The organism is Rugamonas rivuli, assembly GCF_009380165.1.
GTDB lineage: Bacteria > Pseudomonadota > Gammaproteobacteria > Burkholderiales > Burkholderiaceae_D > Rugamonas > Rugamonas rivuli.
In genome coordinates this window covers 1-57,671 of the sequence record NZ_WHUF01000003.1, presented here as the reverse complement: position 1 = coordinate 57,671, position 57,671 = coordinate 1, and the positions used below count along the sequence as shown (strand labels likewise).

47 protein-coding genes and 1 rRNA gene (1 of these 48 running past the window's edge) are annotated in these 57,671 nt (G+C 63.0%); 26 read left to right on the top strand and 22 right to left on the bottom strand.

What is annotated here, in order from left to right; genetic code table 11:
* Positions 1-1,101, top strand: the 3' portion of a protein-coding gene (gene icd / locus GEV01_RS10635; protein ID WP_152804151.1) for an NADP-dependent isocitrate dehydrogenase. 153 nt of this gene lie to the left of the window's left edge; the window shows 1,101 of its 1,254 coding nt (coding positions 154-1,254); its start codon lies off the left edge, out of view; its stop codon occupies positions 1,099-1,101.
* A gap of 79 nt (positions 1,102-1,180) precedes the next feature.
* Complete coding sequence (gene chrA, locus GEV01_RS10630) at positions 1,181-2,524, top strand: chromate efflux transporter (protein ID WP_152804148.1); 1,344 nt, start codon at positions 1,181-1,183, stop codon at positions 2,522-2,524.
* A gap of 46 nt (positions 2,525-2,570) precedes the next feature.
* Here chrA and GEV01_RS10625 read toward each other — a convergent pair whose 3' ends face one another.
* From GEV01_RS10625 to cspE, 3 genes are all read right to left on the bottom strand, one after another.
* On the bottom strand, positions 2,571-2,765 hold the full coding sequence (locus GEV01_RS10625) for a hypothetical protein (protein WP_152804146.1): 195 nt from the start codon (positions 2,763-2,765) through the stop codon (positions 2,571-2,573).
* An 82-nt stretch (positions 2,766-2,847) separates the two neighbouring features.
* Positions 2,848-3,255 (bottom strand): glutaredoxin family protein, encoded by a 408-nt coding sequence (locus GEV01_RS10620; RefSeq protein ID WP_152804144.1) that lies wholly within the window; start codon positions 3,253-3,255, stop codon positions 2,848-2,850.
* A gap of 212 nt (positions 3,256-3,467) precedes the next feature.
* Complete coding sequence (gene cspE / locus GEV01_RS10615) at positions 3,468-3,671, bottom strand: transcription antiterminator/RNA stability regulator CspE (protein ID WP_008446468.1); 204 nt, start codon at positions 3,669-3,671, stop codon at positions 3,468-3,470.
* 324 nt (positions 3,672-3,995) lie between these two features.
* Here cspE and clpS point away from each other — a divergent pair, with 324 nt between their 5' ends.
* The 5 genes from clpS to GEV01_RS10590 all read left to right on the top strand — a co-directional run bounded on the left by clpS (position 3,996) and on the right by GEV01_RS10590 (position 16,005).
* The gene (gene clpS, locus GEV01_RS10610) at positions 3,996-4,298 is read left to right on the top strand and encodes an ATP-dependent Clp protease adapter ClpS (protein ID WP_008446470.1); all 303 of its coding nucleotides are present in this window, start codon (positions 3,996-3,998) and stop codon (positions 4,296-4,298) included.
* Positions 4,295-6,601, top strand: a complete 2,307-nt coding sequence (clpA, locus tag GEV01_RS10605) for an ATP-dependent Clp protease ATP-binding subunit ClpA (protein WP_152804142.1) — start codon at positions 4,295-4,297, stop codon at positions 6,599-6,601. Before clpS ends, clpA begins: the two co-directional genes overlap by 4 nt.
* Before the next feature lie 168 nt (positions 6,602-6,769).
* Positions 6,770-10,114: a S41 family peptidase gene (locus tag GEV01_RS10600; protein WP_152804140.1), complete on the top strand. Its 3,345-nt coding sequence runs from the start codon at positions 6,770-6,772 to the stop codon at positions 10,112-10,114.
* A 9-nt stretch (positions 10,115-10,123) separates the two neighbouring features.
* Positions 10,124-13,432 (top strand): S41 family peptidase, encoded by a 3,309-nt coding sequence (locus GEV01_RS10595; RefSeq protein ID WP_152804138.1) that lies wholly within the window; start codon positions 10,124-10,126, stop codon positions 13,430-13,432.
* 131 nt (positions 13,433-13,563) lie between these two features.
* Positions 13,564-16,005, top strand: coding sequence for an FtsX-like permease family protein (locus tag GEV01_RS10590; protein ID WP_152804136.1), 2,442 nt, complete (start codon positions 13,564-13,566; stop codon positions 16,003-16,005).
* A gap of 10 nt (positions 16,006-16,015) precedes the next feature.
* Here GEV01_RS10590 and GEV01_RS10585 read toward each other — a convergent pair whose 3' ends face one another.
* From GEV01_RS10585 to prpR, 4 genes are all read right to left on the bottom strand, one after another.
* Positions 16,016-16,744 (bottom strand): LytR/AlgR family response regulator transcription factor, encoded by a 729-nt coding sequence (locus tag GEV01_RS10585; RefSeq protein WP_152805590.1) that lies wholly within the window; start codon positions 16,742-16,744, stop codon positions 16,016-16,018.
* Positions 16,744-17,784 carry a sensor histidine kinase gene (locus GEV01_RS10580; protein ID WP_152804134.1) on the bottom strand — a complete coding sequence of 347 codons (1,041 nt, stop codon included), beginning with the start codon at positions 17,782-17,784 and terminating at the stop codon, positions 16,744-16,746. The genes GEV01_RS10585 and GEV01_RS10580 overlap by 1 nt, the downstream gene beginning before the upstream one ends.
* Positions 17,785-17,790: 6 nt before the next feature.
* Entirely contained in the window at positions 17,791-18,687 is an 897-nt protein-coding gene (locus GEV01_RS10575) for an alpha/beta fold hydrolase (protein ID WP_152804132.1), read from the bottom strand.
* A gap of 132 nt (positions 18,688-18,819) precedes the next feature.
* Positions 18,820-20,457, bottom strand: a complete 1,638-nt coding sequence (gene prpR / locus GEV01_RS10570; protein WP_152804130.1) for a propionate catabolism operon regulatory protein PrpR — start codon at positions 20,455-20,457, stop codon at positions 18,820-18,822.
* A gap of 153 nt (positions 20,458-20,610) precedes the next feature.
* Between prpR and prpB the strand changes: the two genes are divergently transcribed.
* From prpB to GEV01_RS10530, 8 genes are all read left to right on the top strand, one after another.
* Positions 20,611-21,498, top strand: coding sequence for a methylisocitrate lyase (prpB, locus tag GEV01_RS10565; protein ID WP_152804128.1), 888 nt, complete (start codon positions 20,611-20,613; stop codon positions 21,496-21,498).
* Positions 21,499-21,514: 16 nt separating this feature from the next.
* On the top strand, positions 21,515-22,660 hold the full coding sequence (prpC, locus tag GEV01_RS10560) for a bifunctional 2-methylcitrate synthase/citrate synthase (protein WP_152804126.1): 1,146 nt from the start codon (positions 21,515-21,517) through the stop codon (positions 22,658-22,660).
* The gene (gene acnD / locus GEV01_RS10555; protein WP_152804124.1) at positions 22,660-25,257 is read left to right on the top strand and encodes a Fe/S-dependent 2-methylisocitrate dehydratase AcnD; all 2,598 of its coding nucleotides are present in this window, start codon (positions 22,660-22,662) and stop codon (positions 25,255-25,257) included. Before prpC ends, acnD begins: the two co-directional genes overlap by 1 nt.
* Before the next feature lie 2 nt (positions 25,258-25,259).
* Positions 25,260-26,450: a 2-methylaconitate cis-trans isomerase PrpF gene (gene prpF, locus GEV01_RS10550; protein WP_152804122.1), complete on the top strand. Its 1,191-nt coding sequence runs from the start codon at positions 25,260-25,262 to the stop codon at positions 26,448-26,450.
* A 25-nt stretch (positions 26,451-26,475) separates the two neighbouring features.
* Entirely contained in the window at positions 26,476-28,377 is a 1,902-nt protein-coding gene (locus GEV01_RS10545) for a propionate--CoA ligase (protein WP_152804120.1), read from the top strand.
* Positions 28,378-28,443: 66 nt separating this feature from the next.
* Positions 28,444-28,752 (top strand): DUF485 domain-containing protein, encoded by a 309-nt coding sequence (locus GEV01_RS10540; RefSeq protein WP_008446498.1) that lies wholly within the window; start codon positions 28,444-28,446, stop codon positions 28,750-28,752.
* Complete coding sequence (locus GEV01_RS10535) at positions 28,749-30,425, top strand: cation acetate symporter (protein ID WP_152804118.1); 1,677 nt, start codon at positions 28,749-28,751, stop codon at positions 30,423-30,425. The genes GEV01_RS10540 and GEV01_RS10535 overlap by 4 nt, the downstream gene beginning before the upstream one ends.
* Before the next feature lie 178 nt (positions 30,426-30,603).
* Positions 30,604-34,233, top strand: a complete 3,630-nt coding sequence (locus GEV01_RS10530) for an EAL domain-containing protein (protein WP_152804116.1) — start codon at positions 30,604-30,606, stop codon at positions 34,231-34,233.
* Here GEV01_RS10530 and xth read toward each other — a convergent pair.
* Positions 34,230-34,994 carry an exodeoxyribonuclease III gene (gene xth / locus GEV01_RS10525; protein ID WP_152804114.1) on the bottom strand — a complete coding sequence of 255 codons (765 nt, stop codon included), beginning with the start codon at positions 34,992-34,994 and terminating at the stop codon, positions 34,230-34,232. The two genes, GEV01_RS10530 and xth, sit on opposite strands and share 4 nt — an antisense overlap.
* Positions 34,995-35,412: 418 nt before the next feature.
* Here xth and GEV01_RS10520 point away from each other — a divergent pair, with 418 nt between their 5' ends.
* From GEV01_RS10520 to GEV01_RS10510, 3 genes are read left to right on the top strand one after another with little or no spacing between them, the layout of a single operon-like run.
* Positions 35,413-35,820: a hypothetical protein gene (locus tag GEV01_RS10520; protein WP_008446505.1), complete on the top strand. Its 408-nt coding sequence runs from the start codon at positions 35,413-35,415 to the stop codon at positions 35,818-35,820.
* Positions 35,821-35,826: 6 nt separating this feature from the next.
* Positions 35,827-36,015 (top strand): DUF1653 domain-containing protein, encoded by a 189-nt coding sequence (locus GEV01_RS10515; protein ID WP_152804112.1) that lies wholly within the window; start codon positions 35,827-35,829, stop codon positions 36,013-36,015.
* A gap of 60 nt (positions 36,016-36,075) precedes the next feature.
* Positions 36,076-36,540, top strand: a complete 465-nt coding sequence (locus GEV01_RS10510; RefSeq protein WP_152804110.1) for a hypothetical protein — start codon at positions 36,076-36,078, stop codon at positions 36,538-36,540.
* 14 nt (positions 36,541-36,554) lie between these two features.
* Here the strand turns inward: GEV01_RS10510 and GEV01_RS10505 are convergent, their stop codons facing one another.
* Positions 36,555-38,048, bottom strand: a complete 1,494-nt coding sequence (locus GEV01_RS10505) for a leucyl aminopeptidase (RefSeq protein WP_152804108.1) — start codon at positions 38,046-38,048, stop codon at positions 36,555-36,557.
* Positions 38,049-38,179: 131 nt separating this feature from the next.
* Between GEV01_RS10505 and lptF the strand changes: the two genes are divergently transcribed.
* From lptF to GEV01_RS10490, 3 genes are read left to right on the top strand one after another with little or no spacing between them, the layout of a single operon-like run.
* Positions 38,180-39,286, top strand: coding sequence for an LPS export ABC transporter permease LptF (lptF, locus tag GEV01_RS10500; RefSeq protein ID WP_229214695.1), 1,107 nt, complete (start codon positions 38,180-38,182; stop codon positions 39,284-39,286).
* On the top strand, positions 39,283-40,452 hold the full coding sequence (gene lptG / locus GEV01_RS10495) for an LPS export ABC transporter permease LptG (protein ID WP_152804106.1): 1,170 nt from the start codon (positions 39,283-39,285) through the stop codon (positions 40,450-40,452). Before lptF ends, lptG begins: the two co-directional genes overlap by 4 nt.
* 2 nt (positions 40,453-40,454) lie before the next feature.
* Positions 40,455-40,844, top strand: a complete 390-nt coding sequence (locus GEV01_RS10490; protein WP_152804104.1) for a sirohydrochlorin chelatase — start codon at positions 40,455-40,457, stop codon at positions 40,842-40,844.
* Here the strand turns inward: GEV01_RS10490 and GEV01_RS10485 are convergent.
* Positions 40,821-41,318 (bottom strand): lipocalin-like domain-containing protein, encoded by a 498-nt coding sequence (locus GEV01_RS10485; protein ID WP_152804102.1) that lies wholly within the window; start codon positions 41,316-41,318, stop codon positions 40,821-40,823. The genes GEV01_RS10490 and GEV01_RS10485 overlap by 24 nt on opposite strands.
* A 94-nt stretch (positions 41,319-41,412) precedes the next feature.
* Here GEV01_RS10485 and GEV01_RS10480 point away from each other — a divergent pair, with 94 nt between their 5' ends.
* The gene (locus GEV01_RS10480) at positions 41,413-42,279 is read left to right on the top strand and encodes a LysR family transcriptional regulator (RefSeq protein WP_152804099.1); all 867 of its coding nucleotides are present in this window, start codon (positions 41,413-41,415) and stop codon (positions 42,277-42,279) included.
* Here the strand turns inward: GEV01_RS10480 and GEV01_RS10475 are convergent.
* From GEV01_RS10475 to GEV01_RS10440, 8 genes are read right to left on the bottom strand one after another with little or no spacing between them, the layout of a single operon-like run.
* A complete protein-coding gene (locus GEV01_RS10475; protein WP_328595485.1) occupies positions 42,257-43,030 on the bottom strand; it encodes a glutaminyl-peptide cyclotransferase in 774 nt (257 codons plus the stop codon). The two genes, GEV01_RS10480 and GEV01_RS10475, sit on opposite strands and share 23 nt — an antisense overlap.
* A complete protein-coding gene (locus tag GEV01_RS10470; protein WP_152804097.1) occupies positions 43,030-43,767 on the bottom strand; it encodes a hypothetical protein in 738 nt (245 codons plus the stop codon). Before GEV01_RS10470 ends, GEV01_RS10475 begins: the two co-directional genes overlap by 1 nt.
* A 39-nt stretch (positions 43,768-43,806) precedes the next feature.
* Positions 43,807-44,568 (bottom strand): uroporphyrinogen-III C-methyltransferase, encoded by a 762-nt coding sequence (gene cobA / locus GEV01_RS10465; RefSeq protein ID WP_152804095.1) that lies wholly within the window; start codon positions 44,566-44,568, stop codon positions 43,807-43,809.
* A gap of 12 nt (positions 44,569-44,580) precedes the next feature.
* Positions 44,581-45,888, bottom strand: coding sequence for a sulfate adenylyltransferase subunit 1 (locus GEV01_RS10460; RefSeq protein WP_152804093.1), 1,308 nt, complete (start codon positions 45,886-45,888; stop codon positions 44,581-44,583).
* Positions 45,888-46,820 (bottom strand): sulfate adenylyltransferase subunit CysD, encoded by a 933-nt coding sequence (gene cysD / locus GEV01_RS10455; RefSeq protein WP_008446524.1) that lies wholly within the window; start codon positions 46,818-46,820, stop codon positions 45,888-45,890. The genes GEV01_RS10460 and cysD overlap by 1 nt, the downstream gene beginning before the upstream one ends.
* 32 nt (positions 46,821-46,852) lie before the next feature.
* A complete protein-coding gene (locus GEV01_RS10450; RefSeq protein WP_152804091.1) occupies positions 46,853-47,572 on the bottom strand; it encodes a phosphoadenylyl-sulfate reductase in 720 nt (239 codons plus the stop codon).
* An 11-nt stretch (positions 47,573-47,583) separates the two neighbouring features.
* Positions 47,584-48,177, bottom strand: coding sequence for a DUF934 domain-containing protein (locus tag GEV01_RS10445; RefSeq protein ID WP_152804089.1), 594 nt, complete (start codon positions 48,175-48,177; stop codon positions 47,584-47,586).
* Positions 48,170-49,867, bottom strand: a complete 1,698-nt coding sequence (locus GEV01_RS10440; protein ID WP_152804087.1) for a nitrite/sulfite reductase — start codon at positions 49,865-49,867, stop codon at positions 48,170-48,172. Before GEV01_RS10440 ends, GEV01_RS10445 begins: the two co-directional genes overlap by 8 nt.
* A 153-nt stretch (positions 49,868-50,020) precedes the next feature.
* On the opposite strand from GEV01_RS10440, the gene GEV01_RS10435 reads away from it, so the two are divergent.
* The 3 genes from GEV01_RS10435 to GEV01_RS10425 all read left to right on the top strand — a co-directional run bounded on the left by GEV01_RS10435 (position 50,021) and on the right by GEV01_RS10425 (position 52,887).
* Positions 50,021-50,962, top strand: coding sequence for a CysB family HTH-type transcriptional regulator (locus GEV01_RS10435; RefSeq protein WP_008446531.1), 942 nt, complete (start codon positions 50,021-50,023; stop codon positions 50,960-50,962).
* Between the two features lie 15 nt (positions 50,963-50,977).
* Positions 50,978-51,631, top strand: a complete 654-nt coding sequence (locus GEV01_RS10430; RefSeq protein ID WP_152804085.1) for a class I SAM-dependent methyltransferase — start codon at positions 50,978-50,980, stop codon at positions 51,629-51,631.
* A 188-nt stretch (positions 51,632-51,819) separates the two neighbouring features.
* A complete protein-coding gene (locus GEV01_RS10425) occupies positions 51,820-52,887 on the top strand; it encodes a porin (protein WP_152805583.1) in 1,068 nt (355 codons plus the stop codon).
* On the opposite strand, the gene GEV01_RS10420 is transcribed toward GEV01_RS10425, so the two are convergent.
* The 4 genes from GEV01_RS10420 to GEV01_RS10405 form a co-directional block, all read right to left on the bottom strand.
* Positions 52,884-54,053, bottom strand: coding sequence for a sensor histidine kinase (locus GEV01_RS10420; RefSeq protein WP_152804084.1), 1,170 nt, complete (start codon positions 54,051-54,053; stop codon positions 52,884-52,886). The genes GEV01_RS10425 and GEV01_RS10420 overlap by 4 nt on opposite strands.
* A 99-nt stretch (positions 54,054-54,152) precedes the next feature.
* Positions 54,153-54,914 carry a LytR/AlgR family response regulator transcription factor gene (locus GEV01_RS10415; RefSeq protein WP_070270238.1) on the bottom strand — a complete coding sequence of 254 codons (762 nt, stop codon included), beginning with the start codon at positions 54,912-54,914 and terminating at the stop codon, positions 54,153-54,155.
* 73 nt (positions 54,915-54,987) lie between these two features.
* Positions 54,988-56,322, bottom strand: coding sequence for a sensor histidine kinase (locus GEV01_RS10410; RefSeq protein WP_152804082.1), 1,335 nt, complete (start codon positions 56,320-56,322; stop codon positions 54,988-54,990).
* A 230-nt stretch (positions 56,323-56,552) separates the two neighbouring features.
* Positions 56,553-57,095 (bottom strand): PEP-CTERM sorting domain-containing protein, encoded by a 543-nt coding sequence (locus GEV01_RS10405; RefSeq protein ID WP_152804080.1) that lies wholly within the window; start codon positions 57,093-57,095, stop codon positions 56,553-56,555.
* Positions 57,096-57,575: 480 nt separating this feature from the next.
* On the opposite strand from GEV01_RS10405, the gene GEV01_RS10400 reads away from it, so the two are divergent.
* A 16S ribosomal RNA gene (locus GEV01_RS10400) occupies positions 57,576-57,671 on the top strand; the annotation flags it as partial.

Sequence of the window (57,671 nt, the reverse complement as noted above, 5' to 3'; positions counted from 1 at the left end):
GCGGCGGTCGCCAAGGCCTACGCAGGCAAGCGCGCGATCCGCTGGATGGAAATCTTTGCCGGCGAAAAATCGACCACCGTGTACGGCCCGGACGTGTGGCTGCCGGAAGAAACCCTGACCGTGCTGAAGGACTACGTGGTGTCGATCAAGGGCCCGCTGACCACGCCGGTCGGCGGCGGCATCCGCTCGCTGAACGTGGCGCTGCGCCAGCAGCTGGACCTGTACGTCTGCCTGCGCCCGGTGCGCTACTTCACCGGCGTGCCATCGCCGGTCAAAGAGCCGGAGAAGACCGACATGGTGATCTTCCGCGAGAACTCGGAAGACATCTACGCCGGCATCGAATACCAGCAGGGCTCGGAAGGCGCGAAGAAGCTGATCGACTTCCTGGTCAAGGAAATGGGCGTCACCAAGATCCGCTTCCCGGAAACCTCGGGCCTGGGCATCAAGCCGGTGTCGATCGAAGGCACGCAGCGCCTGGTGCGCAAGGCGATCCAGTACGCGATCGACAACGACAAGCCGTCCGTGACCATCGTCCACAAGGGCAACATCATGAAGTACACCGAAGGCGGCTTCCGTGACTGGGCCTACGAACTGGCGCAGAAGGAATTCGGCGCGCAGCTGATCGACGGCGGCCCATGGTGCAAGTTCAAGAATCCGAAGACCGGCCGCGACATCACGATCAAGGATTCGATCGCCGACGCGTTCCTGCAGCAGATCCTGCTGCGTCCGGCGGAGTACAGCGTGATCGCCACCCTCAACCTGAACGGCGACTACATCTCGGACGCGCTGGCGGCCCAGGTGGGCGGCATCGGCATCGCGCCGGGCGCCAACCTGTCGGATTCGGTCGCGATGTTCGAAGCCACCCACGGCACCGCGCCCAAGTACGCCGGCAAGGACTACGTGAACCCGGGCTCGCTGATCCTGTCCGCTGAAATGATGCTGCGCCACATGGGCTGGATCGAAGCGGCCGACCTGATCATCAAGGCGATGGAAAAGGCCATCGATTCGAAGCGCGTGACCTACGACTTCGCCCGCCTGATGGAGGGCGCGACCCAGGTGTCGTGCTCCGGCTTCGGCGACGTGATGATCGAGCAGATGTAAGCCATGCGCGCCGGCCTTCGCCAGCGCACAAAAGCCCCGCTCCCGCGATGGAGCGGGGCTTTTTTTTGATGGAGCGATGATGACGTCTTCTTCGGCGCCGGCGGCGCCCACGCTGTGGCAAGCCTTCCGCTTCTGGCTCAAGCTGGGCTGCATCAGCTTTGGCGGGCCGGCGGGACAGATCGCCATCATGCACCAGGAGCTGGTCGAGCGCCGGCGCTGGATTTCCGAGCGCCGCTTCCTGCACGCGCTGAACTACTGCATGCTGCTGCCCGGCCCCGAGGCGCAGCAGCTGGCCACCTACATCGGCTGGCTGTTGCACCGCACGCGCGGTGGCATCATCGCCGGTGCGCTGTTCGTGCTGCCGTCGCTGCTGTTGCTGGTGCTGCTGTCGTGGCTGTACATCGCCTACGGCCAGCAACCGCTGCTGGCTGGGCTGTTCTATGGCATCAAGCCGGCCGTCACCGCCATCGTCCTGCAGGCCGCGCACCGCATCGGCACGCGCGCCTTGCGCAACGGCTGGCTGTGGGCGATTGCCGGCGCGGCCTTCGTGGCGGTGTTCGCCTTGCAGCTGCCGTTCCCGCTGATCGTGGCGGGCGCCGCGCTGGCAGGCTACCTCGGCGGCCGCTACCTGCCGCAGGCCTTCAAGATAGGCGGCGGCCATGGCGCCGCCAAGGCCTCGTACGGCGCCGCCGTGATCGACGACGAGACGCCGCCACCGCCGCATGCGCAATTTCGTTGGCGGCGGCTGGCGCTGGTTGCAGCCAGCGGAGCACTGCTGTGGCTGGCGCCGATGGCGCTGTTGCTATCGACGGTGGGCTGGCAGCATGCCTACACGCAGATGGCCTGGTTCTTCACCAAGGCCGCCTTGCTGACTTTCGGCGGCGCCTACGCGGTGCTGCCCTATGTGTACCAGGGCGCGGTGGCGCACTACGGCTGGCTGACGCCGCTCCAGATGATGGACGGCCTGGCGCTGGGCGAGACCACGCCCGGCCCGCTGATCATGGTGGTGGCGTTCGTGGGCTTCGTCGGCGGCTACGGCCTGGCGCCGTCCGGCGAGCTGGCTGCGCCGCTGGCGGGGGCCGTGGCGGCCACGCTGGTGACGTGGTTCACCTTCCTGCCGTCGTTCGTGTTCATCCTGGCCGGCGGTCCGTTGGTCGAAGCCACGCGTGACGACCTCAACTTCACCGCGCCGCTGACCGGCATCACGGCGGCCGTGGTCGGCGTCATCCTTAACCTTGCGCTGTTCTTCGCCTGGCATGTGATCTGGCCGGCCGGTTTCGATGGCGCGCCCGACTGGGCGGCCGCGGCGATTGCGCTGGCGGCGGCGGTGGGCTTGCTGCGCTACCGGCAGAAGGTGCCGCATGTGATCATGGCCTGTGCCGTGGCAGGCCTGGCGCTCAAGCAGCTGGCTCTGGTGCTTTGATGGAAGGGCATGGCGGTTGGCTACTGCCCCTCAATGAAAACCGGGCTTAGCCGCCGACGCTGCCTTCGCAGCTGTCCTGGCACGAGTAGAGGTTAACCTCGCAGGTTTCGGTCGGCTGGCCGGATCGTATGCACATCCGGTACTCGACGACGCAGGTGTGGTAGCAGCTGCTGGCCCAGGCCGATGCCGATGCCGCACCGACGCCGATGGCGAACACAAACAATTTCAGTTTCTTATTCATCAAGACTCCTCCAAAGTGACTGGACGTAGACCATGCCTGCAACCGTGCCGTCCATGTACACGGCCCCCAAACCGGATGGCGCTCAGCGGCGTGCCGCGGGTTTCAGCTGGTCGAGCGCGGCTTCGATGACCGGCAGCTTGAAGCCGGTGATGCGGCGGTTGCCGATCAGGATCACCGGCACGGCGGTCTCGCCGAAGCTGCGGTAATCCTGTTGGCCCTTGCCGGCGTGGCTGACGTCGACATCGGCGTAGGGGATGTTGTGCTCGCTCAGGTAGTCGCGGGTCAGCTGGCAGTAGGGGCAGGTCTTGGTGCCGTACAGCACCACCTTGGTGGAGGCATCCGGATAGTAGGATTGGAAGTTGCCTTCGACGTAGGCCGGGGTCAGCCACTGCGGCACTTTGGTGGCGATCCGGCCGACGCCCAGGCCCAATCCCAGTATCGCGGCGTAGATCAGGACGGTTTTAATTTGCTTGATGCGCGTGCTATTCATATGGCCCTTGGTAAGAGACGAGCGGCGGCTTCGATGATGCCTTATGGTCATCATTAGCTTAATGCATAAGATTATGCATTTCTCAACTTTGGCGATTCTATTGAATTGTCACGGCGGGACGCGATTGTAGGAGTTCTGCAACACTTGCCGCTGGGGTAGGGGCGAAAAAAAACCTCGCGGTGCGAGGTTTTTCACATCTGCTGCTTAAAAAATTAAGCCGATTGGATGTTGGAAGCTTGCTTGCCTTTAGGGCCTTGCGTGACTTCGAATTGAACTTTTTGACCTTCTTTGAGGGTCTTGAAACCGTTCATGTTGATTGCGGAGAAGTGAGCGAACAAATCCTCGCCGCCGTCATCTGGAGTGATGAAGCCAAAACCTTTGGAATCATTGAACCACTTAACTGTACCTGTTGCCATAAAAAGAACTTTCAAAATTAAAACGGATCACACGAGCCATAAAAGCAAGAAGCTTCTTGCCCCCTCCTCACGCCTCACTTCTTATCAACATGTACATTTCTGCACGCAGCCGATAACGCATTGTTAGCGGATCAAATTCCAAAGTCAAGCAGATTTGTATGCATTTTGCTACTTTTAACTCAATTGGTGAAAAAGCAACTCTTGATTTTGGCGGATGGGTCGCCATCTGCGTCAAGTTCAGAAAACGCGTAAGATGGAAAACAATTGGATGTGCATAGTGAAATGCACATTGCATCAACCCCGAAAGCATTAGAATATAAGCGTATGGCAACCAAGCATGATACCGAAACCCTCTTGGAGCGGCAAACGCTGAAGCCGCCACCTCTGTACCAGGTGGCGTTGCTCAATGATGACTATACCCCGATGGAATTCGTGGTCGCCATCATTCAGGAGTATTTCAACAAAGACCGTGAAACCGCCACGCAGATAATGCTCAGTGTTCACCGCTACGGCAAGGGAGTGTGCGGCGTGTTTTCAAAAGACATAGCCTGTACCAAAGTGGAGTTCGTTTTAACGCATGCGCGCAAGGCGGGGCATCCCCTGCAGTGCGTGATGGAGGAAGTATGATTGCGCAGGAATTAGAAGTAAGTTTGCACATGGCGTTTGTCGAAGCTCGGCAGGCACGGCACGAATTCATCACGGTGGAGCACTTGCTGCTGGCCTTGCTTGACAATCCTTCGGCTGCCGAAGTGTTGCGTGCTTGCGCCGTCAACATCGAAGACTTGCGCAAGACGCTGACCAACTTCATCGGCGACAACACGCCGACCGTGCCTGGCACGGGCGAAGTGGACACCCAGCCTACGCTCGGCTTCCAGCGCGTGATCCAGCGCGCGATCATGCACGTGCAGTCGGCCTCCAATGGCAAGAAGGAAGTCACCGGCGCCAACGTGCTGGTGGCGATCTTCGGCGAGAAGGACTCGCATGCGGTCTACTACCTGCACCAGCAGGGCGTGACCCGCCTGGACGTGGTCAACTTCATCTCGCACGGCGTGCGCAAGGACCAGCAGGCCGATGCCGCCAAGGCGTCGGAAGGCGTGGAAGAGGGCGCGCCGGGCGGCGAAGGCCAGACCAAGGAATCGCCGCTCGACCAGTTCACGCAGAACCTGAACAAGGCCGCCGCCGAAGGCAAGATCGATCCGCTGATCGGCCGCGAGGACGAAGTCGACCGCGTGATCCAGATCCTGTGCCGCCGCCGCAAGAACAATCCGCTGCTGGTGGGTGAGGCAGGCGTGGGCAAGACCGCCATCGCCGAAGGCCTGGCCTACCGCATCACCCAGAACGACGTGCCGGAAATCCTGTCGAATGCCGTCGTGTATTCGCTGGACATGGGCGCGCTGCTGGCAGGCACCAAGTATCGCGGCGATTTCGAGCAGCGCCTCAAGGCCGTCCTCAAGCAATTGAAGGACAACCCGAACGGCATCCTGTTCATCGACGAGATCCACACCATCATCGGCGCCGGCTCGGCTTCGGGCGGCACGCTGGACGCGTCCAACCTGCTGAAACCGGCCCTGGCCAACGGCCAGCTGAAGTGTGTCGGCGCGACCACGTACACGGAGTTCCGCGGCGTGTTTGAAAAAGACCACGCGCTGAGCCGCCGCTTCCAGAAAGTGGACGTCAACGAACCGACCGTCGAGCAGACCGTGCAGATCCTGCGCGGCCTGAAGTCGCGCTTCGAAGAGCACCACGGCGTCAAGTACTCGTCGTCGGCGCTGTCGACGGCGGCCGAGCTGGCGGCCCGCTTCATCAACGACCGCCACCTGCCGGACAAGGCCATCGACGTTATCGACGAAGCCGGTGCGGCGCAACGCATCCTGCCGAAATCGAAGCAGAAGAAAACCATCGGCAAGACCGAGATCGAGGACATCATCGCCAAGATCGCGCGCATCCCGCCGCAGACCGTCAACCAGGACGACCGCAGCAAGCTGCAAACCATCGACCGCGACCTGCGCAACGTGGTGTTCGGCCAGGATCCGGCGATCGAAGCGCTGGCTTCGGCAATCAAGATGGCGCGTGCTGGCCTGGGCAAGACCGACAAGCCGATCGGCTCCTTCCTGTTCTCCGGTCCTACCGGCGTCGGCAAGACCGAAGTGGCGAAACAGCTGGCCTTCATCCTGGGCATCGAGCTGATCCGCTTCGACATGTCGGAGTACATGGAGCGTCACGCCGTGTCGCGCCTGATCGGTGCGCCGCCGGGCTACGTCGGTTTCGACCAGGGCGGCCTGCTGACCGAAGCCATCACCAAGAAACCGCATGCGGTGCTGCTGCTGGACGAGATTGAAAAAGCCCATCCGGACATTTTCAACATCCTGCTGCAGGTGATGGACCACGGCACGCTGACCGACAACAACGGACGCAAGGCCGACTTCCGCAACGTGATCATCATCATGACCACCAACGCGGGCGCCGAGAGCTTGCAGAAGGCCACGATCGGCTTCACGAATTCCAAGCAGGCAGGCGACGAGATGGCCGACATCAAGCGCATGTTCACGCCGGAGTTCCGCAACCGTATCGACGCCACCATCAGCTTCCGTGCGCTGGACGAGGAAATCATCCTGCGCGTGGTCGACAAGTTCCTGATGCAGCTGGAAGAGCAGCTGCACGAGAAGAAGGTCGAAGCCATCTTCAGCGAGAAACTGCGCAAGTTCCTGGCGAAGAAAGGTTTCGATCCGCTGATGGGCGCACGCCCGATGGCGCGTCTGATCCAGGACATGATCCGCAAGGCGCTGGCCGACGAGCTGCTGTTCGGCCGCCTGGTCACTGGCGGCCGCGTGACGGTCGACCTGGACGAGAAAGACCAGGTCAAGCTGGACTTCCCGGAACCGCCGGACGCCGCGCCGACGATCCCACCGGAAACCGTCGAAGTCGAATAAGCCCTTCAGGCCTCATAAAGAGCCCGCCCACGCAAGTGGCGCGGGTTTTTTTTACGTCCGGCCCGCGCCATATCGCTAAAAGCATGGGATGTGAAAGAAGCGTTATTCTTTTTACCCCCAAGCTGTGCCAGAATTGTCGTTCCATTTGACAAACATTGAAACTGTCCCATGATCCCGACTTCCCTGCGCCTCCGTCCTCTCGTCCTGATGTTCCTGTCCGCCGGCCTGCTGTCCGGCACCGCCTCCGCCGCCGACGCCTACTACCGTTTTCCCGCCATCCGATCCGACGCCGTGGTCTTCACCGCCGAGGGCGATCTGTGGAAGACCGGCGCCCACGGCGGCGCCGCACAGCGCCTGACCACCCACCCGGCAGCCGAAACCAACGCCGCCATCTCGCACGATGGCAAGTGGATCGCCTTCTCGGCCTCGTACGAGGGCGGCCAGGAAGCCTACGTGATGCCGCTGGCCGGCGGCCTGCCCAAGCGCATCACCTTCGAGAACGGCGCCGTCTCCGTGCTGGGCTGGACCGCGCAGGGCGAAGTGCTGGTGACGACGCTGGACAGCAAGGGGCCATCGCGCAACAACGTCATCGCAGCCGTCAAGCCGGGCGACCTGCAACGCCGCGTGTTCCCCGTGGCCGAGGCCAACGACGCGGTGCTCGACGACGCCGGCAAGACGCTGTACTTCACCCGCAACGGCCTGGCGCTGACCAACGACAACGTCAAGCACTATCGCGGCGGCGCCCACGCGCAGCTGTGGCGCTACGACCTGGCCGGCAACGCCGAAGCCGCGCCGCTGCTGCCCGCCGACGCCGGCAACAACAAGCGGCCGATGTGGTGGCAGGGCCGCGTCTACTTCATCAGCGACCGCGGCGGCTCCGACAATCTGTGGTCGATGGCGGCCGACGGCAGCGATCCGCGCCAGCTGACCAACCACACTGACTGGGACGTGCGCAACGCCGCGCTGGGCGACGGCCGCATCGTCTACCAGTTGGGCGCCGACCTGCACGTGCTGGACCTGGCCTCCGCCAAGGATGAACAGCTGGCCATCAGCCTGGTCTCCGACTTCGACCAGCAGCGCGCACGCCAGATCCGTTCGCCGCTGGACAACCTGACCAACGTACAAATCTCCGGCAAGGACGAGCGCCTGGTGCTGACCGCGCGCGGCCGCGTCAGCGTGGCCGGCACCGGCTCGCAGCGCCGCGTGGAGATCGCCGTGCCGGAAGGCGCGCGCGCCCGCGAGGCGGTGTTCAGCCATGACGATAAATGGGTCTACGCCATCGTCGACAGTACCGGCGAAAACGAAATCTGGAAATTCGCCGCCGACGGTTCCGGCAAGGGCGAGCAATTGACCAGGGACGGCAACCACCACCGCTGGCAGCTGTACCCGTCGCCGGACGGCCGCTGGCTGGCCCACACCGACAAGAAAGGCCGCCTGTGGCTGCTGGACCTGGCGACCAAGGCCAACACCGTCATCGACGACGGCAGCAAGGTCGGCTCGGACCGGCACGATGAAATTCTGTGGGCCGGCGACAGCAAGAACCTGGCGCTGGTGCGCGCCGGCAGTACCGAGCAGCGCGAGCAGATCGGCCTGTACAACCTCGAAGCTAAGCAGCTGGCCTTCGTCACCGGCGACCGCTACAACTCGCGCTCGCCGGCGTTTTCTCCGGATGGCAAATGGCTGTACTTCCTCTCGGCCCGCAACTTCCAGCTGGCGAATGGCTCGCCGTGGGGAGATCGCAATATGGGACCGGTGTTCGACAAGCGCACCGGCGTCTATGCGCTGGCGCTCCAGCCGGGCAACCGCTTCCCGTTCAAACCGGACGATGAGCTGAACAAGCCGGGCGACAAGCCAGCCGAAGGCGCGGCCGAAAAAGCCGCCGAGCAGGCGGCGGAGAAGGCCGTCGAAAAAGCCGTCGCCAAGACCACGCCGGAGAAGAAGGCTGGCAAGTCGCTGCCGGCCATCGTCTATGCCGGCCTGGCGGATCGCCTGTACGAAGTGCCGCTCGCCGCCGGCAACTACCGCAATCTGCAAATCGACGACAAGCGCCTGTACTTCCTCGACGCCGACGGCAACGAAGGCAAGGCCAATCTGAAAACGCTGGCGATCGCCGCCAACGGTCCGCAGCCGGAAGTCTTCGTCAGCGGCGTGCGCGAATACGACCTCGCCACCGACAAGAAGCACCTGTACTACCGCATCCACGCCGCCAACGGCCCAGGCGATATGCTGGTGGTGGAGGCGGGCGCCAAGGCGCCATCGGACGTATCCAAGGCCAAGGTCAAGGTGGACGACTGGAGCTTCACCTCCAACCCGCGCCTGGAATGGACGCAGATGTTCAACGACGCCTGGCGCATGCACCGCGACTTCCTGTACGACGCCAAGATGCGCGGCGTGAACTGGACCGGCGTGCGCGCCAAGTACGCGCCGCTGGTGGAGCGCGTGACCGACCGCGCGGAGCTGAACGACGTGCTGGGCATGATGGTCAGCGAAGTGGGCGCGCTGCACTCGCAGATCGCGCCGGGTGAACTGCGCCGGCCATCGCCGGAAGGCTCACCAGCCGGCCTGGGGGCGCTGCTGACCCGCAGCGCCGACGGCTACCGCGTCGACCACATCTACCGCAGTGAACCGGAGCTGCCGTCCGAACGCGGCCCGCTGCTGCAACCGGATGTGGACGTGAAGGAGGGCGACGTCATCACCGCCGTCAACGGCAAGCCGGTGCTGGAGGCACGCGACATCGCCGACCTGCTGCTGAACCAGGCGGACAAGCAGATGCTGCTGCAAGTGAAGCGCAAAGAGGGCGGCAGCCGTTCCGTCATCGTCACGCCGGTCAATATGGCGAAGCAGGCCGGCCTGCGCTACGGCGACTGGGAGCAGAGCCGCGCACGCCAGGTGGACGCCGCGTCGCAGGGCCGCATCGGCTACCTGCACCTGCGCGCCATGGGCCCGCGCGACATCGCCTCGTTCGCGCGCGACTTCTACGCCAACGTCAACCGCGACGGCTTGATCATCGACGTCCGCCGCAACAACGGCGGCAATATCGACAGCTGGGTGATCGAAAAGCTGCTGCGCAAGGCCTGGGCCTTCTGGTCGTCGCCGGGTGCGCTGCCCGCGCCGAATATGCAGAAGACCTTCCGTGGCCATCTGGTGGTGCTGATCGACGAATACACCTACTCGGACGGCGAGACCTTCGCCGCAGGCATCAAGGCTCTGGGCTTGGCGCCGCTGGTTGGCAAGCGCACCGCGGGCGCCGGCGTTTGGCTCAGCGATAACAACCGCCTGAGCGACAACGGCATGGCGCGCGTGGCGGAGAACGGCCAGTTCAACACCGCCGACGGCCAGTGGCTGATCGAAGGCGTGGGCGTATCGCCGGACGTGGAAGTGGACAACCTGCCGCACGCAACGTATCAAGGCCAGGACCGCCAGCTGGAAGTGGCGCTGGACCTGCTGGACAAGAAGCTGAAGGCGCAGCCGATCAAGGCCTATCAGCCGCAAACCATCCCCGCGCTTAAATAAGGAGAGACGATGAAGCATCTGTTATCCGCAGCCGTTGCTGCTGCGTTGCTGTCGATGAGCCACGGCGCGCTGGCGCTGCCCAACACCAGCGACACGCGCATGCTGACCGAGCCTGCGCTGTCGGCGCAGCACCTGGCCTTCATCTACGCGGGCGACCTGTGGCTGGCGAACCGCGACGGTTCCTCGCCGCGCCGCCTGACCTCCGACCTTGGCGACAAATCGAACCCGGTGTTTTCGCCCGACGGCAAATCGATCGCCTACAGCGCGCAGGTGGACGGCAATACCGACGTGTACCTGCTGCCCGTCGAAGGCGGCATACCGAAGCGGCTGACCTACCATCCCGGCGCCGACGTGGTGCAGGCCTTCACACCCGATGGCAAGGCGGTGATGTTCACCTCTCCGCGCGCGGCCTTCAACAACCGCTATCGCAAGCTGTTCACGGTGCCGGTGAGCGGCGGCGTGGAGACGGAACTGGAAGTGCCGAACGCCGCCCGCGCCGGCTGGTCGCCGGACGGCAAGCAGATCGCCTACAACCCGTTCTCGCCGGCCTTCATGCAGTGGAAGCACTATCGCGGCGGCACCAACTCCATCCTGTGGCTGTTCAACCGCGCCGACAAATCGGTGCAGAAGATCCCGCAGCCCGCCACGCATTCGAACGATGTCGATCCTGTGTGGGTAGGCGATACCGTCTACTTCCGCTCCGACCGCGACGGCGAATTCAATCTGTACGCCTACGACGTCAAGACCAAGGCGGTGCGCGCGTTGACGCGGCATACCGACTTCCCGGTGCTGAACATCGCCGCCAACGGTGGTGGCATCGTCTACGAGCAGGCCGGCTATCTGCATGCGCTGGACCTGGCCAGCGGCCAGTCGAGCAAGCTCACCATCGGCGTCAACAGCGACCTGGGGGCATCGCGTCCGCGCTGGGTCAGCGGCGCCAAGTACATCCGCAACGCTTCGATCTCGCCGTCCGGCGCGCGCGTGGCGTACGAGTTCCGCGGCGAGATCGTCACCATCCCCGCAGATAAAGGCGATGTACGCAACCTGACGCATACGCCGGCCGCGAATGAACGCACGCCAGCCTGGTCGCCGGACGGCCGCTCCGTCGCCTACTTCTCGGACGAATCGGGCGAATACGCGCTGCACATCCGCGCCCAGGACGGCAAGGGCGAGCCGCGCAAGTTCAAGCTCACCGGAGCGGGCTTCTACGACTATCCGGTCTGGTCGCCCGACAGCAAGAAGATCGCCTACACCGACAACGCGTGGACGCTGTACGTGCTGGACGTGGCGACGGGTGCGATCAAGAAGATCGCCAGCGAGCCGCTGTATGGTGTGAGCAAAACGCTGCACGCCACATGGGCGCCGGATTCGCGCTGGATCGCCTACGCGCTGAACTCGATGACCTACACCCGCAGCGCCTATATCTACTCGCTGGAGCAGAATAAATCGTGGCCGGTGACGGACGGCTTGTCCGACGTGGTCGATCCGGTGTTCGACAAGAGCGGCAAGTACCTGTACTTCTTCGCCTCGACCAACGCGGGACCAAGCAACAACTGGTTCTCGCAGCAGAACGAGGACAATCGCGTCACCCGCACGATCTGGATGGCGGTGCTGCGGCGCGACCTGCCGTCGCCGCTGATCAAGGAAAGCGACGAGGAGAAGAGCGCATCGTCGGCCACGCCGCCGGCGCAGGCGTCGGCCAAGGAGCCTGCCAAGGCGGAGCCGCCCAAGGTCGATCCGAAGACGGGCCGCGACGATCCCAAGGTAACGGTGGCGCCGGTGGCGCCGATCTCCATCGACTTCGAAGGCATCGAAAACCGCATCGTCGACCTGCCCGTACCTGCGGCCGCGCTGTCCGATCTGAACGCAGGTGAAGCAGGGCAGATCTTCTTCCTGCGCGAGAACGACGGCAAGAAAGCCATCCAGCGCTTTGACCTGAAAGACCGCAAGGCTGAAACGCTGCTGGCCGAAGCCGACGAATACGAAGTCTCCGCCGACGGCAAGAAGATCCTGTACCGCCTGAAGGAAGCCTGGGCCATGGGCAGCGCCACCGCCAAGACGCTGACGCCGGGCGAAGGCAAGATCAAGGTCGAAGCGATCGAAGTGCGCGCCGAACCGCGCGCCGAGTGGGAGCAGATCTTCAACGAAGCCTGGCGCATCAACCGTGACTTCTTCTACGACCCCGGCATGCACGGCGCCGACTGGAACAAGATGCGCGCAAAGTACGCGCAGTTCCTGCCGGAGCTGTCCAGCCGCGCCGATCTGAATCGCCTGATCCAGTGGCTGTGCAGCGAGTTAGGCGTAGGCCACCATCGCGGCGGTGGCGGCGACTTCTTCACCGACGCCAAGCCGGTGCCGGGCGGCCTGCTGGGCGCCGACTATGAAGTGAACGACGGCCACTATCGCTTCAAGAAGGTCTACGGCGGCTTGAACTGGAACCCGGCGCTGCGCGCGCCGCTGACCGAGCCTGGCCTCAACGTCAAGGCCGGCGAGTACCTGCTGGCGGTCGACGGCCGTCCGCTGCTGGCGCCGACGAATCTGTACAGCGCCTTCGAGAACACCGCCAACAAGGCTATCGACATCACCGTCGGCCCGAACGCGGACGGCAGCAAATCGCGCACCATCACCGTGGTGCCGGTGGCGACCGAGGATGCGCTGCGCAACCGTGACTGGATCGAAGGGAATATCCGCAAGGTCAACGCGGCCACCGGCGGCAAGGTCGCCTACGTCTACGTGCCGAACACCGCGACGCTGGGCCACACCTACTTCAAGCGCTACTTCTTCCCGCAGGCCGACAAGGACGCCGTCATCATCGACGAACGCTTCAACGGCGGTGGCAGCGTGGCCGACTACTACCTGGAGATTTTGCAGAAGAAGGAGATCGCCTGGTGGACCATGCGCTACGGCGCCGACATGAAAACGCCGTCGGCCTCGATCCAGGGACCGCGCGCGATGTTGATCGATGAAACGGCCGGCTCGGGCGGCGACCTGCTGCCGTGGATGTTCCGCAAAAATCAAATGGGTCCGCTGATCGGCAAGCGCACCTGGGGTGGCCTGGTGGGCATCCTTGGCTTCCCTACGCTGATGGATGGCGGCGGCATCACCGCGCCCAACCTGGCCTTCTGGACCCGCGACGGCGGCTGGGGCGTGGAGAACGAAGGCGTGGCGCCGGATATTGAAGTCGACCAGAATCCGGCCGACGTGATCGCCGGCCGCGATCCGCAACTGGAAAAAGCGATTGAGGTCATCAAGGCCGAACTGGCGAAGAACCCGCCGGTGCGCCCTGTGCGCCCGGCCTTCCCGATCAAGGCGAAGTAAAAGTGTTCGGAAGTGAACAGCGATAACGTTCACTTCCGAACATTGCGCGCTGATTTTGTCCGTCCTGGCATCCCAAAGCCCGTGGCATGGATGTTGCAACACTGGGGTATTTCCCTCAACGGACCAAACACATGAAGCTTGGAGACTTTCGTATCGGCTGGCGCACCCTGATCCAGGAGCCGGCGTACACATTGGCGGTGGTGCTTGGCCTTGGTGTCGGCTTGGCGGCGGGCCTGCTGCTGCTTGGATTCGTGCGGTATTCGATGGAGTACAACGCGCACATCCCGGAGGTCGACAGCATCTACGTCGTCAAGCAGTACTACAACGTCGATCCGGCCGAGCCGCTGCATGAAGTGGCGCCCTTGTTCCTGCGCGAAGCGGCGCTGAAGGCGCCTGGCGTGGCCGACGCCACCAGCTACATTCCTGCGCGGCCGGAGATCGATCCGCTCACCGTGCGGATCGGCAGCAAGGTGCTGCGGGTGGGAGGCCTGACCGTGCTGCCGGGCTTCCCACAGACGCTGGGCTTGAAGGCTGTGCAGGGCGACCTGTCGGCGCTGGACAAGCCCAATCTGTTCGTCATCACCGAAGACGCCGCGCTGCGCTTGTTCGGCACCCGCGATGCGCTGGGCCGCACCATGCTCAATGAGGGCAATATCTTGCAGGTGGGCGCCGTCGTACGTACGCCGCCGTCGAATACGACGATCTCGTTCGAGGTGCTGTTCGGCGTGAACTCCGTCGTGGCGGGCAAAGACATCCGGCACGAGATGCTCACCGGCGAACATGGCTGGATGGGCAAGCTGCTGATACGCGTGCGGCCCGGCGCTTCGCTGACGACGATACGGGACCGTCTGCAGCAGGTGGTCGACACCACGCCTAGCGTGCAGCGCTTCCCGCCGGAGACGCGCGAGCGTCTGGGCAAGCGACGCGCCATCGAGCTGGTTCTGTCGCCGCTGCGCGATGCCTATTTCGATTACAAAGTCGCGGACAGTCCGATGTCGAAGGCGCATGAGCGGGGCAACCCGGTCGTCGTGGCCGGGATCGCGGCGGTGGCAGTGCTGATCCTGGTGCTGGCGGCGATCAATTATCTGAACCTGACCACTGTGCGCGTGCTGCGTCGCCAGCGCGAGGTGGCGATGCGCAAGGTGCTGGGAGCCGGCGTCGGGCAGTTGATGCGGCAGTTCCTGGTCGAGTCGCTGATGGTGTCGACGGCGGCGACGCTGCTTGGATTGCTGCTGGCGTGGCTGGCGCTGCCGATGTTCTCGCAACTGGTCAACCGCCATCTGGAAAGCCTGTTCTCGCTGTCGAACATCCTGGCAGCGTTCGGCATCGGCGCGCTGCTTGGCGTGGTGACGGCGATTTATCCGGCCTGGGTGGCGCTGCGCGTGCATCCGACGCAGGTGCTGGCGGGGCGTCCCGACACCGAGTCGCGAGGCAGCATGCAATGGCGCCGCGTGCTCACCGTGGTGCAGGTTGCCACCGCGATGGCGTTCGCCAGCGTGACGATCGCCGTGGCCTGGCAGACCGACTATGCGATGCATGCGTCGCCGGGTTTCGATCCTGCGCCGCTGGTGATCGTCGACATGCCGGGCAGGGTACGGGACCAGCCGCAGGCGCGTGGCTTGTACGCGGCCTTGTCGGCGCAGCCTGGCGTGGAAAGCGTGGCCATTTCCGAGGATCCTGTGGGCCGGCTCGATTGGGCCTGGTCGCGGGAGTTGAAACGTCCGGGTGGTGCGGTGGCGATGATGGAGATGAAATCGGTCAGCGCCAATTTCTTTGAAACGTATCGCATCAATGCGGAGGCGGGGCGGCTGTTCCAGGCGGCGCAGGACAAGGAGGACGACAAGGTGCCGGTGCTGCTGAATGCCGTCGCCGTGCGCGAGCTGGGTTTCGCCAGCAACGAGGCGGCTATTGGCGAGACGGTGCTGTTCACCGGCTTCGACGACAAGGTGATCGCCAAGCGCATCGTCGGCGTGGTGCCGGAACTGCGCTTCCACTCGTTGCGGGAAGCTCCGCGTGCGACCGCGTATGAATTGTGGACGGCGGGTAGTGTGCTGAGCGTGCGTACCAAGGGATCTCCTGCCGATGTGGAGCGCGCCGTGCAGCGGCTGTGGCCGAGCTACTTCCCTGATGCGGTGGCGAAGACCTACAGGGCCAGCGAGGTTCTGGCCGTCAACTACGCGGAAGATGCGCGCGTGGCCAAGCTGCTGGCGATTGCCACCGTCATCGCGCTGGTGATCGCGGCGTTCGGGACGTACGTGTTGGCGGCTAATACGGTGCAGCGGCGCGCGAAGGAGATCGTGCTGCGCAAGCTGCATGGCGCGCAACGGCGCGATATCGGCATGCTGGTAGTGCGCGAGATCGGCGTCCTGACGCTGATCGCCGCCACCATCGCATTGCCGTTGGCGGGGCTGGCGATCAACCGCTACCTGGCCTCGTTTACCGAGCACGCGCCGATAGGCTACTGGACCATGCTGTTCGCGCTGGCGTTGACGCTGATCGTCGCACTGATCGCCATCACCCGCCACACGTGGATCGCCATGCGCATGGTGCCGGCCGAGGCGTTGCGGACCTGACCATTAGTGTTTAGAGACTGGCAAGGCTCTTGAACTGCGCGGCGCGGCGGCGGGAGACTTCTACTTCGAGGTCATCGCGCAGCAGCAGATCCAGGCCTCCTGCGTCGTTGGGCGTGACTTGCTCGACGTAGTCCAGGTTGACGATGTGGCGGCGGCTGGCGCGGAAGAAGCGTTGCGGGTCCAGCCTGTCCTCCAGCTGGTTCAGGGAGCGCAGCATCAGCGGCTTGTGATGATCGAAGTAGACCCGCGTGTAGTTGCCATCCGATTCGAACAGGCGCACGTCCTGCAAGCCGACGAACCAGCACCGCTCCCCATCCTTGATGAACAGCTTCTTGGCTGCCGTCGGCGCCACGGCGGGTACGCCGGCCGCCGCATACGCCAGCGCGCGGCTGTGCCGCAAGGAGCAGCGCTGCAAGGCCGCCGCCATGCGCGCCGCCTGGATCGGCTTCTGCAGATAGTCCAGCGCATTCACTTCGAACGCCTGCAACGCGTACTGGTCGAACGCGGTGGTGAAGATCACCTCCGGCGCTTCCTCCAGCGCTGCCAGCATGTCGAAGCCGCTACCGCCCGGCATCTGCACATCGAGGAACACCAGGTCCGGCTTGAGCGCGGTGATCTGCTGGATGCCATCGGCCGCGTTGACGGCCTCGCCGACGATTTCTACTTCTGGGTGGGCCGCCAGCAAACGGCGCAGCTCTGCGCGCGCCAGGCGTTCGTCGTCGATCAGCAGTGCGCGCATCACGCGGCCTCCGGTAAAGTCATCGTGGCGCGTACCCAGCCGCTGTTTTCAGTCAGATCCAGGCTGGCGTTGGAACCCAGCGCCAGCGCCAGGCGCTTGCGGGTGTTGACCAGGCCGACCTTGGTGGAATTGGCAAACGGCAGAATCGCGCCGAGGTTGGCGATCTCGATATGGATCTTGCCGTCGTCCATGCGCTGCGCGCGGATGCGGATCTCGCTGCCGGTGGGGCTGGTCTCGACGCCGTATTTGACGGCGTTTTCCACCAGCGTTTGCAAGGCCATCGGCGGGATGCGCACCTGGTCCAGGCCCAATCCAATCTCCACGCTGACCCGCATGCGCTCTTCGAAACGGATCTTCTCGATCGCCAGATAGGCCTGCACGGCTTCGATCTCCGCCGCCAGCGGCACCGTGTCGTTCTGGCCCGATTGCAGCGCGTAGCGCATCACGCTGGCCAGTTGATCGATCATCTGCGCGGCGGCGTTCTGGTCTTCATAAATCAGCGCGCGCACGCTGTTCATGCTGTTGAAGAAAAAGTGAGGATTGACCTGCGCCTGCAAGGCGCGCAGTTCGGCGTCCTTGGCGCTGATCTCCAGCCGCAGCGCCTCCTGCTCGAAGCGGTTGGCGCGGCGCAGCGACAGCACCGCCATGTAGAAGGTGTTCCACACCAGATAAACTCCCCACCAGAACATCAGCGCGCCCGGTACCCAGTACACGCCGTGCACTTCGCCGAAAGGCTTGATGACCATGTAGCCGACCGTCTGCACGGCGGTATGGATGACGCCCAATACCAGGATCGCCACCATGATGGCTTTCCAGCCCACCCGCACGCCGTTGCGGATCTGGCGCTTGAGCAGTCGGTGCCAGGTGTCCGAGATGATCAAACCCGCCACCACGCCCCAGAACGAAATGCCGAGCATGCGCGGGGTGTGGCTGTCGCCCGGCGTCATGGCGATCAGCAGCAGCGGCAGGAACAGCCAGCCGGCCAGCTGGAACAGCCAGTACCAGTTCAGGCGGGCGAGCAGTGGGCGGTCGTTGGTCATGATGGCTTATTTTAAAAAGTTATCGATGCGATCATACATCCAAGCCGGATCGTCGTACATGATGAAGTGGCGGGCGGTGTCCGCCAGTTCCACTTTGACGTTGGGCAGCTGCTGGTACTGGCTCTTGTACATCTGCTCGAACATCGGCTTGGTGCCATAGTCCTTGTAGGCGTACCAGGCGCCCAGCACCAGCGTCGGCGACTTGATCCGACTTACTTCCCCGCGCAGGTCTTCGCTCATCATTTCGGTCATGGCGTTGATGACGGTGGTGTGGTCGGACAGCTTGCCCCAGCCGGTGGCACGGTCGATGTCTTCCTGCTTGGTGATCATGGTGCGCAGCGTCTTGAGCTGGTTGGCGCGGTAGGATTCGGGGTCCATGGATTCCATGCGGGCGCGCATGTTTGCGGCCATTTCCTTCATCTGCGGAGCGGTAATGCTGGGCATCTGGATCGCCGCCAGTGCAGGCAGCGTGTCGACGATAATCAGGCGACCCACTTGGTCAGGATGGTCGGCGGCCAGCTTCATGCCGAGGAAGCCGCCCAGGCTGTGGCCGATGACGATGGGATGGTCGAATTTGTTGGCGGCGATGTAGTCGCTCAGCTGCTGTTCGACCGCTGGCAGCAGCGGGCCTTCGATGGCGGGCACGCCGGCGAATCCGGCCAGCGTGACAACGTGGCACTGGCGGTTGCCGCAGTAATGGGCGACGGTGCCGTCCCATACTTCGCCGGACGAGGCCAGGCCAGGGATCAGGATCACGGGCGCTCCTTTGCCGGTGACTTCCACCTTGAAGGCAGGATGGGTGGAGGCTGCGGCGCTGCCGGCGGCAACGGCTGGTGCGGCGGCGTAAGCCAGGGCCAGGCTGGCGGCGATGGTGGCGATACGTTGGACGAGCGAGCGTTGCATGTTGACCTCCGTTGTTGTAAGTAAGTGAGGCCATGCTATCGCTGCGGCTCGGCGGCGGCGACGACTACTGGATGAACGGTTTTTTGGCAGGGATGAGCGGTAGGCAGCGAGTACCAGTGCGCTCCCGCAGGCTTATTCGCCGGCTTCGGCCCGCAGCTTGCGCCAGAGCGTGGTGCGGCTGATGCCTAGGTAGTCGGCGGCGGCGTCGCGGCGGCCGCCGAAGCGGGCCAGCACGGCGCTGATGCTTTCGCCAGGTGGACGGGCGGCAGGCAGCGCAGGCGGTGCGGCGCCAGGGACGGGCGCTGCGCGCGCCGCCAGCTCCGGCGCCACGCTGAGCACGAAGGCCGGCGTCAAAGCCTGCAAGGGCTCGGCGGCGAGGAACAGCGCCAGGCGCTCGGCCAGGTTGCGCAGTTCGCGCACATTGCCGGGCCAGTCGTAGCGTTGCAGCAGCGGCGCGCAGGCTGCCATCTCGGCGTGAAGATTGGGATGCGGCCGCGCACCCAGCGACGCCAGCGCATTCTTCAGCGACCATTCGGCCAGCGTCATCACATCCTCCTGCCGTGCGCGCAGCGGTGGCAGCGACAAGCGCAGCACCGCCAGCCGGTAGAACAGATCGGCGCGGAAGCGGCCCTCACGCACGCGCTGCTCCAGATCGCAATGGGTGGCGCTGATGATACGCACGTTGACCGCGATCGGCCGCGTGCCGCCCACGCGCACCACCTCGCGTTCTTCCAGCACGCGCAGCAAACGGGTTTGCAGCGTCAATGGCATCTCGCCGATTTCGTCGAGGAACAGCGTGCCGCGATTGGCCGCCTCGAACAACCCTGCATGGCCGCCGCGCCGCGCACCGGTGAAAGCGCCTTCCTCGTGGCCGAATAGCTCGGACTCCAGCAGCGATTCCGCAATCGCACCGCAATTGACGGCGACGAAGGGGCGGTTCTGACCCAGCGTGCGCGGGCTCTCGCGATGGATGGCCTGTGCCACCAACTCCTTGCCGCAGCCGGTCTCGCCCTGTATCAGCACGGTGGCGGGGGACTTCGCATACAGCAGCACGGACTGGCGTAGCGACTCCATCGCTTCCGAATCGCCGCGTAGGTCGTTGATGCCGTGCTTGGCGCGCAAGGTGTCCGCCACCACGGCGCCGCGTGCGCGGCTACGGTTCGATTCCAGCTGTGCCAACCGCGCCATCTCCAGCGCATCGTCGAAGGCGTGGCGGATCGAGGCGGCCGAGTAGACGAACACGCCGGTCAATCCCGCTTCCTCGGCCAGGTCGGTAATCAGGCCGGCGCCGACGATGGCCTTGATGCCCGCTGCTTTCAGGTCGTTGATCTGGGCGCGCGCATCTTCCTCTGTGGCGTAGGTGCGCTGTTCGACATCGAAGCCGAAGGTGCCGGCGAATTCGGCCAGCTCCGGCAGCCGCTCCTGGTACGTGACGATGCCGATGCGGTCCGACACGCGCCGCGCCCGCGCCAGCGCCTGCATCACATCGAAGCCACTGAACTTGGCGATCACCACCGGCACCGACAGGCGGCCCTTCAGGTACGCCGCGTTGGAACCGGCGGCGATGACGGCGTCGCAGCGCTCGGTGGCCATGCGCTCGCGGATGTGGCGGGCCGCTTCGTCGAAACCGAGGTTGATCGGTTCGATGGTGGCCAGATCGTCGTATTCCAGCGTGATGTCGCGGAACAGGTCGTACAGGCGCGAGACGGAAACCGTCCAGATCACCGGTTTGTCGTTGACGTCGAAGGGCAGGGGAGTGGAATGGCGCATGTTTCAATTGTAGTTCATATGTTTCGATGTTTCAAAATGAAACGTCTGTGAAACGTCGAGTTGCCGTAAGTTGTTGATTTGTATAGGGTGCTTATCTGGCACGCCCCTTGCAATAACTCCCGCAACTTCATCGCAACATTGAAAGGTAACCACATGACTCAATACTCCGCAGGCGCCGCGTTCCGCAAAGCCGTCCAGGAAGAATCCCCATTGCAGGTGGTCGGCGCGATCAACGCCAACCACGCCTTGCTGGCCAAGCGCGCCGGCTTCAAGGCGATCTATCTGTCGGGCGGCGGCGTGGCGGCGGGTTCGCTCGGCCTGCCGGACCTGGGCATCTCCAACCTGGACGACGTGCTGACCGACGTGCGCCGCATCACCGACGTGTGTGATCTGCCGCTGCTGGTCGATGTCGACACCGGCTTCGGCGCCTCCGCCTTCAACGTGGCGCGCACCGTCAAGTCCATGATCAAGTTCGGCGCCGCCGCCATGCACATCGAAGACCAGGTCGGCGCCAAGCGCTGCGGCCACCGTCCGGGCAAGGAGATCGTCACCAAGCAGGAGATGGTCGACCGTATCAGCGCCGCCGTCGATGCGCGCACCGATGAGAACTTCGTCATCATGGCCCGCACCGATGCGCTGGCCGTCGAAGGCCTGGACGCCGCCATCGAGCGCGCCGTCGCTTGCGTGGAAGCGGGCGCCGACATGATCTTCCCGGAAGCGATGATCAGCCTCGATATGTATAAAAAATTCGCCGCCGCCGTCAAGGTGCCGGTGCTGGCCAACATCACCGAATTCGGCTCGACGCCGTTGTTCACCGTGGATGAACTGCGCGCCGCCGATGTGGGCCTGGTGCTGTATCCGCTGTCGGCCTTCCGCGCCATGAACAAGGCTGCGGAAAACGTCTACGACGCGATCCGTCGCGACGGCACGCAGCAGAATGTACTCGACACCATGCAGACCCGCGCCGAACTGTATGAACGCATCAACTACCACAGCTTCGAGCAGAAGCTGGATGCACTGTTCGCCGCACAGAAAAAATAATCAGGAGATCTACAAAATGACCGAAGCCACCTTCAAACCAAAAAAATCCGTCGCCCTGTCCGGCGTCACCGCCGGTAACACCGCACTGTGCTCCGTCGGCAAAACAGGCAACGACCTGCACTACCGTGGCTACGACATCCTCGATGTCGCCAACACCTGCGAGTTCGAGGAAATCGCCTACCTGCTGGTGCACGGCAAACTGCCGAATGCCGCCGAACTGAAAGGCTACAAGACCAAACTGCGCTCGCTGCGCGGTCTGCCCGCATCGCTGAAAGCCGCACTGGAAGCACTGCCCGCATCGGCGCACCCGATGGACGTGATGCGCACCGGTGTCTCGGTCCTCGGCTGCACGCTGCCCGAAAAGGACGACCACAACGTGCCAGGCGCGCGCGACATCGCCGACCGCCTGATGGCGTCCTTCGGCTCGATGCTGCTGTACTGGTACCACTTCAGCCACAACGGCAAACGCATCGACGTCGAAACCGACGACGACTCCATCGGCGGCCACTTCCTGCATCTGCTGCACGGCGAGAAGCCTTCCGAAAGCTGGGTCCAGGCGATGCACACCTCGCTGATCCTGTACGCGGAACACGAGTTCAACGCCTCCACCTTCACCAGCCGCGTCATCGCTGGCACGGGTTCGGACATCCACTCCGCCATCACCGGCGCAATCGGCGCGCTGCGCGGCCCTAAACACGGCGGCGCCAACGAATTCGCCTTCGAGATCCAGAAGCGCTACGAAAACGCCGACGAAGCCGAAGCGGACATCCGCAACCGCGTCGCCAACAAGGAAGTCGTGATCGGCTTCGGCCATCCGGTGTACACCATCTCCGATCCACGCAACGTCGTCATCAAGGAAGTGGCGCGCAAGCTGTCGCAGGAAGCCGGCTCGATGAAGATGTTCGACATCGCCGAACGCCTGGAAACCGTCATGTGGGACATCAAGAAGATGTTCCCGAACCTGGACTGGTTCTCGGCCGTGTCGTACCACATGATGGGCGTGCCGACCGCGATGTTCACGCCACTGTTCGTCATCTCGCGCACGTCCGGCTGGGCCGCGCACATCATCGAACAGCGCATCGACAACAAGATCATTCGTCCAAGCGCGAACTACGTCGGTCCTGAAGACCTGAAGTTCGTTCCGATCAAGGACCGCAAATAATGAACACCCAATTCCGTAAATCCCTGCCGGGCACCAAGCTCGATTACTTCGACGCGCGAGCCGCTGTCGACGCGATCCAGCCAGGCGCCTGGGCCAAACTGCCGTACACCTCGCGCGTACTGGCGGAAAACCTGGTGCGCCGCTGCGATCCGGCGACGCTGAACGCTTCGCTGTCGCAGCTGATCGAGCGCAAGCGCGATCTGGACTTCCCATGGTTCCCGGCCCGCGTGGTCTGCCACGACATCCTGGGCCAGACCGCGCTGGTCGACCTGGCCGGCCTGCGCGACGCCATCGCGCTGCAAGGCGGCGATCCTGCGCTGGTCAATCCGGTGGTGCCGACCCAGCTGGTGGTCGACCACTCGCTGGCCGTCGAATGCGGCGGCTTCGATCCCGATGCCTTCGACAAGAACCGCGCCATTGAAGACCGCCGCAACGAAGACCGCTTCGACTTTATCAACTGGACCAAGAAGGCGTTCAAAAACGTCGACGTGATCCCGCCGGGTAACGGCATCCTGCATCAGATCAATCTGGAGCGCATGTCGCCGGTGATCCAGGCCGTAGACGGCGTGGCCTTCCCGGACACGCTGGTCGGCACCGATTCGCACACGCCGATGGTCGATGCGCTGGGCGTGATCGCCATCGGCGTCGGCGGCCTGGAAGCGGAGAGCGTGATGCTGGGCCGCGCATCGTGGATGCGCCTTCCCGACATCATCGGCGTTGAGCTGACGGGCAAGCCGCAAGCCGGCATCACCGCCACCGACACCGTGCTGGCGCTGACCGAATTCCTGCGCAAGCAGAAGGTCGTCTCCTCGTATCTGGAGTTCTTCGGCGAGGGCGCTTCGCACCTGACGCTGGGCGACCGCGCGACGATCTCCAATATGGCGCCGGAATACGGCTCCACCGCCGCGATGTTCTACATCGACGAGCAGACCATCAAGTACCTGAAGCTGACCGGCCGCGACGACGAACTGGTCAAGCTGGTGGAAACCTACGCGAAGGAAACCGGCCTGTGGGGCGAAGCCCTGAAGACCGCAGAATACGAGCGCGTGTTGAAGTTCGACCTGTCGTCAGTGGTCCGCACCATCGCCGGTCCATCGAACCCGCACAACCGCGTGCCGACCTCCGAGCTGGCCGCACGCGGCATCAGCGGCGTGGTGGAAAACGAGCCTGGCCTGATGCCTGACGGCGCCGTCATCATCGCCGCCATCACCAGCTGCACCAACACCAATAATCCACGCAATATGGTCGCCGCCGGTCTGCTGGCCCGTAACGCCAACGCGCGCGGCCTGACCCGCAAGCCTTGGGTGAAAAGCTCGCTGGCGCCCGGCTCCAAGACTGTGACGCTGTATCTGGAAGAAGCGGGCCTGATGCCCGAGCTGGAGCAGTTGGGCTTTGGCGTCGTCGCTTATGCCTGCACCACCTGCAACGGCATGTCCGGCGCGCTCGATCCGATGATCCAGAAGGAAGTGATCGACCGCGATCTGTACGCCACCGCTGTGTTGTCGGGTAACCGCAACTTCGACGGCCGCATTCACCCATACGCCAAGCAGGCCTTCCTGGCTTCGCCGCCGCTGGTGGTGGCCTACGCCATCGCCGGCACGATCCGCTTCGATATCGAGAAGGACGTGCTGGGCATCGACAGCAACGGCCAGCCGGTCACGCTGAAGGATATCTGGCCGACCGACGAAGAAATCGACGCGCTGGTCGCGTCCAGCGTCAAGCCGGCGCAGTACAACAAGGTCTACATCCCGATGTTCGCCAAGCAGGAAGACGATGGCGTCAAAGTAAAGCCGCTGTACGACTGGCGTCCGCAGACCACCTACATCCGTCGTCCGCCGTACTGGGAAGGCGCGCTGGCCGGCGCACGTCCGCTGAAAGGCATGCTGCCGCTGGCGGTCCTGGGCGATAACATCACCACCGACCACCTGTCGCCGTCCAACGCCATCATGTTGAACAGCGCGGCCGGCGAGTACCTGGCGAAAATGGGCCTGCCGGAAGAAGACTTCAATTCCTACGCCACCCACCGCGGCGACCACCTGACCGCGCAACGCGCCACCTTCGCCAATCCGACGCTGAAGAACGAGATGGTGCGCGATGCGGACGGCAAGGTCAAAGCCGGTTCGCTGGCACGCGTGGAACCGGAAGGCAAAGTCACCCGCATGTGGGAAGCCATCGAGACCTACATGGAACGCAAACAGTCGTTGATCGTGATCGCCGGCGCCGACTACGGCCAGGGCTCGTCGCGTGACTGGGCTGCCAAGGGTGTGCGCCTGGCGGGTGTGGAGGCTATCGTGGCCGAGGGCTTCGAACGTATCCACCGCACCAATCTGGTCGGCATGGGCGTGCTGCCGCTGGAGTTTCAGCCTGGCGTGAACCGCCTGACGCTGGCGTTGGATGGCACCGAAAGCTATGACGTGATCGGCGAGCGCACGCCGCGTTCGACGCTAACGCTGGTGGTCAACCGCCGCAACGGCGAGCGCGTCGAAGTGCCGGTGATCTGCCGCCTGGATACGGCGGAAGAAGTATCGATCTATGAAGCGGGCGGCGTTCTGCAACGCTTCGCGCAGGACTTCCTCGAATCCGTGAAGGCGGCTTGACCATGGCGCATAAACCGCAAATCAAAATCCCCGCCACGTATATGCGTGGCGGCACCAGCAAGGGCGTGTTCTTCCGGCTGCAGGACTTGCCGGAAGCCGCACAACAGCCGGGCGCCGCGCGCGACGCCTTGCTGCTGCGCGTGATCGGCAGCCCCGATCCGTACGGCAAGCAGATCGACGGCATGGGCGGCGCCACCTCCAGCACCAGCAAGTCGGTGATCCTGTCCAAGAGCAGCAAGCCTGACCACGATGTCGACTACCTGTTCGGCCAGGTCTCCATCGACAAGGCCTTCGTCGACTGGAGCGGCAATTGCGGCAACCTGTCCGCCGCCGTTGGCGCGTTCGCCATCAGCGGTGGCCTGGTGGACCCGGCCCGCATCCCGCAAGACGGCGTCGCTGTGGTGCGCGTGTGGCAGGCCAACATCGGCAAGACCATCATCGCCCACGTACCGATGACCAACGGCGAAGTGCAGGAAACCGGCGACTTTGAACTCGACGGCGTGACCTTCCCGGCGGCCGAAGTACAACTCGAATTCATGGACCCGGCGGCGGAAGAGGAGGGCGCAGGCGGTTCGATGTTCCCGACCGGCCAACTGGTCGACGACCTCGAAGTGCCGGGCGTCGGCACGATGAAGGCGACCATGATAAACGCCGGTATTCCGACCATCTTCGTCAACGCTGAAGATATCGGCTACCTCGGCACCGAGCTGCAGGACGCGATCAATAGCGATCCTAAAGCGCTGGCACGCTTCGAACTGATACGCGCACATGGCGCGCTGCGCATGGGCCTCATCAAGCATATCGACGACGCGGCCACGCGCCAGCACACGCCCAAGGTGGCCTTCGTCGCCAAGCCAGCTCCATATGTATCGTCCAGCGGCAAGCAGGTCGCCGCTACCGATGTGGACCTGCTGGTGCGCGCCATGTCCATGGGTAAGCTGCACCACGCGATGATGGGGACCGCAGCTGTCGCCATCGGCACGGCGGCGGCGATACCTGGCACGCTGGTCAACCTGGCGGCCGGCGGTGGCGCCCGTGATGCGGTGCGCTTCGGCCATCCATCCGGCACGCTGCGGGTGGGCGCGGAGGCGACGCAGCAGAACGGCGAGTGGAGCGTTACAAAAGCGGTCATGAGCCGCAGCGCCCGCGTGCTGATGGAAGGTTGGGTACGCGTTCCCGGCGATACGTTCTAAGTAAGCCACATACAACGGAGGAGACATGAATTACGCTGATTTCTATCAGCGCTCTATCGTCACGCCTGAACAATTCTGGCAGGACGAAGCAGCGCTCATCGATTGGAACGCCCCATGCACGCAGGTGCTGGATTATTCTCATCCTCCGTTCGCCCGGTGGTTCGTCGGCGGGCAGACTAACCTTTGCCACAACGCGGTGGACCGCTGGTGCGCCACGCAGGGCGACCAGCCCGCGCTGATCGCCATCTCCACCGAAGCCAATACGGAGCGCAGCTATAGCTTCAACGAACTCCAGGCCGAAGTGGAGCGCTGCGCCGCCGTGATGCTGGCGCTGGGCGTCGGCCGTGGCGACCGTGTGCTGATCTACATGCCGATGATCGCCGAGGCGGCGTTCGCGATGCTGGCCTGCGCCCGCATCGGCGCGGTGCATTCGGTGGTGTTCGGCGGCTTTGCCGCCAACAGCCTGGCCAGCCGCATCGACGACGCCAAGCCGGTGCTGGTCGTCTCCGCCGATGCCGGTTCGCGTAACGGCAAAGCCATCCCCTACAAGCATCTGCTGGACGAAGCGATCGAACTGTCCGCCGCCAAGCCGGCCAAGGTGCTGCTGGTGGATCGCGGCCTGGCGCCCATGAACCTGGTGGCGGGCCGTGACGAGGACTACGCCAGCCTGCGCGCCGCGCACATCGATGCGCGCGTGCCGGTGACGTGGTTGGAGTCGAACGAGCCATCCTACATCCTGTACACCTCCGGCACCACCGGCAAGCCCAAAGGCGTGCAGCGCGACGTTGGCGGCTATGCGGTGGCGCTGGCGTCGTCGATGAAGTACAACTTCTGTAGCAAGGCCGGCGAGACCTTCTTCGCCACTTCCGATATCGGCTGGGTGGTCGGCCATTCCTACATCGTCTACGGCCCGCTGATCGCCGGCATGGCGACCATCATGTACGAAGGCACGCCGATCTGCCCGGACCCGGGCATCTGGTGGAGCATCGTCGAGAAGTACAAGGTCACGCGCATGTTCTCCGCGCCGACAGCGATCCGCGTGCTGCGCAAGCAGCCGCCGGAGTTCATGCGCAAGTACGACCTGTCGTCGCTGCGCGCGTTGTACCTGGCGGGCGAGCCGCTGGACGAAACCACGTCGCAATGGATATCCGGTGAGCTGGGCGTGCCCATCATCGACAACTACTGGCAGACCGAAACCGGCTGGCCGATTCTCTCCATCGCCAAGGGTGTGGAAGACTTGCCTACGCGGCTGGGCAGCCCTGGCGTGGCGATGTACGGCTACAAGGTCAAGCTGGTTAATGAATCGACCGGCGAGGAATGCGGCGCCAACGAGAAGGGCGTGGTGATGGTCGAAGGCCCGCTGCCGCCGGGCTGCATGCAGACCGTGTACGGTGATGACCAGCGTTTTGTCGATACCTACTGGACCAGCTGCGGCGGGCAGCAGCTGTATTCGACCTTCGACTGGGGCGTGCGCGATGCCGACGGCTACTACTTCATCCTTGGCCGCACCGACGATGTGATCAACGTCGCCGGCCACCGCCTCGGCACGCGCGAGATCGAGGAGTCCATCTCCAGCCACACCAACGTATCCGAGGTGGCGGTGGTGGGTGTGGAGGACAAGCTCAAAGGCCAGGTGGCGGTGGCCTTCGTCATCGTCAAGGACGCGTCGCGCATCGTCGGTGACGAGGCCTGCGCTGCACAGGAACGCGAAATCCTGGGCGTGGTCGATCGCCAGCTGGGCGCAGTGGCGCGGCCGTCGCGGGTGTACTTCGTGCCGCAGCTGCCGAAGACACGTTCGGGAAAACTGCTGCGCCGTTCGATACAGGCGATCTGCGAGGGCCGCAATCCCGGCGACCTGACCTCCATCGAAGATCCGGCGTCGCTGCAGCAGATACAACGGGTGCTGCAAGAAGGTGTGGCGAAATAGTGTGCGCGTAAGGGGCCGGTAAGTCTCGCTGTTTATTGTTGTGACAAACAACAGAGGAGACACACCATGCATGACGATCTGGTTCAAAAAATAAAGCGCGACCCCAGCTACCACAGGCTGGTCAAGACGCGCTCCCGTTTCGGCTGGGCGCTGACGGCGGTGATGATGCTGGTCTATTACGGCTACATCCTGCTCATCGCCTTCGACAAGGAACTGCTGGCGTCGAAGACCGGTGCCGGCGTGATGACCTGGGGGATGCCGCTAGGCCTTTTCGTGATCGTGTTCACGGTGCTGGTGACGGGCCTGTATGTACGCCGCGCCAACAAGCAGTTCGACGACCTGACCCAGGCTATCCACGACCGGGTGCAATCATGAACGCGGCCAAGCGCAGCCTGGGTTGGTTTGCGATGGCATTGGCGCTGCTGGGCGCCAGCGGCGCGGCCCTCGCGGCCGGCGCCGATCTGGGGCAGGCGACCAAGCAGCCCGTCAACTGGACCGCGATCACCATGTTCGGCGCGTTCGTGGTGTTCACGCTGTTCGTCACCAAGTGGGCAGCGGCCAAGACCAAGTCGGCGGCCGACTTCTACACCGCCGGCGGCGGCATCACCGGCTTCCAGAACGGCTTGGCCATCGCCGGCGACTATATGTCAGCGGCTTCCTTCCTCGGCATTTCCGCCGCAGTTTTCCTCAATGGTTACGATGGGTTGATCTACGCCATCGGCTTCCTGGTCGGGTGGCCGGTGATCACCTTCCTGATGGCGGAGCGCCTGCGCAACCTGGGCCGCTTCACCTTCGCCGACGTTGCGGCCTACCGCTTCAAGCAGGCGCCTATCCGCATCTTCTCCGCTTCCGGCACGCTGGTGGTGGTGGCCTTCTACCTGATCGCGCAGATGGTCGGCGCGGGGCAGTTGATCAAGCTGCTGTTCGGCCTTGAGTACTGGATCGCGGTGGTGCTGGTCGGTTCGCTGATGATGATCTACGTGCTGTTCGGCGGCATGACGGCCACCACCTGGGTGCAGATCATCAAGGCGGTGATGCTGCTCGGCGGCGCGACCTTCATGGCGGTCGTGGTGCTGGCGCAGTTCAATTTCAGCCCGGAGGCGCTGTTCGCCAAATCGGTCGAAGTGCACGCCAAGAAGGACGCCATCATGGGCCCCGGCACCTTCATCAAGGATCCGGTGTCGGCGATCTCGTTCGGCATGGCGCTGATGTTCGGCACCGCCGGCCTGCCGCACATCCTGATGCGCTTCTTCACCGTGCCAAGCGCGAAGGAAGCGCGCAAGTCGGTGTTCTGGGCCACCAGCTGGATCGCCTACTTCTACGTGCTGACCTTCATCATCGGCTTCGGCGCCATCGTTTTGGTGAGCACCAACCCTGAGTTCAAGGACGCAGCCGGCAAACTGCTGGGCGGGAACAACATGGCTGCGATCCATCTGGCCAAGGCGGTGGGCGGGAATGTCTTCCTCGGCTTTATTTCGGCCGTGGCCTTCGCGACCATCCTGGCGGTGGTGGCGGGGCTGACGCTGTCCGGTGCTTCGGCCGTGTCGCACGACCTGTACGCCACCGTCATCAAGAAGGGCAAGGCCAGTAGCGCCAAGGAACTGTATGTGTCGCGCCTGACCACCGTCGCGCTGGGCATCGTCGCCGTGGTGCTGGGCATCGTGTTCGAGAAGCAGAACATCGCCTTCATGGTGTCGCTGGCCTTCGCCATCGCCGCCTCGGCCAACTTCCCGGTGCTGTTCATGTCCGTGCTGTGGAAGGATTGCACCACGCGTGGCGCCACCATCGGCGGCTTCGTCGGCCTGATCACGGCCGTGGTGCTGACCGTGGTGTCGAAATCGGTGTGGGTCGATGTGCTGGGCCATGCGGACGCGCTGTTCCCGTATGCGTCGCCGGCGATCTTCTCGATGCCGGCCGCTTTCGCCAGCATCTGGCTGTTCTCGATGCTGGACCGCAGTGCGCGGGCGCGCATCGACCGTGCCGGCTATGAGGCGCAGGAGATGCGCTCCGAGACGGGCATCGGCGCCGCCGGTGCGACCGCTCACTGATAGAATTGACAAGTGGTCCGATGACAGCAATGCCCGGCTCGCCGGGCATTGTCGTTTTTAGGGGTGTCGCTCGGCGCGCGTGATGGCTAATGAGCCCAATGTGGTTTATGATCTGCCAACTATGCTGCCGGGAAGTAACGGGCGAGGTGGCATCTTTTTTCGGGTGCCTTTGGTGTACATGAATCGAGCTTCGACTAATCCTGACTTTGTGGCGGACGCGCTGGCGCTGATCGGCGTTCCTGCGTGCGCCTACAGTGATGACGGCGTGGTGCTGGCCGCCAATTGGGAGCTGATCGAATTGCTGGGCGCCGATCCGTGCGGCCGTCCGGCGGCCGAGCTGTTTGCGCGCCACGTGCGCGCGGCCAGCGCCGAGCATCTCGACACGGCCATGCTGTCGGGGACCTTCGGCGTGCGCTGGGACAGCTGCCTGACCTGCGCCAACGGACAATACCTGTCGGTGCAGGCCAAGGCCAAGGCGCTGCCGTCCGGCGGCGGCACCATCGTCTTCCACGACATCAGCGCGGTCGAGCGCGACCAGCGCTCCCTGCGCAAGACGCTGCTGGAGCAGCAGGCCATCCTGGAGAATGCCGCCGTCGGCATCCTGTTCACCAAGGATGGCGTTATCCAGGAATGCAATATCCGCTGCGCCGAAATGCTTGGCTACAGCCGCCAGGAGCTGGAGGGCGTGGCCTCGGTGATCGTGTATCCGAGCGAAGAGGACTTCGTCGACATGGGCCGCAAGGCCGGGCCGCCGCTGTCGCAGGGCCTGTCCTTCATGCAGGAGGCGCAGCTGCGCCGCAAGGACGGCTCGCTGTTCTGGGCGCGCGTGTTCGGCCGCGCCATCGATCCGATCAACACCGCCGAAGGCACGGTGTGGATCATGGAAGACATCAACGAGCACCGCATCGATGAAGAGAAGCTGCGCCGCGCGCTGCTGGAGATGCAGGCCATCATGGACAGCGCGCCGCTGGCGATCGGCTTCCAGCGCGACAACCGCATCCTGCGCTACAACCACCGCTTCGCCGAGTTCTTCGGCTTCAGCGACGACGGCGGCGTCGGCCAGCTGACATCGACCTTGTACCCGTCGCAGCAGGCGTTCGACGCGGTGGTGAAGAAGGCGCGGCCGCTGCTGGCGCGCGGCAAGCCATACCAGGCGGAGATGGAGATGCGGCGCCAGGACGGCTCCACCTTCTGGGCGCACGCCTTCGGCTACGTGATCAATCCGGGCCGCACGCAGCAGGACACGATCTGGATCTTCGACGACCGCAGCGCGCAGAAGCAGCACGAGGAAGCGACCCGCCAGCTGCTGCTGGAGCAGAAGGCCATCCTGGACAACGCCTCGGTCGGCATCCTGTTCAGCAAAGCGCAGATCATGTTGAGCTGTAATCCGCGCATGGCGGAGATGTTCGGCTACAGCATCGACGAGATGATAGGCCAGCCTTCGGCGATGGTGTTCCCGTCGCAGGCGCGCTACGAGGAATTCGGCAGCGAGGCGGCGCCGTTGCTGGGCACCGGCCAGCCGTTCGAGAAAAAGGAATACGAATTCAAGCGCCGCGACGGCAGTCTGTTCTGGTGCCGTGTGCGCGCCAAGGCGGTCGACGACGCGCATAGCGAAGGCGGCACCATCTGGATCCTGGAAGACGTGACCGCCACGCGCCAGACCCAGATGGAGGTCGAGGCGATCATGACCAACGCCTCGATGAGCATCCTGTTCACCAAGAACCGCGTCATCACGCGCTACAACCGCGGCTTCGCCGAGATGTTCCGCTACGACGGCGATGCGGGCCTCGGGCTGCCCGGCCTGGCCTTGTATCCATCGCAGGATTCCTACGACAGGCTGGGCGCGCAAGCCTATCCCTTCCTCTCGATCGGCAAGCCGTTCCAGACCGAGATCGAAATGCGCCGCGCCGACGATACGCTGATGTGGGCGCAGCTGATCGGCTACGTCGTCAATCCGGACGATCCGACCCAGGGCACGATCTGGGTGATCGAAGACCGCACCGAGCAAAAGCGCGCCGAGGAATCGCTGCGCAACGCGCTGCTGGAAAACCAGGCCATCCTGGACAGCGCGGTGCTGGGCATCTCGGTGGTGGAGCAGGGCCGCAACCTGCGCTGCAACACCAAGATGGAAGAACTGTTCGGCTACGCGCCTGGCGAGATGAACCAGCTGAGCGTGCAGGCCTTCTACGCCGACAAGGATGCATGGGAAGCGGCGCGCGCCGCCACGGCGGAGGATTTTCACGCCGGCCGCGTGCACGCCTCCGAATACCAGCTGGTGCGCAAGGACGGCAGCACGTTCTGGGGCCGCCTGTCGGGCCGTCCGTTCGACCTGGCCAAGGCCACCGGTCGCTCGGTATGGCTGGTGGACGACATCACCGAGCGGCGCGAGGCGGCGGAAGCGGTCAGCCGCGCGCGCGACGAGCTGGAAGTGCGGGTGCTGGAACGCACGGCCGAACTGGCCGGCGCCAATGCGCTGCTGCAGGGCGAGATCGTCGAGCGGCGCCAGGCCGAGGCGCGCGTGCACCACATGGCCTACCACGACAGCCTGACCGGCCTGCCGAACCGCGCGCTGCTGTCGGATAGGCTGGACCGCGCCATGCTGGCCGCGCAGCGTTCCGAGCGCCGCCTGGCGGTGATGTTCATCGACCTGGATCGCTTCAAGACCATCAACGATTCGCTGGGCCACATGACCGGCGACCAGCTGCTGAAGGAGGTTGCGGGCCGCCTGTGCCGCGCGGTGCGCGCCAGCGATACCGTGGCCCGCCTGGGCGGCGACGAGTTCGTGGTGCTGGTGCCGGGCATCCGCAGCGCGGACGAGGCCAGCCACGTGGCCGAGAAGATCATCGAGGCCTTGTCGGAGAGCTTCCCGCTGGAGGGGCGCAATCTGCACATCACGCCGTCGATCGGCATCTGCGTGTATCCGGATGACGGCGGCGATGTCGAAACGCTGATGCGCCACGCTGACGCGGCCATGTACCACGCCAAGGCCAGCGGCAGGAACAATTACCAGTACTTCAAAGAGGCGATGAACCAGACGGCGGCGCAGCACTTCGAGCTGGAGTCCAGCCTGCGCAGCGCGCTGGTGCAGGACGAGTTCGAGCTGCACTTCCAGCCCATCATGGATATCGGCACGCGCCGCCTGCATACGATGGAAGTGCTGCTGCGCTGGCGGCGCGGCGGCACGCTGGTGCTGCCGGACCACTTCATCCCCATCATCGAAGAGAATGGCCTGATCGTGCCGGTCGGCGAGTGGGTGATACGCCAGGCCTGCCAGCAAAGCATGGCGTGGCAGCGCGCCGGCCTGGCGCCGGTGCCGCTGGCGGTCAACCTGTCGCCGCGCCAGTTCATGCACCGGGGCTTGATCGCGTCGATCCGCGACATCCTCGACGAAACCGGCATCGATCCATCGATGATCGAGTTCGAGATCACCGAGACTGCGCTGATGCAGCACGGCGAGCAGACGCTGGACATCCTGGGCCAGATCAACGCCATGGGCATCCGCCTGTCGATCGACGATTTCGGCACGGGCTATTCGAGCCTGGCCTACCTGAAGCGCTTCCCGGTCAAGAAGATCAAGATCGACCGCGCCTTCATCAAGGATCTGGAGGACAGCGCCGAGGACCGCGCAATCGTGGCGGCCATCATCGCGCTGTCGGACAGCCTGCAGCTGTCGGTGGTGGCGGAGGGTGTGGAGACGGAAGGGCAGTACGCGCTACTGCAGCGCAATGGCTGCCAGTATGCGCAGGGCTATCTGTTCTCGCAGCCGGTGCCGCATGCGACGGCCCAGCTGCTGTTGCCGAGACTTTAGTCCAGCGTGGCGATCACGGGAGCGTGGTCGGACGGCTGCTCCCATTTGCGCGGCGCGCGGTCGATCACACAGGCGCTGCATCGGGCCACCAGCGCCTGCGACAGCAGGATGTGATCGATGCGCAGTCCCTTGTTGAGGCGGAAGCCCAACGCGCGGTAATCCCACCAGCTGAATGATTTTTCCGGCTGCTCGAACAGGCGGTAGGAATCGGTCAGGCCGATGTCGAGCAGGCGGGTGAGGGCGGCGCGCTCCTTGTCGGACACCAGCACCTGGCCTTCCCATGCGGCGGGATCGTGGACGTCGCGGTCTTCCGGCGCGATGTTGTAGTCGCCCAGCACCGCCAGCTGCGGATGGACGGCGGCTTCTTCCTTGATCCAGTCGTGGAAGGCGGACAACCAGCCCAGCTTGTACTCGTACTTGTCGGAATCGACGCTCTGGCCGTTGGGCACGTAGGCGCACACGATGCGCACGCCATCGATGGTGGCGGCCAGGATGCGCTGCTGCGCGTCTTCGTAGCGCGGATTGTTCTTGACCACGTCGGCAAGCGGCAGCTTGGACAGGATGGCGACGCCGTTGTACGTCTTCTGGCCGCTGAAGGCCACGTGGTAGCCGGCGGCCTCGATGGCGGCCACCGGAAACTTGTCGTCCGTTAATTTTGTTTCTTGAATACAGAGGACATCGATGGGATTCTCCTCTAGCCATTTCAAGACGTGCGTCAGCCGAACGTTGAGTGAGTTAACATTCCATGTGGCTATTTTCATCTGAGTCTGTGTCCATGCGGGGTTGGCGGGGGCTGTTAGCCTACAGGCTTGAATCTTACATCATCTTGATTTAACACATGAGATTGTTAATTTGACGATTTTTATAAAAAAACATGAAAAAGCCTTTCGTGCGCGCACTACGAGGCCCTAAAATGTTGCAAAATGTGTGAAATCAAAAAAAAATTGCTAGGAGTGTCTCCTTGTTGTCAAAATAGAACGGTAAATAAAGACAAAATAAGCAAAAGAGAAATATACTGATACAAATTAAGTGGAAAACTTGTGTTTCCGTGGGGCAATCAAAAATAGCAGGGTACCGGGTACATTTTTATGTTGTGACTTAACAATAAATGGTACTATACGGAAATTACTTGTGGTTTTAACAGTGAATTGCGCGTAGCGCATTTACAAAGGAATGAAAATGCGAGCTGCATTTGAGACGTGGGCGCAAAAAGACGGTCACATCGTCCGACGCCGGGAAGACAAACCAGAAGAGTATCTGGTTTTTGAAACGCAACGCCGCTGGGTTATCTGGCAGGCAGCGTTAGAGCACGGCAAAACGCCGGGCGGCCGCAAGACCGCCGCGCAAAAGGAAGCCGCCGCGCTGGAAAAGGCCAAGGCTGCCGTTCAACGCCCGCCGGTCATCAACTCCGACGAGGCTGCCGTGCGCAACCAGGTGCTGAACGAAGTGCTGGATGCATTCTCCACCCTGGGTGGCGAACGCGGCATGGACGACATCCTGAAAGTGGTGCAGGGCTTGAAGAAGAAGCAGCAGGAGCAGGCGGAAGAGCGCGCTGTGGCTGCCGAACCGGTACGGCATAACGCCTGACCCGGTATGCGCTTCAAGCACTACAAAGGGGGGCTCTACGAGCTGGTATGCGAGGCCACCCTGGAATCCGATCTCAGCACCATGATCGTTTATCGCGCCGCCAACGGGTCCATCTGGGCCCGGCCGAAAGACGTTTTTTTTGAAATTATCGAAGTCGATGGCGTAAAAGTGCAACGCTTTACGCCGCTTGATTGAGCATATGGAATAGCCCCCGGGCTGCTACACTGGTCTGACCCACTAACCCTGAGGCAGACCATGTATTTCCGCCCCGTTGCAGCTGCGTGTAAATTCGCATTCGCTGCTGCGGCGTTGCCGGCATTGATCGCCGGCTGCGCCTCCCTGACAGAATCCACCCAACAAAACGTGCTGGTGCAAACCGTGCTCGATCATCGCGAGATCGCGGGCGTCGGCTGCGTGCTGTACAACGACGTCGGCAAATGGTTCGTCACCACGCCGGAACGTGTCACGCTGCGCAAGAGCGCGGGGCCGTTGCGCATCGACTGCCGCAAGGAGGGCGCGGGTTGGGCCTACGAGAAGGTCGACTCCAAGGTGGATGGCAATCTGTGGGGGAATCTGGCGCTGACGGCGGGTGTCGGCTATTTCATCGACAAGAATACGGGCGCGGGCTATGACTATCCAGCCACGCTGACGGTGGTGATGCATCCGGCGGTGGAGCGCGATGCGCTGCCGCCGCCGGCTGCGGGTGTTACCTTGTACTGATCTTCGGCGTGCGTTTATGCACGATTAATCAGGAAGTTCGACAGCAGCGGTACCGGACGGCCGGTCGCGCCTTTTGCGCCGCCCGATTTCCATGCGGTGCCGGCGATGTCCAGGTGGGCCCAGGTGTACTTGCGGGTGAAGTTCTCCAGGAACGCCGCCGCCGTGCACGATGCGCCGCCAGGGGTGCCGATGTTGGCCAGGTCGGCGAAGTTGGACTTCAGCTGCTCGTTGTATTCCTCGCCGATCGGCAGGCGCCATGCGGTGTCGCCGGCGGCTTTGCCCGCTGCCATGATCTCGTCGGCCAGCTTGTTGTGCACTTCGTCGTCGCGCGTGAACAGGCCGCTCTTGTGGTGGCCCAGGGCGACGATGCAGGCGCCGGTCAGCGTGGCGATGTCGATCACGGCGGCCGGGTTGAAGCGCTCGGCGTAGGCCAGCGCATCGCACAGCACCAGGCGGCCTTCGGCGTCGGTGTTCAGGATCTCGATGGTCAGGCCGTTCATCGAGGTGACGATGTCGCCCGGCTTGGTGGCGCGGCCGGAAGGCATGTTCTCGCAAGCGGCGATCACGCCGATCACGTTCAGCTTCAGGTTCATCTCGCCGATGGCGCGGAAGGTGCCCAGTACCGAAGCGGCGCCGCCCATGTCGTACTTCATTTCGTCCATGCCAGGACCGGCCTTCAGCGAAATGCCGCCGGTGTCGAAGGTGATGCCTTTACCGACCAGCACCACCGGCGCATCCTTAGGCTTGCCGCCCATGTGCTTGAGGATGATGAACTTCGGCGGCTGCTCGCTGCCGTTGGTCACGGACAGGAAGCTGTTCATCTTCAGCGCTTCCAGCTGCTTGCGGTCCAGTACTTCGATGTCGAACTTGTAGTCCTTGCCCAGCTTCTTGGCGGTGTTGGCCAGGTAGGTCGGGGTGCAGACGTTGGCCGACAGGTTGCCCAGTTCCTTGGTCAGGTCCATGCCGTTGGCGATTGCCACGGCCTGGGCCAGCGCCAGCTTGGTGGCGGCGGTGTTCGGCACGGCCAGCGCGATTTTCTTCACGCCGGTCGGCGCAGGGTCCTTCTTGCTCTTCTGGCCGTCGGTGCGGAACACGCTTTCGTGCGCGCTTTGCACCACACAGCGGATCGCCCAATTGAGGTCGCGCTCTTTCACTTCAGCCATCGGCAGTGCGATAATAGCGTCGCTCGTACCCAGCGAGGAGAATGCCTTCAGCGCTGCGGACACGCCGCTGGCGAAGCTCTTCTCGCTGACGGCATCGTCGCTACCCAGGCCGACCAGCAGCACGCGGTCGGCGCTCGCGCCTTTCACGCCGCGCAGCAGCAGGGTGGTGCCGGCCTTGCCGGAAATGTCGCCGGACTTCAGCGCAGCCGTGATTTCACCGGAGCCGTCCAACGCCTTGGCGGCTTGCGACAGCTTCTTGTTCTCAAAGACCGCGACGGCGACAACGCCGGCCTTGGCCGATGCGATGGTGTTTTTTGTGTCGAATGCTTTTATGCTAAAGTCCATTTGATTCTCCGTGTCGTGTACGAATTGCCAGCCTGTTTATCAGGCTGTTATTTAAACTTGTGGCCCTGTGAGGCCCTTAACTACCGAATTATAACTTTCGAATGATCTTTCAACGCGCCCTACGACGTGAAATGGCAAGTACCGCCGGGGCCACCTTCACTGTGCTGTTCAGCATCTGCGTTACCTGGACCCTGATTACGGTTCTTGGCATGGCCGCCGGCGGCAAGGTCGCCTCCGGCGATGTCGTCGCGCTGATCGCCTTCGCAGCCTTGAATTATCTGCCAACTATTGTGATCCTCACCAGCTTTATTTCAGTGCTGATGGTCGTCACCCGTACCTATCGCGATTCCGAGATGGTGGTGTGGTTCGCTTCCGGCCTGAGTCTGACCCGCTGGATCGCGCCGGTGCTGGTGTTCGGCCTGCCCCTGATTCTGGTGACGGCGGGCCTGAGCTTTGTCGCCACGCCATGGGCCAAGCTGAAAAGCCTGGAATACGTGGAGCGCTTCCAGAAGCGCGAGGATTTGCAGAAGGTCTCGCCGGGCCAGTTCAAGGAATCGACGTCGGCCAACCGCATCTTCTTCGTCGAAGGCGTGGAGGGCAAGACCTCGGTGGTGCAGAACGTGTTCGTCAACACGGTCGATGAACACGGCACCGCCGTCATCGTCGCGCGCGAAGGCGTGGTCAGTACCGGCCCCAAAGGCGAGCGCTATCTGGTGCTGAAGAACGGCCGCCGCTACCAGGGCATGCCGGGCCAGTCGGACTTCCAGACCATGGAGTTCGAAAGCTACAGCATGCGCGTGACCAACCATAACCAGGACCTGGAGGCGGAACGCAATATCGCCGCCGTGCCTATCATGGATCTGCTGTACGACACCACGCCGGTCGGCCGCGCGGAGCTGTTGTGGCGGATCTCGTCGCCCGTCACCTGCCTGCTGCTGATATTGCTGGCGATTCCGCTGGGCTTCGTCAATCCGCGCGCCGGCAGTTCGGCCAACCTGATTATCTCGCTCCTGATTTTCTTCAGCTACAGCAATCTGGTCAAGCTGGTGGAGGCCAACGTCAAGCAGGGCAAATCGATGTTCGCGCTGTCGTGGTGGCCGCTGCACCTGGTCGTGGCGCTGCTGGTGTTCGGGTTGTTCGCCTGGCGCTTGAACCTGAACCATCGTTACCATCCGCTGGCGTTGCTGGCGGCGCTGAAGCGCTCGCGCGCCGCTGACAAGAAAGCCGTATCGCCATGAAGATCCTGCAACGCTATTTCGCCGTCACCATTCTGCAGGCGGTGGCATTCCTGCTGGTCGCTTTATTGGCGCTGCAGGCCTTCATGGACTTGACGGGCGAGCTGCCGTCGGTCGGCCAGAACGGCTACACCATCCAGTATGCATTCCTGTATGTGCTGGTGCGCCTGCCGGCCCACGTGTACGAGGTGATGCCGCTGGCGGCGCTGATCGGCACCATCTACACGATGGCGCAGTTTGCGGCCACGTCCGAGTTCACCATCATGCGCGCGGCCAGCATGTCGACCGGCATGGTCGCAGGGATGCTGGCCAGGGTCGGCCTGGTGCTGGTGGTGATCACCTTCATCTTCGGCGAACTGGTGGCGCCGCGCACCGCACCGCTGGCCGAGAAGATCAAGCTGAGCGCCCGTGGCGCCGCGATCTCGTCGGAGTTCCGCTCCGGCCTGTGGACCAAGGATATCGTCAAGTCCGACGGCATGCGCGGCACCGTCACCGGCACGCGCTTCTTTAATGCGCGCCAGGTCGGCCCTGACGGCACGCTGCTCGACGTCAAACTGTACGAATTCGACACCAGCTTCCGCCTGCGCTCGATCACGCTGGCCAAGACCGGCACCTTCAAGGGCGACAACAACTGGCAGCTGTCGGATGTGACGGAGAATATCTTCACCAATCCGGCGCTGCTGAAACCGGGCAGCGAGGCCAACCTGGCCAACAACTTCGCCCAGGATTCCAGCCTGATCGAAACCCGCCACAGCGCCAGCAAGGACCTGCTGTCCGAGGTGACGCCGAAGATCCTGTCGGTGGCAGGTTCCGACCCCGAGCGCATGTCGGCCAACGAGCTGGCCGTCTACACCCGCCACCTGCAGGAGAACAAGCAGGAGACCGAGCGCTTCAAGATCGCGTTCTGGAAGAAGCTGTTCGACCCGCTGGCGATCTTCGTGCTGATGGCGCTGGCGCTGCCGTTCGGCTACCTGCACACCCGCAGCGGCGGCGTGAGTCTGAAGATCTTTGTTGGTATCATGATCGGTGTGAGCTTCCAGTTGGTGAACTCGCTGTTCTCGCATCTGGGCATGCTGAGCGCCTTCCCTGCATTCGTCACGGCGCTCGCGCCCAGCATGCTGTTCCTGGCGCTGGCGTTGGGGGCCCTGTGGTGGGTGGAGAGGCATTAGTCATGAGTAAGCACGCATTGGTCTTATTCGCACACGGTGCGCGCGCCGCATCGTGGGCGGCGCCGTTCGAACGGTTGCGCGAGCTGACGCAGGCGCGCATGCCGGACGTGCGCGTATCGCTGGCCTTCCTGGAGTTGATGACGCCAAGCCTGCCCGAGCTGGCGGCCGAACTGGTGGCCGACGGCGTCGCGCACATCACCGTGGTGCCGGTGTTCCTGGGGCAGGGCGGCCACGTGCTGCGCGACCTGCCGCTGATGGTTGAGCAACTGCGCATCGACCATCCGCAAACGTCGATCGCGGTGGTCGAAGCGGCCGGCGAGAACGCGGCCGTGCTCAATGCGTTGTCCGACTACTGCGTGGCCTCGCTGTCAGCGCACGCGGCGCCAGACTGACAGCGGAATATGCCCGTCCGGCCTGGCCGGCACGCGGTAGCTCAGTTCATCCCCGTTCAACTCATATGCGCGCTTCTGCTGCGTGCCCTCCCAGTTTGAAAAAGCCGCGCTGGCGATGCTGAAGGTCAGCGTGCGCGCCTCGCTGTCGATGGCGAGGGTGCCGAAGTGCGTGCTCGACCCGAAGACGGCGGCCTCGAACTCCGCCGGCGTGCCGCTCTTCTTGTCGCCGCCGGCAAAGTGCGGACGCCCGGTGCGGTAGATTTGCACGCTGTAGCGGCCTTGTTTGTCGATCATCATCAGGCCGGCGGGGGCTTCGCCGTAGTCGTGGATGCGCGTGCCGTCCGGTAGCAGCTGGTCGGCGGCGACCAGCGTCCAGGTGCCGGCCAGCGGAAAGTCCGGTGTGGCGGGGGCGCCGGCCGCTTGCGTGGCGGGCACCCACATGACGAGGCAGAATAATCGGTTCAGCAGTTTCATGGCGTTCTCCGTGATGGCGATGGAGCCACGATAGCGCCAAACCGTCCTGAACGAAATTAGCGAAATTCGCCCGAGATATGTGCATAATTGCACAATGAACCAACCAGACTGGGATCACCTCCGATACTTCCTGGCCCTGCACGATGCCGGCACGCTGAGCGGCGCGGCGCGGGCGGCCGGGGTCGAACACACCACCGTGGCGCGGCGCATCGATGCGCTGGAGGCGGCGCTGGCAGTGAAGTTGTTCGACCGCTTTCCGAAAGGCTGGTCGCTGACGGCGGCCGGCAAGGCGCTGGTGCCGCATGCGCGCAAGATGGAAGAGAACCTGCATGGCCTGATGCGGGCGGCCAGCGGCAGCGCTGCGCTGAGCGGCAAGGTGAGGGTGTCGGCGCCGCCCGCGTTGTCGGCCTATCTGCTGGCGCCGCGCCTGAAGGCCGCGTTGTTCCGGCTACCCGGCATCGAGCTGGATCTGCGCGGCGAGGCGCGCGAGACGGACCTGATGCGGCGCGAGTCGGATATCGCGTTGCGCTTCAAGCGCCCCGACGCGCCGGGGCTGGCGGTGCGGGCGCTGACGACGATCGCCTACGGCCTGTATGCCAGCCCTGACTACCTGGCGGCGCGCGCGCCGGAGCAGTGGGAGTTTGTCGGCTACGATGAGCTGATGCAGGAGACGCCGCAGCAGCAATGGCTGGAGAAGGTGCGCGACGGGCGCCGCTACTGCCTGCGCTCCAATGACCTGGGCGCCTTGTACCAGGCGGCGCTGGGCGGCTGCGGTGTTGCCGTGCTGCCGGAGTACCTGTTCGACCTGCGGCGCGGCGGACTGGCCCCCATCGACACGCCGGCTTGCCCGGTCAAGCGCAAGCTGTGGATCGTCATGCACGAGGATGTGCGGCGTGCCGCGCCGGTGCGCGCGGTGGCCGATGAGCTGATTGCGCTGTTTACTTCCGCGGGACGATCTTGATTTCGTAGAGCTTGGGCCACAGCTTGCCGGTCACGAACAGGCGCTTTTTCTCGGCGTCCCAGGCGATGCCGTTCATGACGTTCTCGCCGTTCGGCCCCTTGCCGGCGTCGGGATACAGTTTGCCCAGGTCGATCCAGCCGGTGATCTTGCCGTTGGCCGGATCGATGCGGGCGATGGTGTTGGTGTGCCACAGGTTGGCGAAGATTTCGTCGCCCACCACTTCCAGCTCGTTGACCTGGTCGACCGGGATGCCGTCCGCTGTCACCTTCACGCGGCGCACTTCGAGGAAGGTCTTGGGATCGAGGAAGCGCAGATTGGCCGTGCCGTCGCTCATGACCAGCTCCTTGCCGTTCTGCGCCAGGCCCCAGCCTTCGCCGGGGTAGGCGAACTGGCTGCGCATCTCGAAGGTGGCGAGGTCGAACACGAAGCCGGTGTGGGTCTGCCAGGTCAGGCCGACCAGCGTGTCCTGCCATGCCGTCAGGCCTTCGCCGAAGTACTGCGGCGGGATGTCCTTGCTCTTGACGACCTTACCGGTCTCCAGCTCCACCTTGCGGATCGACGATTTGCCATTCAGGCCGGTGCTCTCGTACAGGAAGCCGTCGCGGTACAGCAGCCCTTCGGTGAAGGCCTGCGGGTCGTGTGGGTAGGCGCGGACGACCTTGAAATCGTAGGTCGGAATGGCTGCGGGAGCATAGGCGGCCACCGGCAGCAGTGCGAGGAGAAGGAGGGCTTGGGCGTAGTTCGTTTTCACTATTCGGTCGCTGAAGAGTTTTGCAGTTCGATCATGGCGTCCAGCGTTGTGCCGGGGGCGTCGAGTTCCGCCTGCACGCAGGCGCGCGCTTCCGGCGACTGCACCAGCGTTACCGCCTGCTCGCGCGCCGCTTCCGCCGCAGCAGTATCGCCGCAGCCGTCCAGCAAGTCCAGTACCAGCGCCAGTTCGACGATGTAGTTGTACACCTCGGCCAGCAGATCGGCCACGCCGGCGGTGGTCAGCACGTTCATGCCGGTGCGGCGTTCGTTGAGCGCTGCCGCAGCCTGCGCCAGATGCTGCAACGGCTGCGGCAGATGCTGGCGGGCCAGCGCGTAGTCGCCGCAGGCCATCAGCGAGGGCAGCGCCGAGCGGGCGCACTGCTGCGCCAGCGCTTCGGGCAGCTGCTGGAACAGGTGATAGGTGTTCTGCAGGTCGCCCAGCTTGTCGTTGATGGCGCGGATGTCGTTGAACAGGGCGGTGGCGGTCTCGCCATCGGCGTCCGCCAGCAGGCGTTTGCTGTCGCGGTCACGCACTTCGACCAGCGCATGGCGGGCCGGCAGGTATTCTTCCGCAAGCTTGGCCCAGGCGCTCAGCACATAGGACAGGCGCAGCGGCGCGGTTTCCTCATCGGCGGCGCTGGCGTCGAACAGCCAGATGTAGTCCTTGAGCGCGTTATCGAAACCGCCCGCCGAGTGGGCGGTCCATGCGCGTTCCAGCACTTCTTGTACAGTGTCCATTGCTACCTCGTTTGGTATGAATGGACATTCTATTACGGATCAGGCGCGCAGTTGCTGTACTGCTGAAGGGAGTGGCGTCTCGTCGCTGGCCTGGTGGGGGCGGGCTTGCATGGCGTCGCCCAGCATCACCAGCACCGGGCCGTGGGCCGCGCCCAGGCCTTGCGCCAGCGCGGCGACGGTCATGCGGCGGATATGCTGGTCCGGCCGGCTGCAGTTTTCGATGACGACCACCGGGGTGTCCGGATGACGGCCCTGCGCCAGCAGGCGTTCGGCGGTGGCGATGGCTTCGCGGCCACCCATGTACTGCACCAGCGTGTCGGTGTCCGGCATGGCGTCGTGGGCCGAGTGCTCGGGCGCGGTGGATGAGGTGAAGAAGGCGACGCTGCGCGCCACGCCGCGCTTGGTCAACGGCTGCTTGCTGGCGGCGGCTGCGGCCAGCGCGGTGGTGATGCCGGGGACGACTTCGACCTCGACGCCGGCTTCTTCCAGCGCGCGCAGTTCTTCGTCGGCGCGGCCGAACAACATCGGATCGCCGCCTTTGAGGCGTACCACCAGCGGGAACTTCTTCGCGTTGTCGACCATCTGCTTGTTGATGAACTGCTGCGCGGTCGACAGCTGGCCGTAGCGTTTGCCGACCAGGATTTTCTCCGCTTGAGGGCACAGCTCCAGCATCTCGGCCGTCACCAGCGCGTCGTGCAGCACCACATCGGCTTGCGCCAGCAGGCGCGCGCCGCGCAGGGTGATCAAGTCCTGGGCGCCGGGACCGGCGCCGATCAGGTAGACTTTTCCGAGAGCCGGCATCGCTGTTCCCTCTTACTCGCCGAGGCGGATCATGCCCGCTGCGACGGTCTGGTGCGTGACTTCGTCGATCAGGATGAAGGCGCCGGTCGCGCGGATGTCGGCGTAGGCGTCGGCCGCCAGCGGCTGCTGCACGGTCAGGCCGATGCGGGCGATGTCGTTCAGCTTCAAGCCTTCGGCGCTGTGGCGCTGCTGGGTGTTGATGTCCAACAGCGACTCGATGCCGGTGATCTTGGCCGAGGTCTGCTTGGTGCCGTGCTTGATCCAGTATTTGCGGCGCTGGTCCAGCGGCTCGTCGGACATCCAGCATACATCGGCCTTCAGCTGCTTGAGCAGCGTCGCAGGCTGGTCGGCGCCGGCCAGCAGGTCGCCGCGCGAGATGTCCAGGTACTCGTTCAACAGCAGCGTGACCGATTGGCCGACCACCGCCGATTGATGCGAGCCTTCCAGCGTGACGATGTCCTTGACCGTCGCGGTCTGGCCGGACGGCTGCACCACCAGCTTGTCGCCGACCGATACCTTGCCCGCTTCGATGCGGCCCATGTAGCCGCGGAAGTCGTTGGCTTCGTGGCCGTTGTGGCGCGCCACCAGCTGCACCGGGAAGCGGAACGGCGCGTTGTGCGATTCGTCGTACACCGACAGCGATTCCAGCAGCTCGATCAGCGTCGGGCCCTTGTACCAGCTCAGTTTCTCGCTGGCGTCGACGACGTTGTCGCCGGTCAGGGCGGACAGCGGAATCGGCGTGATGTCCTTCAGGCCCAGCGTCTCGGCGAACTCGCGGTAGGCTTTGACGATGCGGTCGTAGATCGCCTGGTCGTAGTTCACCAGGTCCATCTTGTTGACCGCGACCACCACGTGCTCGATCTGCAGCAGGTGGGCGATGGTCGAGTGGCGCTTGGTCTGGATCAGCAGGTCGACAGTGCCGTCGTCATGCAGCTTCACCTTCGAGACGTCGATCAGGATGATGACGGCATCGGCGGTCGAGGCGCCCGTCACCATGTTGCGGGTGTACTGCTCGTGGCCCGGCGTGTCGGCGATGATGAACTTGCGCTTCGGCGTGGCGAAGTAGCGGTAGGCCACGTCGATGGTGATGCCTTGTTCGCGTTCGGCTTCCAGGCCGTCGGTCAGCAGCGACAGGTCGACGGCGTCGCCGACGGTGCGCTTGTGCTTGGAGCGCGACATGGCGTCCAGCTGGTCGGCGAAGATGCCTTTGCTGTCGAACAGCAGGCGGCCGATCAGGGTGGACTTGCCGTCGTCGACGGAACCGGCGGTGATGAAGCGCAGCAGTCCGCGCTCGGTCAGGTTTTCATTCAGTGCGTTCATCAGAAGTATCCTGCTTTCTTACGTTTTTCCATCGAGGCTTCGGAGGTCTGATCGTCCATCCGGGTGGCGCCGCGTTCGGTGATCTGCGTGACTGCGGTTTCGGCGATGATCTGTTCCACCGTGGCCGCATCCGACGACACCGGGCAGGTGCAGGAGATGTCGCCGACGGTGCGGAAGCGCACCACTTGCGTTTCGACGGTCTCGCCTTCGCGGGCCGGCGTCAGATCGGTCAGCGGTACCAGCAGGCCGTTGCGCGGAATGACCTGGCGCTCGTGGGCGAAGTAGATCGGCGGCAGTTCCAGCTTTTCGCGGGCGATGTACTGCCACACATCGAGTTCGGTCCAGTTCGAGATCGGGAACACGCGCATGTTTTCGCCCGGATGAACGCGGGTGTTATACAAGTCCCACAGTTCCGGGCGCTGCGACTTTGGATCCCACTGGCCGAATTCGTCGCGGAAGGAGAAGATGCGCTCCTTGGCGCGGGCCTTCTCTTCATCGCGGCGTGCGCCGCCGATGCAGGCGTCGAAGCCATGTTCGGCGATAGTCTCCAGCAGCGTGACCGCCTGCGCGGCGTTGCGCGAATCGGTCAGAGGATTACGCAGTCGCACCGTGCCTTTTTTGATCGACTCTTCGACCGAGCCGACGATCAGGCGTTCGCCCAGTTCGGCCACGCGCTTGTCGCGGAAGGTGATCACTTCGGCGAAGTTATGGCCGGTATCGACGTGCACCAGCGGGAACGGGAATTTGCCGGGGCGGAAAGCCTTCTCCGCGATGCGCAGCAGGACCACCGAGTCTTTACCGCCCGAGAACAGCAGGGCAGGGTTGCTGCACTCGGCCGCCACTTCGCGCATGATGTGGATCGCTTCCGATTCCAGGGCGTCGAGGTGGCGCGCATTGACGTGCGCGGCGTGGTTTTCAACTATAGCGTTCATGGGACTATGCCTATTCTTTTGGTGTGGCGTGCTTACGCCGCCACGGATTTAATGCGTATCAGTTTGCCGTCGACCATGTGCAGGCCGCATTCCTTCGACTCCGGATTCTCCCACCACCAGCGGCCGGCGCGGACGTCTTCACCCGGCTCGATGGCGCGCGTGCATGGTGCGCAGCCTATCGATGGATAACCCTGGTCGTGCAGCGCGTTGTACGGCACGCCGTTGTCGCGGATGTAGTTCCAGATGTCTTCTTCCGACCAGTCGGCCAGTGGATTAAACTTGGTCATGAAGTGCGCCGGATCGTCTTCCTCCACCATCAGCGAGGTGCGGGTGGCCGACTGCGCGCGGCGCTGGCCCGTGACCCATGCCTTGTTGCCGGCCAGGGCGCGGCCCAGCGGCTCCACCTTGCGGATGCGGCAGCATTCGCGGCGCATCTCGACGCTGTCGTAGAAGGCGTTCAGGCCATTCTGCGCGACGTAGGCGTCGATCGCTTCCGCCTCCGGCTTGTACAGGGCGATCTCGTAGCCGTCGTAGTGCTCCTTCACGCGGTCCAGCATGGCCAGCGTTTCGGGATGCAGGCGGCCGGTCTCCAGCGAGAATATGCCGATATTCAGCTTGGACTTCAGGATCAAATCGGTCAGCACCATGTCTTCGGCCGCCAGACTGGAGGCGAAGACCGCCGGGCTATGTTCGCTGGCGATGCGGTTCAGCGTGGCGCTGGTGTCCGCAATCAGCTTGCTCAGGTCACTCATGGTCGCTCCGTTCAGATGCCGTAGCCGGCATCGCCGTCTTTAACGCCGACGTTGCGCGCATGGCGGCGGAACAGCGGCACTTTCTGGTCTACCGACGCCTGGTAAGTCTCCGAGAAATCGGACAGGCCTTTGAGCGCATCGTGGATGCTGCGGTCGGGACGCGTGGCGTAGGCATCGAAGCCGACGCGCTGCATCGAGAACAGCTGGTCGCGCAGCACGTCGCCGATGGCGCGCAGTTCGCCGGTCCAGCCCAGGCGGGTGCGCAGGTTGTAGGCGATCGAGTAGCCACGGCCATCGGTAAATTTAGGGAAGTCGACGGCGATCACGGCGAACTTCGACAGGTCGTCCTTCAGTGCTTCCGGGCGTTCGTCGCTGGCGATCCAGACGCCGATCTCGCCGGCTTCGGCGCGCGCCAGCAGCGATTCGCGTTGGGCGTTCCAGACGGCGACCGGCACGATCACTTTGCCTGCAGGGACGGGCAGGGCGGCGATGGCGTCGGCTTCAGGGGCGACGCCGCCGTCGGCCGCTTCCGGCGCGCGCAGCACGTGCCAGCTGTCTTCGACGACTACACGGCCTTTGATGATCAGTTTTTTAACTTCAGACATATTCATCCTCTCCAACCAGGCGACCGGCTTCGGCGATCGGCGTGGCGTACACAAATTCCTTGAACGGCGCGATGCCGAGGCGCTGCGCACAGTCGGCGAACGATTCGTCTTCGTAGCGATCGCGCACATAGACCTGCAGCAGGCGGCCGATCACTTCCGGCATTTGCAGCGCGGAGAACGATGGTCCGATGATCTTGCCGATGGCGGCGTTGTTGCCCTGCGAGCCGCCGATCGACACCTGGTACCATTCGCTGCCGTCCTTGTCGACGCCCAGCACGCCGATGCTGCCGACGTGGTGGTGGCCGCAGGCGTTGATGCAGCCGGAGATATTCAGTTCGATCTCGCCGATGTCGTGCTGGAAGTCGATGTTGTCGAAGCGCTCCGCGATGGCGGCGGCGATCGGCAGCGATTTGGCGTTGGCCAGCGAGCAGAAGTCGCCGCCTGGGCAGCAGATCATGTCGGTCAGCAGGCCGATGTTCGGCGTGGCCAGGCCCTTGGCCTTGACCTGTTCCCACAGCGTGTACAACTGCGACTGTTCGACGTCGGCAAGCACGATGTTCTGCTCGTGCGTGACGCGCAGTTCGCCGAAGCTGTAGCGGTCGGCCAGGTCGGCCATGAAGTCCATCTGTTCGGCGGTGGCGTCGCCCGGCGGCACGCCGGTCTTCTTCAGCGACAGCACCACGGCGGCGTAGCCAGGCTGCTTGTGCGGCTTGACGTTGCGGTTGACCCAGTTGGCGAAGGCCTTGTTGGCGCTTGCGCCAGGAAGAGCAGCGACGTCGCTGTCGTCCAGCTGTTTATATGCGGGCGGCTGGAAGTAGTCGATCACGCGCTGCATCTCTTCGACGGTCAGCGTTTCCGGGCCGTCTTTGAGATCGGTCCATTCGGCTTCGACCTGGCGCGTGAATTCCTCGACGCCGATGGCCTTCAGCAGGATCTTGATGCGGGCCTTGTACTTGTTGTCGCGGCGGCCGTACTGGTTATACACGCGCATCACGGCTTCGGTGTAGGTCAGCAGGTGCTGCCATGGCAGGAAGTCGCGGATCACGCTGCCCAGGATAGGGGTGCGGCCCATGCCGCCGCCGGCCATGAACTTGAAGCCGATCTCGCCGGCGTCGTTGCGCACCACGGTCAGGCCGATGTCGTGCACGGCGATGGCGGCGCGGTCTTCGACGGCGCCGTTGATGGCGACCTTGAATTTGCGCGGCAGGGCGATGAATTCAGGGTGGAAGGTGGACCACTGGCGCAGCACCTCGGCGTACGGACGCGGATCGATGATCTCGTCGGCGGCCACGCCGGCGTACGGATCGGAGGTGGTGTTGCGGATGCAGTTGCCCGAGGTCTGGATGGCGTGCATTTCCACCGAGGCCAGGTCGCTCAGGATGTCCGGGGTCTGTTCCAGCTCGATCCAGTTGAACTGGATGTTCTGGCGGGTGGTGAAGTGGCCGTAGCCGCGGTCGTACTTGCGGGCGATCTGCGCAAACATGCGCATTTGCCTGGACGCCAGCAGGCCGTATGGCACGGCGATGCGCAGCATGTAGGCGTGACGCTGCATGTACAGGCCGTTTTGCAGGCGCAGCGGCAGGAATTCGGCTTCGGTCAGCTCATCGGACAGGCGGCGGCGCACCTGATCGCGGTACTGGGCGATGCGTTCACGCACGATAAGATGGTCATATTGGTCGTATTGATACATATTCTTCCTAGATAGTCGCTTGCTAGAACCCCCAAACTAGCGCTAATAGTAATAAACTTCGTCTTTATTCCATACGACTTAGTCTTTATTTGCTTATATACGTATTGGGTATAAGCATGCACGTTAATAATTTATGATGGGCCTGGACCTGCAATGAACCTTCACCAACTGCGCTTCGTGCGCGAAGCTGTACGCCAGAACTACAACCTGACCGATGCCGCCAAGGCGCTGTTTACGTCGCAGCCGGGCGTGTCCAAGGCGATTATCGAGCTGGAGGAGGAGTTGGGCGTCGATATCTTCACCCGGCACGGCAAGCGCATCCGCGGCCTGACCGAACCGGGGCGGCTGGTGCTGGAATCGGTGGAGTTAATTATGCAGGAGATCGACAGCCTGAAGCGCATCGGCAAGGAATATGCGGCCCAGGACAGCGGCAGTTTTACCATCGCCACCACACACACGCAGGCGCGCTACACGCTGCCGAAAGTGGTGCAAGCCTTCATGCTGAAGTTCCCCAAGGTGCGCTTGTCTTTGTTGCAAGGAAATCCGCAGCAGATCGCCGAAATGGTCCAGCGCGACCAGGCCGACCTGGCGATCGCCACCGAGTCCATCGCCGGTGTGACTGGGTTGATAACATTGCCTTGCTATCAATGGGAGCACGTGGTGGTGGTGGCGCCGGACCATCCTTTGCTTAAATCCAAGCAGGTGACGCTGGAAGAAATTGCCGCTTTCCCGATTATCACTTACGATGGCGCCTTTGCCGGCCGCAGCAAGATCGACCATGCCTTCTCCCTGCGCGGGCTGAAGCTGGACGTGCTGCTGGAAGCCATCGACGCCGATGTGATCAAGACTTATGTGGAGTTGGGCATGGGGATTGGTATCATAGCGGGCATGGCCTTCGACGCCGAGCGCGACAAGAACCTGCGCGCCATCCCCGTGGGCCACCTGTTCGGCATGAATGTGTCGCGGGTGGCGGTCAAGCAGGGGGCTTATCTGCGCAGCTATATCTACACCTTTATTGAACTGCTGGCGCCTACGCTCAACCGCAAGTTGATCGAGCAAGCCATGAGCGGTGAAAAAGAGCACTACGAACTGTAAATTAGAAAGTAAGACATGATTACCAACCAGTTGGCACAATTTTATGCCGTCAACGCCGATAACTATGACCAGGTCTACGCGCAGGAAGAGCGCTTCGACGATCTGGATGACCTGCAGGAAATGGTTGCCGAGCTGTTCCAGGGCCACAAGGTGCTGGAACTGGCCTGCGGCACCGCATACTGGACCGACCTGATCGCCGAAGTGGCGGAATCGGTGCACGCCACCGACCTGCTGCCGGAAATGATCGCGCTGGCCGAAACCCGTGGCCTGGACGAGGATGTCGTCAGCTTCGGCGTGATGGACGCCTTCAACCTGCCGGACGGCCTGGAAGGCAAGTACACCGCCGTATTCGCGGCCGGCCTGTGGGCCCACGTCAAGCGTGAAGACCAGGAAAAATACCTGAAGACGCTGCGCAGCAAGCTGGGCAAGGACGTGCTGCTGGTCTTGCTCGATGAAACTTATGTCGATGGCAACAGCATGGTCTTCGCCCGCACCGACCTGGAAGGCAACACCTTCCAGATCCTGACGGCCGACGACGGCCAGCGTTACGAAGTGATGAAGAATTACCTGACCGACAGCACGCTGCGCAAGCGCTTCGCGACGTCCGCGCGCCAGGTGCGCATCGAGCGCATGGAGTATTACTACCTGCTGAGCTGCCGCTTGAAATAAGCCTGTTATGCCTCGAAAAGCCGCTTTTAGCGGCTTTTTTTTTGTTGATGTTGAATTACAACAAATGGTCGTTGTCACATTGTTGAAGTAATTGATAGGCATGATTCGCCCCGTAGATTCATTACATGCAGTTACTTCTTTCAACCTTCAGTAGAGAACATCAAGTGAAAAAACTTACTCTGGTAGCAATGATCATCGGCGGTTTCGCAGCCCAAGCACAAGCGCAATCGAATGTCACGATCTATGGCCTGGTCGATGCCGGCCTGGTCGGCGAGCGCGGCGGCGCTGCTGGCAGCGTGACCAAAGTCACCAGCGGTATCGGCGGCCAGTCGCGTCTGGGCTTCCGTGGTACGGAAGATCTGGGCGGCGGTCTGTCGGCCATCTTCACCCTGGAAACCGGCCTGAAAGTGGACGATGGCTCGCTGGACAACGCCAACAGCGCCCTGTTCAACCGTCAATCGTTCGTCGGCCTGAAAAGCAAGGAAGCCGGCACCCTGACCATCGGTCGTCAATACACCATGCTGTACAACGCCATGAGCCAAGTCGCCGACCCATTCGGCGCCGGCTACGCAGGCAGCATCAAGAACTTGTTCCCAGCTGCTGGCGCCAACACCCGCACCAGCAACGCCCTGGTCTACGCGTCGCCTAGCGTTGAAGGCTTCAGCGCCGAAGGTCTGTACTCGCTGGGCGAGCAGGCTGGCAGCTCGACCGCCGGCCGTCAGTTCGGCTTCGGCCTGAACTACGCCAACGGCCCGCTGAACGCGCGTCTGGTGTACAACAACCGTAACAACGACACCGCCGCTTCCGGCGCCACCCCAGCCAAGCTGCAAGACAGCGGCCGCAACACCCTGTTCGCGATCAACTACGACTTCCAGGTTGTCAAAGCCTACTTCGCCTACGGCGCAGACAAAGGCGTGAACAGCGCAGCCCTGCCAGTGGCCAACGCCTACGGTTACGCCGTGGCGCCAAAAGCCAGTGTTGACAGCAACGACCTGCTGATCGGCGTGCAAGTGCCAGTCGCTCCTAGCGGCACCATCATGGCTTCGTACATCCGCAAGAACGACAAGACCGTCAACAACCAAGACGCTGATCAGTGGGCCCTGGGCTACCTGCACTCGCTGTCGAAGCGTACCGGCATGTATGTCGCCTACGCCAAGATCAAGAACAAGAACGGCGCCGGCTACACCGTTGGTAACAACAACGAAGCTGGTAGCGGCGACAAGGCCTTCAACGTCGGCATCCGTCACGCCTTCTAAGCAGGATCGGTGGGGTTTTCCTGAGGGGGCAGCGGCAGCCGGATCATGATCCGGGTGCCGCCGTCGCTGACGATGGAAATGTCGCCATGCAGTGCCCAGACGCGTTCGCGCATCCCGATCAGGCCGAAGGACGACGCTTTGTCCATGTCCTTTTCGGCGATGCCGCGGCCGTCGTCGTGTATCGTGATTTGCAGCAGTGAGTCGGTGCGGTACAGCGACAGCATGACCGTGCGTGCTTCGGCGTGGCGGGTGATGTTGGTCAGCGCTTCCTGCGCAATGCGGAAGATGGCTGTGCTGTAGGCGTCATCGAGTATCAAATCCTCTTCATTCGCGTCCAGCGTGCAGGCGATGCCGTAGCGGGCGACGAATTCCTGGCGCAAGCTCTCCAGCGCAAAATACAAACCGCCCTCATCGAGCGCGCGCGGCCGCAGATTGCTGGCGATGCGCCGCAGCGACGTGATTGCGGACATCAGCAGCTCGTCCATGCCGGCCTGCAGCTTGCGGGCCACCGCGTCGTTGCTGTGCTGCTGTTGCAGCAGCGCCAGGTCCACCCGCAGCGTCGCCAGCAGCTGGCCGAGGTCGTCGTGCAACTCGCGGGCGATGTGCTTGCGTTCTTCTTCCCGTATCGTTTGCAGCGCGGCCGACAGCTCGCGCAGTTGCGAGTACGACTGCTCCAGCTGCTCCTGCACCTGCTTGCGCTCGGTGATGTCGCGCAAGATGATGGTGTAGATGCGGTGGCCGTTTTCCGCCAGCGATGAGATCGAGCCCTCCAGCGGAAAGTGCTGGCCGCCGGCCTTGAGCCCCGTCACCGCGTAGTCGCTGGCGCGGCGGCCCTTCATGCGCAGGCGGATGCCGGTATCGCCGAAATAGCGGGTGGTCGTGGGTTCGTTGTTCTGGCGCTGGTCGCGCGGAATGAAGCGGTGCAGCGGCGAGCCTTCCATCGCCTGCACGGTGGTGCCGAACATGGCGGCGGCCGAGGGATTGGCCTGCAGGATGTGCTGGCGCTCGTCGGTGGAGATGATGGCGTCGCTGGCATGCTGGATGATGCCACGGCTGCGCTTGTGGGCGGCGGCCGTGCGCGCGCATTGCCAGCCCATGCGCCAGGACAGCCGGCTGGCCAGCGCGACCGCGCCCGCAAGCAGTAGCAATGATCGGGTGCGACCCATGCACGTCTCCATGCGGCCGGCGGCCGCGTGGGGTCCACACTAAAGCAAGTGGAGGGCAGGGGATTGATTTGACGCAGACGCGCTCGGCGTCTGCGGGAATTACATCTGCTTGAACAGGTGCAAGAAGCTGCGGCTGACTTCCAGCTTGTCTGGCTTGCCCTTGATCATGACCAGATGGCGGCCGCGGATGTCGCGTGTCACGCCTTCGATGGCGTTGACGTTGACCAGCGTGGCGCGGTGGATTTGCCAGAACAGCGCGGGGTCGAGCTCTTCCGCCAGGTCGCGCACCGGTTTGCGGATCAGCGCTTCGTAGCGCTCGGTCTGCACGCAGGTGTATTTTTCGTCGGAGCGGAAGAACAGGATTTCCTCGACCGGGATCATGCGCAAGTCCTGGCCGATGCTGGCCTGTATCCATTGCAGGTAGGCTGGTTTCGGCGTGGCGATCTTTTCCGCCAGTTGCGACAGCATCGCCGTCACGCTGGCGTTGACGTCGGCGGCCGGCTTGTTCATGCGGGTCTTGAGGCGGTCGACGGTGATCTGCAGGCGTTCCTGCTCAGGCGGTTTCAGCACATAGTCGACCGCGCCGCGCTCGAAGGCTTCGACCGCGTAGGCGTCGTAGGCGGTCACGAACACGATGTTGCTCTTGTTGCCGATGACCGTGGCCGCTTCCATGCCGGTCTTGCCGGGCATGCGGATGTCGAGGAAGGTGAAGTCCGGCTTGAGCTGGTCGACCAGTTCGATCGCTTCGTCGCCATTCTTGGCTTCGCCAATGATCTCCAGCTCGGGCCAGACCTGGCCCAGGCGCATGCGCAGTTGGTCGCGCATCAAACGTTCGTCGTCGGCAATGATTGCTGTAGGCATGTGGGTGTGTTCTGCAATGTTAATTATTTAAACAATTAATTATTCAACGAATCGCCGTAATAATCAATCGATCTTATTTGGACAGCTGGTACGGCACTTCGATCGTGGCGATGACGCCGCTGGGACTGTTGGCGGCGATCAGCAGCTGTCCCTGGTCGCCGTGCAGCAGTTTCAGGCGCTCGCGGATGGTCATCAGGCCCAGGCCGGTGCCGTCGCTGGGCACGGCGCCGAAGCCGAGGCCGTTGTCGGTGACGATCACGCGCAGCTTGTTGTGGGCGACATCGGCGCGCACTTTCAGCGTGCCGCCCTCGGGTTTGGCTTCGAGGCCGTGCTTGATGGCGTTTTCCACCATCGATTGCAACATCATCGGCGGGAAGGCGGCGGTGCGCAGGCCGTCGGGGATGTCGAAGTCCACGGTCAGGCGTTCTTCCATGCGCATTTTCAGCAGGTTCAGGTAGGCCACCACCATGTCGGCTTCGCGGCCCAGGTTGGTGATCAGGGCGTTGTCACGCATTTGCGGCAGCACTGCGCGCAGGTATTTGATCAGGCTGCGCTGCATGGCGGAGGCGCGCGGCGGGTCGGTTTCGATCAGGTGCTCGACCGAAGCCAGGGTGTTGAACAGGAAGTGCGGCTCGACTTGGGCCTGCATCATTTGCATCTTCGCTTCGCTGAGCTGGCGCTGCATGGATTCGCGCTCGACGGCGGCGTTGGCGGTCAGGGTTTCGGCTTCGGCGCGTTTTTTGCCGCCCATCAGCGCCTTGGTGCCGAACAGGGCGAGCACCAGCAGCGAGACGAAGCTCTTGAACCAGGTCGAGGCTTGGCGGTGGTAGCGGGTGACTTTTTGCTCGGCGGCGTCGTCGACGGCTTCCTCGATCGCGTTCGACAACTCTTCGCCAATCTGCGGCGGCAGGTCGATGTGGACTTCCTCGCCTGGCAGGGTGGGCAGGGCGGGAACGGATGCGGCGAACGGCTTGGAGGGTTTGCCGGCTGGGGCGGCCGGTTCGGCGGGCTGTGCCGGTTGGGCCGGTTCAGCCGGCGGGGCAGGCGGCGCGACGGGAACGCCCTTGTTGTCGTCGCTGCTGGAATCGGAGGAATCGCTCTTGTCGGCATCCTTGTTGCGGATCTTGCCGCGCGGGTTGAAATGGATGCCGCTGTCGTCGATCAGGATGTTGGTGTCGCCGTTCTTGCGTTTCGAGTGCTTGTCGTTCTTGATCACGACTTCTTCGTCGGGGCTGGACGAGAACAGCTCGTCTTGCAGGATGGAGCCGGCAATCAGCGTCAACACGGCAAACACCAGGAACTTCCACCACGACAGCTGCGTTACCCAGGTGGCGGTCGCATCGAAGCCGCGGTGCAGCCAGGCGCCGGCGGTTTTCAGGGTGTCTTGCGTTTTAGGCATCGGAAACATGTGAGGCTTTCGTTCTGTATTGTCATGCAAGCGGCAAGTGTAGCTTAACGATCAACTGTTGAGAGCTTCCATATTGCCCGGAATGACAATGCTATTGGGACGATGCAACTGTAAGGGATGGGCGGCGCGGACGCCAAGGGCGTGCGACAGGCTGCAGAAAGACAGGGATAGGAGGCAAAGAAAGGGGAAGGGGCGCGTCGCCAGAATGTCGACGCGCCGAAATGCGGGGATTACGTGGATTTCTTGCGGCGACGCTGAGCTATTGCGAGGCCCAGCAGGCCCGCGCCCATCATGGCGTAAGTCGATGGCTCTGGCACGGCCGTCAACGTATATATCGTGTCGGGGGTAAAGTAGTAGGTTGAATAATTAGGTGGGTCAGTTGGGATGTGAACCGCAGTATTGGTAATCAGTGAATAAACACCCCGCCAACTGGTATAGCTCGCGGCAAAAAATAAATTTTGTTCTTTAAGCTTGAAGGAGAACAGTTCCATGCTGCAATGGCAATTGCTTTGCTGGATGTATTCAGTATTGTCTATATCTGTGCCTTCTATCTTGAGCGAACTAACTTCGGTTTCGCTGATTACACCGTTGTGGTCCTTGTCTTCCCCACTAAAACTTCCGGCGATACGATAATCGCTAATCCATCTGTCGGGGCCGGAGTAGGGCTCGTTAAGCCCCGCGCCGACGTAGCTGAAGTTATAGGTGACCGGAGTTGCCGTTGCCGATGCGCAAGTTGCTGCTGCAAAGGCGATGGCGAGTATTTTTTTTAACATGGTTCAGTTCCGTTGTGGTTTGTGAGAATTATGAATACATTATAAATAGTGCTTGTTTGTCAATTCTATTTAATTGTCACTATTGCAAAATTTACTGCACCTCGCAGCACTTGCGGATTTCGTCTCTGTTTGTTATGATTCGCCCCCTCGCAGAACGACGCATGTAAATGCTGAGTTAGGTGAGAAAAAGAAGGGGTTGACGAAACGATCTAAACGCTTCATACTCTTTCTTCTTCGCTGACGGACACAACGCTCCGCAGCAAGCAAGCAGTACCGAATAAAGTTCTTTAAAAATTAACAGTCGATAAGTGTGGACGTTTGATGAAAGTGCACAGCAGGCTAGTCCTGCTGATACTTAAAATATCAAATGTTCACAAAAAGTAATTGAAATAGGCGCTACGCAAGTAGTGGCCTGTCAGTATTTTGAGTGAGCGACCCGTGAGCAATCACGGTGGCAGAAATGCCAAATAAACAGAGATTAAACTGAAGAGTTTGATCCTGGCTCAGATTGAACGCTGGCGGCATGCCTTACACATGCAAGTCGAACGGCAGCGCGGGGCAACCTGGCGGCGAGTG

Bases quoted from the DNA above. Each gene is read 5' to 3' on its own strand.
- cspE (WP_008446468.1), bottom strand. From the start codon at position 3,671: ATGGCAACAGGTACAGTTAAGTGGTTCAATGATTCCAAAGGTTTTGGC.
- prpB (WP_152804128.1), top strand. From the start codon at position 20,611: ATGACTCAATACTCCGCAGGCGCCGCGTTCCGCAAAGCCGTCCAGGAA.
- acnD (WP_152804124.1), top strand. From the start codon at position 22,660: ATGAACACCCAATTCCGTAAATCCCTGCCGGGCACCAAGCTCGATTAC.
- GEV01_RS10485 (WP_152804102.1), bottom strand. From the start codon at position 41,318: ATGAAACTGCTGAACCGATTATTCTGCCTCGTCATGTGGGTGCCCGCC.
- GEV01_RS10625 (WP_152804146.1), bottom strand. From the start codon at position 2,765: ATGAATAAGAAACTGAAATTGTTTGTGTTCGCCATCGGCGTCGGTGCG.
- GEV01_RS10510 (WP_152804110.1), top strand. From the start codon at position 36,076: ATGTATTTCCGCCCCGTTGCAGCTGCGTGTAAATTCGCATTCGCTGCT.
- prpF (WP_152804122.1), top strand. From the start codon at position 25,260: ATGGCGCATAAACCGCAAATCAAAATCCCCGCCACGTATATGCGTGGC.
- GEV01_RS10505 (WP_152804108.1), bottom strand. From the start codon at position 38,048: ATGGACTTTAGCATAAAAGCATTCGACACAAAAAACACCATCGCATCG.
- GEV01_RS10445 (WP_152804089.1), bottom strand. From the start codon at position 48,177: ATGTCTGAAGTTAAAAAACTGATCATCAAAGGCCGTGTAGTCGTCGAA.
- GEV01_RS10590 (WP_152804136.1), top strand. From the start codon at position 13,564: ATGAAGCTTGGAGACTTTCGTATCGGCTGGCGCACCCTGATCCAGGAG.
- GEV01_RS10545 (WP_152804120.1), top strand. From the start codon at position 26,476: ATGAATTACGCTGATTTCTATCAGCGCTCTATCGTCACGCCTGAACAA.
- xth (WP_152804114.1), bottom strand. From the start codon at position 34,994: ATGAAAATAGCCACATGGAATGTTAACTCACTCAACGTTCGGCTGACG.
- prpC (WP_152804126.1), top strand. From the start codon at position 21,515: ATGACCGAAGCCACCTTCAAACCAAAAAAATCCGTCGCCCTGTCCGGC.
- lptG (WP_152804106.1), top strand. From the start codon at position 39,283: ATGAAGATCCTGCAACGCTATTTCGCCGTCACCATTCTGCAGGCGGTG.
- GEV01_RS10415 (WP_070270238.1), bottom strand. From the start codon at position 54,914: ATGCCTACAGCAATCATTGCCGACGACGAACGTTTGATGCGCGACCAA.
- lptF (WP_229214695.1), top strand. From the start codon at position 38,180: ATGGCAAGTACCGCCGGGGCCACCTTCACTGTGCTGTTCAGCATCTGC.
- GEV01_RS10480 (WP_152804099.1), top strand. From the start codon at position 41,413: ATGAACCAACCAGACTGGGATCACCTCCGATACTTCCTGGCCCTGCAC.
- GEV01_RS10405 (WP_152804080.1), bottom strand. From the start codon at position 57,095: ATGTTAAAAAAAATACTCGCCATCGCCTTTGCAGCAGCAACTTGCGCA.
- GEV01_RS10440 (WP_152804087.1), bottom strand. From the start codon at position 49,867: ATGTATCAATACGACCAATATGACCATCTTATCGTGCGTGAACGCATC.
- GEV01_RS10600 (WP_152804140.1), top strand. From the start codon at position 6,770: ATGATCCCGACTTCCCTGCGCCTCCGTCCTCTCGTCCTGATGTTCCTG.
- GEV01_RS10535 (WP_152804118.1), top strand. From the start codon at position 28,749: ATGAACGCGGCCAAGCGCAGCCTGGGTTGGTTTGCGATGGCATTGGCG.
- GEV01_RS10585 (WP_152805590.1), bottom strand. From the start codon at position 16,744: ATGCGCGCACTGCTGATCGACGACGAACGCCTGGCGCGCGCAGAGCTG.
- GEV01_RS10520 (WP_008446505.1), top strand. From the start codon at position 35,413: ATGCGAGCTGCATTTGAGACGTGGGCGCAAAAAGACGGTCACATCGTC.
- prpR (WP_152804130.1), bottom strand. From the start codon at position 20,457: ATGCGCCATTCCACTCCCCTGCCCTTCGACGTCAACGACAAACCGGTG.
- GEV01_RS10430 (WP_152804085.1), top strand. From the start codon at position 50,978: ATGATTACCAACCAGTTGGCACAATTTTATGCCGTCAACGCCGATAAC.
- GEV01_RS10540 (WP_008446498.1), top strand. From the start codon at position 28,444: ATGCATGACGATCTGGTTCAAAAAATAAAGCGCGACCCCAGCTACCAC.
- GEV01_RS10595 (WP_152804138.1), top strand. From the start codon at position 10,124: ATGAAGCATCTGTTATCCGCAGCCGTTGCTGCTGCGTTGCTGTCGATG.
- GEV01_RS10515 (WP_152804112.1), top strand. From the start codon at position 35,827: ATGCGCTTCAAGCACTACAAAGGGGGGCTCTACGAGCTGGTATGCGAG.
- GEV01_RS10420 (WP_152804084.1), bottom strand. From the start codon at position 54,053: ATGGGTCGCACCCGATCATTGCTACTGCTTGCGGGCGCGGTCGCGCTG.
- GEV01_RS10470 (WP_152804097.1), bottom strand. From the start codon at position 43,767: ATGGACACTGTACAAGAAGTGCTGGAACGCGCATGGACCGCCCACTCG.
- cobA (WP_152804095.1), bottom strand. From the start codon at position 44,568: ATGCCGGCTCTCGGAAAAGTCTACCTGATCGGCGCCGGTCCCGGCGCC.
- GEV01_RS10450 (WP_152804091.1), bottom strand. From the start codon at position 47,572: ATGAGTGACCTGAGCAAGCTGATTGCGGACACCAGCGCCACGCTGAAC.
- GEV01_RS10425 (WP_152805583.1), top strand. From the start codon at position 51,820: ATGATCATCGGCGGTTTCGCAGCCCAAGCACAAGCGCAATCGAATGTC.
- GEV01_RS10575 (WP_152804132.1), bottom strand. From the start codon at position 18,687: ATGCAACGCTCGCTCGTCCAACGTATCGCCACCATCGCCGCCAGCCTG.
- GEV01_RS10530 (WP_152804116.1), top strand. From the start codon at position 30,604: ATGAATCGAGCTTCGACTAATCCTGACTTTGTGGCGGACGCGCTGGCG.
- GEV01_RS10490 (WP_152804104.1), top strand. From the start codon at position 40,455: ATGAGTAAGCACGCATTGGTCTTATTCGCACACGGTGCGCGCGCCGCA.
- GEV01_RS10460 (WP_152804093.1), bottom strand. From the start codon at position 45,888: ATGAACGCACTGAATGAAAACCTGACCGAGCGCGGACTGCTGCGCTTC.
- GEV01_RS10580 (WP_152804134.1), bottom strand. From the start codon at position 17,784: ATGACCAACGACCGCCCACTGCTCGCCCGCCTGAACTGGTACTGGCTG.
- GEV01_RS10620 (WP_152804144.1), bottom strand. From the start codon at position 3,255: ATGAATAGCACGCGCATCAAGCAAATTAAAACCGTCCTGATCTACGCC.
- GEV01_RS10410 (WP_152804082.1), bottom strand. From the start codon at position 56,322: ATGTTTCCGATGCCTAAAACGCAAGACACCCTGAAAACCGCCGGCGCC.
- chrA (WP_152804148.1), top strand. From the start codon at position 1,181: ATGACGTCTTCTTCGGCGCCGGCGGCGCCCACGCTGTGGCAAGCCTTC.
- GEV01_RS10435 (WP_008446531.1), top strand. From the start codon at position 50,021: ATGAACCTTCACCAACTGCGCTTCGTGCGCGAAGCTGTACGCCAGAAC.
- cysD (WP_008446524.1), bottom strand. From the start codon at position 46,820: ATGAACGCTATAGTTGAAAACCACGCCGCGCACGTCAATGCGCGCCAC.
- clpS (WP_008446470.1), top strand. From the start codon at position 3,996: ATGGCAACCAAGCATGATACCGAAACCCTCTTGGAGCGGCAAACGCTG.
- clpA (WP_152804142.1), top strand. From the start codon at position 4,295: ATGATTGCGCAGGAATTAGAAGTAAGTTTGCACATGGCGTTTGTCGAA.